Annotated in this window: 53 protein-coding genes and 1 other RNA gene (2 of these 54 running past the window's edge); 36 read left to right on the forward strand and 18 right to left on the reverse strand. The window is 68.4% G+C overall.

Translation table 11 applies throughout. The features are described 5' to 3' along the window. From AZOLI_RS09175 to lpxC, 22 genes are all read left to right on the forward strand, one after another. A protein-coding gene (locus tag AZOLI_RS09175) for a DMT family transporter (protein WP_014248336.1) crosses the window boundary here: on the forward strand, positions 1–446 show its 3' portion. The gene continues 433 nt to the left of window position 1, outside the view; 446 of the gene's 879 nt are visible here — the last part of the coding sequence; its start codon lies beyond the left edge, outside the window; it ends in the stop codon at positions 444–446. Next, positions 443–1,150 carry an N-acetylmuramoyl-L-alanine amidase gene (locus AZOLI_RS09180; protein WP_014248337.1) on the forward strand — a complete coding sequence of 236 codons (708 nt, stop codon included), beginning with the start codon at positions 443–445 and terminating at the stop codon, positions 1,148–1,150. The genes AZOLI_RS09175 and AZOLI_RS09180 overlap by 4 nt, the downstream gene beginning before the upstream one ends. A 69-nt stretch (positions 1,151–1,219) precedes the next feature. After that, the gene (locus AZOLI_RS09185) at positions 1,220–1,816 is read left to right on the forward strand and encodes a Uma2 family endonuclease (protein ID WP_014248338.1); all 597 of its coding nucleotides are present in this window, start codon (positions 1,220–1,222) and stop codon (positions 1,814–1,816) included. 70 nt (positions 1,817–1,886) lie between these two features. Further along, positions 1,887–2,288: RNase P RNA component class A (rnpB, locus tag AZOLI_RS30675), an RNA gene on the forward strand. 807 nt (positions 2,289–3,095) lie between these two features. Then, positions 3,096–3,542, forward strand: a complete 447-nt coding sequence (locus AZOLI_RS09190) for a division/cell wall cluster transcriptional repressor MraZ (RefSeq protein ID WP_014248340.1) — start codon at positions 3,096–3,098, stop codon at positions 3,540–3,542. Continuing rightward, positions 3,542–4,519 (forward strand): 16S rRNA (cytosine(1402)-N(4))-methyltransferase RsmH, encoded by a 978-nt coding sequence (gene rsmH, locus AZOLI_RS09195; RefSeq protein WP_014248341.1) that lies wholly within the window; start codon positions 3,542–3,544, stop codon positions 4,517–4,519. The genes AZOLI_RS09190 and rsmH overlap by 1 nt, the downstream gene beginning before the upstream one ends. Beyond that, the gene (ftsL, locus tag AZOLI_RS09200) at positions 4,516–5,334 is read left to right on the forward strand and encodes a cell division protein FtsL (protein WP_014248342.1); all 819 of its coding nucleotides are present in this window, start codon (positions 4,516–4,518) and stop codon (positions 5,332–5,334) included. The genes rsmH and ftsL overlap by 4 nt, the downstream gene beginning before the upstream one ends. Next, positions 5,331–7,226 (forward strand): peptidoglycan D,D-transpeptidase FtsI family protein, encoded by a 1,896-nt coding sequence (locus AZOLI_RS09205; protein WP_014248343.1) that lies wholly within the window; start codon positions 5,331–5,333, stop codon positions 7,224–7,226. Before ftsL ends, AZOLI_RS09205 begins: the two co-directional genes overlap by 4 nt. After that, the gene (locus AZOLI_RS09210; RefSeq protein ID WP_014248344.1) at positions 7,192–8,667 is read left to right on the forward strand and encodes a UDP-N-acetylmuramoyl-L-alanyl-D-glutamate--2,6-diaminopimelate ligase; all 1,476 of its coding nucleotides are present in this window, start codon (positions 7,192–7,194) and stop codon (positions 8,665–8,667) included. The genes AZOLI_RS09205 and AZOLI_RS09210 overlap by 35 nt, the downstream gene beginning before the upstream one ends. Beyond that, positions 8,664–10,172, forward strand: a complete 1,509-nt coding sequence (locus tag AZOLI_RS09215; RefSeq protein WP_014248345.1) for a UDP-N-acetylmuramoylalanyl-D-glutamyl-2,6-diaminopimelate--D-alanyl-D-alanine ligase — start codon at positions 8,664–8,666, stop codon at positions 10,170–10,172. The genes AZOLI_RS09210 and AZOLI_RS09215 overlap by 4 nt, the downstream gene beginning before the upstream one ends. A 9-nt stretch (positions 10,173–10,181) precedes the next feature. Then, a complete protein-coding gene (gene mraY, locus AZOLI_RS09220) occupies positions 10,182–11,267 on the forward strand; it encodes a phospho-N-acetylmuramoyl-pentapeptide-transferase (RefSeq protein WP_014248346.1) in 1,086 nt (361 codons plus the stop codon). A 15-nt stretch (positions 11,268–11,282) separates the two neighbouring features. Beyond that, positions 11,283–12,692 carry a UDP-N-acetylmuramoyl-L-alanine--D-glutamate ligase gene (gene murD / locus AZOLI_RS09225; protein ID WP_014248347.1) on the forward strand — a complete coding sequence of 470 codons (1,410 nt, stop codon included), beginning with the start codon at positions 11,283–11,285 and terminating at the stop codon, positions 12,690–12,692. Beyond that, complete coding sequence (locus tag AZOLI_RS09230; protein ID WP_014248348.1) at positions 12,689–13,810, forward strand: FtsW/RodA/SpoVE family cell cycle protein; 1,122 nt, start codon at positions 12,689–12,691, stop codon at positions 13,808–13,810. Before murD ends, AZOLI_RS09230 begins: the two co-directional genes overlap by 4 nt. Then, entirely contained in the window at positions 13,807–15,048 is a 1,242-nt protein-coding gene (gene murG, locus AZOLI_RS09235) for an undecaprenyldiphospho-muramoylpentapeptide beta-N-acetylglucosaminyltransferase (protein ID WP_014248349.1), read from the forward strand. The genes AZOLI_RS09230 and murG overlap by 4 nt, the downstream gene beginning before the upstream one ends. Then, a complete protein-coding gene (locus AZOLI_RS09240; protein ID WP_014248350.1) occupies positions 15,045–15,296 on the forward strand; it encodes a hypothetical protein in 252 nt (83 codons plus the stop codon). The genes murG and AZOLI_RS09240 overlap by 4 nt, the downstream gene beginning before the upstream one ends. A 7-nt stretch (positions 15,297–15,303) precedes the next feature. Beyond that, entirely contained in the window at positions 15,304–16,722 is a 1,419-nt protein-coding gene (murC, locus tag AZOLI_RS09245; RefSeq protein ID WP_014248351.1) for a UDP-N-acetylmuramate--L-alanine ligase, read from the forward strand. Next, positions 16,719–17,663: a UDP-N-acetylmuramate dehydrogenase gene (gene murB / locus AZOLI_RS09250; RefSeq protein WP_014248352.1), complete on the forward strand. Its 945-nt coding sequence runs from the start codon at positions 16,719–16,721 to the stop codon at positions 17,661–17,663. The genes murC and murB overlap by 4 nt, the downstream gene beginning before the upstream one ends. Continuing rightward, on the forward strand, positions 17,660–18,619 hold the full coding sequence (locus tag AZOLI_RS09255; RefSeq protein ID WP_014248353.1) for a D-alanine--D-alanine ligase: 960 nt from the start codon (positions 17,660–17,662) through the stop codon (positions 18,617–18,619). The genes murB and AZOLI_RS09255 overlap by 4 nt, the downstream gene beginning before the upstream one ends. Next, positions 18,604–19,566 carry a cell division protein FtsQ/DivIB gene (locus AZOLI_RS09260; protein ID WP_044549962.1) on the forward strand — a complete coding sequence of 321 codons (963 nt, stop codon included), beginning with the start codon at positions 18,604–18,606 and terminating at the stop codon, positions 19,564–19,566. The genes AZOLI_RS09255 and AZOLI_RS09260 overlap by 16 nt, the downstream gene beginning before the upstream one ends. Positions 19,567–19,652: 86 nt before the next feature. Next, a complete protein-coding gene (gene ftsA, locus AZOLI_RS09265) occupies positions 19,653–20,927 on the forward strand; it encodes a cell division protein FtsA (RefSeq protein ID WP_044550709.1) in 1,275 nt (424 codons plus the stop codon). A 118-nt stretch (positions 20,928–21,045) separates the two neighbouring features. Next, positions 21,046–22,995, forward strand: coding sequence for a cell division protein FtsZ (ftsZ, locus tag AZOLI_RS09270; protein ID WP_014248356.1), 1,950 nt, complete (start codon positions 21,046–21,048; stop codon positions 22,993–22,995). A 390-nt stretch (positions 22,996–23,385) separates the two neighbouring features. Then, the gene (gene lpxC, locus AZOLI_RS09275) at positions 23,386–24,321 is read left to right on the forward strand and encodes a UDP-3-O-acyl-N-acetylglucosamine deacetylase (protein ID WP_014248357.1); all 936 of its coding nucleotides are present in this window, start codon (positions 23,386–23,388) and stop codon (positions 24,319–24,321) included. Between the two features lie 409 nt (positions 24,322–24,730). Here the strand turns inward: lpxC and AZOLI_RS09280 are convergent, their stop codons facing one another. Beyond that, complete coding sequence (locus AZOLI_RS09280) at positions 24,731–25,150, reverse strand: bacteriohemerythrin (RefSeq protein WP_014248359.1); 420 nt, start codon at positions 25,148–25,150, stop codon at positions 24,731–24,733. A 208-nt stretch (positions 25,151–25,358) separates the two neighbouring features. After that, on the reverse strand, positions 25,359–27,725 hold the full coding sequence (ligA, locus tag AZOLI_RS09285) for an NAD-dependent DNA ligase LigA (RefSeq protein ID WP_014248360.1): 2,367 nt from the start codon (positions 27,723–27,725) through the stop codon (positions 25,359–25,361). A 165-nt stretch (positions 27,726–27,890) separates the two neighbouring features. Here ligA and AZOLI_RS09290 point away from each other — a divergent pair, with 165 nt between their 5' ends. Beyond that, positions 27,891–28,427 (forward strand): hypothetical protein, encoded by a 537-nt coding sequence (locus AZOLI_RS09290; protein ID WP_014248361.1) that lies wholly within the window; start codon positions 27,891–27,893, stop codon positions 28,425–28,427. 176 nt (positions 28,428–28,603) lie between these two features. On the opposite strand, the gene guaB is transcribed toward AZOLI_RS09290, so the two are convergent. The 3 genes from guaB to AZOLI_RS09305 form a co-directional block, all read right to left on the reverse strand. Then, positions 28,604–30,082, reverse strand: a complete 1,479-nt coding sequence (gene guaB / locus AZOLI_RS09295; RefSeq protein WP_014248362.1) for an IMP dehydrogenase — start codon at positions 30,080–30,082, stop codon at positions 28,604–28,606. Between the two features lie 98 nt (positions 30,083–30,180). Beyond that, positions 30,181–30,897 (reverse strand): RlmE family RNA methyltransferase, encoded by a 717-nt coding sequence (locus AZOLI_RS09300; protein ID WP_014248363.1) that lies wholly within the window; start codon positions 30,895–30,897, stop codon positions 30,181–30,183. Positions 30,898–30,990: 93 nt separating this feature from the next. Further along, a complete protein-coding gene (locus AZOLI_RS09305) occupies positions 30,991–32,013 on the reverse strand; it encodes a Ppx/GppA phosphatase family protein (protein WP_014248364.1) in 1,023 nt (340 codons plus the stop codon). A gap of 532 nt (positions 32,014–32,545) precedes the next feature. Between AZOLI_RS09305 and AZOLI_RS09310 the strand changes: the two genes are divergently transcribed. From AZOLI_RS09310 to AZOLI_RS09345, 8 genes are all read left to right on the forward strand, one after another. Then, complete coding sequence (locus AZOLI_RS09310) at positions 32,546–33,892, forward strand: ABC1 kinase family protein (RefSeq protein ID WP_014248365.1); 1,347 nt, start codon at positions 32,546–32,548, stop codon at positions 33,890–33,892. 192 nt (positions 33,893–34,084) lie between these two features. Continuing rightward, the gene (gene queA / locus AZOLI_RS09315) at positions 34,085–35,128 is read left to right on the forward strand and encodes a tRNA preQ1(34) S-adenosylmethionine ribosyltransferase-isomerase QueA (protein WP_014248366.1); all 1,044 of its coding nucleotides are present in this window, start codon (positions 34,085–34,087) and stop codon (positions 35,126–35,128) included. Continuing rightward, positions 35,125–36,420 (forward strand): tRNA guanosine(34) transglycosylase Tgt, encoded by a 1,296-nt coding sequence (tgt, locus tag AZOLI_RS09320; RefSeq protein ID WP_014248367.1) that lies wholly within the window; start codon positions 35,125–35,127, stop codon positions 36,418–36,420. The genes queA and tgt overlap by 4 nt, the downstream gene beginning before the upstream one ends. Further along, positions 36,413–36,877, forward strand: a complete 465-nt coding sequence (queF, locus tag AZOLI_RS09325; protein ID WP_014248368.1) for a preQ(1) synthase — start codon at positions 36,413–36,415, stop codon at positions 36,875–36,877. The genes tgt and queF overlap by 8 nt, the downstream gene beginning before the upstream one ends. Continuing rightward, positions 36,864–37,952 carry a tRNA epoxyqueuosine(34) reductase QueG gene (gene queG, locus AZOLI_RS09330; protein WP_014248369.1) on the forward strand — a complete coding sequence of 363 codons (1,089 nt, stop codon included), beginning with the start codon at positions 36,864–36,866 and terminating at the stop codon, positions 37,950–37,952. The genes queF and queG overlap by 14 nt, the downstream gene beginning before the upstream one ends. Positions 37,953–38,036: 84 nt before the next feature. Next, positions 38,037–38,363 carry a hypothetical protein gene (locus tag AZOLI_RS09335; protein WP_014248370.1) on the forward strand — a complete coding sequence of 109 codons (327 nt, stop codon included), beginning with the start codon at positions 38,037–38,039 and terminating at the stop codon, positions 38,361–38,363. A gap of 103 nt (positions 38,364–38,466) precedes the next feature. Further along, positions 38,467–39,555, forward strand: coding sequence for a GNAT family N-acetyltransferase (locus AZOLI_RS09340; RefSeq protein WP_244442555.1), 1,089 nt, complete (start codon positions 38,467–38,469; stop codon positions 39,553–39,555). Positions 39,556–39,674: 119 nt separating this feature from the next. Further along, positions 39,675–42,092 (forward strand): methyl-accepting chemotaxis protein, encoded by a 2,418-nt coding sequence (locus AZOLI_RS09345; protein ID WP_014248372.1) that lies wholly within the window; start codon positions 39,675–39,677, stop codon positions 42,090–42,092. Positions 42,093–42,185: 93 nt separating this feature from the next. Here the strand turns inward: AZOLI_RS09345 and AZOLI_RS09350 are convergent, their stop codons facing one another. Beyond that, positions 42,186–42,668, reverse strand: coding sequence for a CYTH domain-containing protein (locus AZOLI_RS09350; protein ID WP_014248373.1), 483 nt, complete (start codon positions 42,666–42,668; stop codon positions 42,186–42,188). A gap of 160 nt (positions 42,669–42,828) precedes the next feature. Between AZOLI_RS09350 and AZOLI_RS09355 the strand changes: the two genes are divergently transcribed. Continuing rightward, complete coding sequence (locus AZOLI_RS09355) at positions 42,829–43,086, forward strand: hypothetical protein (protein ID WP_014248374.1); 258 nt, start codon at positions 42,829–42,831, stop codon at positions 43,084–43,086. Positions 43,087–43,094: 8 nt separating this feature from the next. Here the strand turns inward: AZOLI_RS09355 and AZOLI_RS30810 are convergent, their stop codons facing one another. Further along, positions 43,095–43,250 carry a DUF3309 family protein gene (locus AZOLI_RS30810; RefSeq protein WP_014248375.1) on the reverse strand — a complete coding sequence of 52 codons (156 nt, stop codon included), beginning with the start codon at positions 43,248–43,250 and terminating at the stop codon, positions 43,095–43,097. Between the two features lie 324 nt (positions 43,251–43,574). Between AZOLI_RS30810 and AZOLI_RS09365 the strand changes: the two genes are divergently transcribed. Further along, positions 43,575–43,910: a hypothetical protein gene (locus tag AZOLI_RS09365; protein WP_014248376.1), complete on the forward strand. Its 336-nt coding sequence runs from the start codon at positions 43,575–43,577 to the stop codon at positions 43,908–43,910. Positions 43,911–44,043: 133 nt separating this feature from the next. On the opposite strand, the gene AZOLI_RS09370 is transcribed toward AZOLI_RS09365, so the two are convergent. Then, on the reverse strand, positions 44,044–44,967 hold the full coding sequence (locus tag AZOLI_RS09370) for a CDP-alcohol phosphatidyltransferase family protein (protein ID WP_014248377.1): 924 nt from the start codon (positions 44,965–44,967) through the stop codon (positions 44,044–44,046). Next, on the reverse strand, positions 44,964–45,662 hold the full coding sequence (locus AZOLI_RS09375) for a phosphatidylserine decarboxylase (RefSeq protein ID WP_014248378.1): 699 nt from the start codon (positions 45,660–45,662) through the stop codon (positions 44,964–44,966). The genes AZOLI_RS09370 and AZOLI_RS09375 overlap by 4 nt, the downstream gene beginning before the upstream one ends. 131 nt (positions 45,663–45,793) lie before the next feature. On the opposite strand from AZOLI_RS09375, the gene AZOLI_RS09380 reads away from it, so the two are divergent. After that, a complete protein-coding gene (locus tag AZOLI_RS09380; protein WP_014248379.1) occupies positions 45,794–46,264 on the forward strand; it encodes a hypothetical protein in 471 nt (156 codons plus the stop codon). 25 nt (positions 46,265–46,289) lie between these two features. Here the strand turns inward: AZOLI_RS09380 and AZOLI_RS09385 are convergent, their stop codons facing one another. From AZOLI_RS09385 to AZOLI_RS09405, 5 genes are all read right to left on the reverse strand, one after another. Further along, positions 46,290–46,730: a DUF29 domain-containing protein gene (locus AZOLI_RS09385; protein WP_014248380.1), complete on the reverse strand. Its 441-nt coding sequence runs from the start codon at positions 46,728–46,730 to the stop codon at positions 46,290–46,292. Positions 46,731–46,812: 82 nt separating this feature from the next. Then, positions 46,813–47,889, reverse strand: coding sequence for a BMP family ABC transporter substrate-binding protein (locus AZOLI_RS09390; RefSeq protein WP_014248381.1), 1,077 nt, complete (start codon positions 47,887–47,889; stop codon positions 46,813–46,815). 79 nt (positions 47,890–47,968) lie between these two features. Beyond that, positions 47,969–48,898 (reverse strand): ABC transporter permease, encoded by a 930-nt coding sequence (locus AZOLI_RS09395; RefSeq protein ID WP_014248382.1) that lies wholly within the window; start codon positions 48,896–48,898, stop codon positions 47,969–47,971. Beyond that, the gene (locus AZOLI_RS09400) at positions 48,895–49,971 is read right to left on the reverse strand and encodes an ABC transporter permease (RefSeq protein ID WP_014248383.1); all 1,077 of its coding nucleotides are present in this window, start codon (positions 49,969–49,971) and stop codon (positions 48,895–48,897) included. Before AZOLI_RS09400 ends, AZOLI_RS09395 begins: the two co-directional genes overlap by 4 nt. A gap of 27 nt (positions 49,972–49,998) precedes the next feature. Continuing rightward, positions 49,999–51,576: an ABC transporter ATP-binding protein gene (locus AZOLI_RS09405; RefSeq protein ID WP_014248384.1), complete on the reverse strand. Its 1,578-nt coding sequence runs from the start codon at positions 51,574–51,576 to the stop codon at positions 49,999–50,001. A 282-nt stretch (positions 51,577–51,858) separates the two neighbouring features. Between AZOLI_RS09405 and AZOLI_RS09410 the strand changes: the two genes are divergently transcribed. Both AZOLI_RS09410 and AZOLI_RS09415 read left to right on the forward strand, forming a co-directional pair. Continuing rightward, complete coding sequence (locus tag AZOLI_RS09410; protein WP_014248385.1) at positions 51,859–52,800, forward strand: CAF17-like 4Fe-4S cluster assembly/insertion protein YgfZ; 942 nt, start codon at positions 51,859–51,861, stop codon at positions 52,798–52,800. Positions 52,801–52,894: 94 nt separating this feature from the next. Further along, a complete protein-coding gene (locus AZOLI_RS09415) occupies positions 52,895–53,482 on the forward strand; it encodes a PRC-barrel domain-containing protein (protein ID WP_014248386.1) in 588 nt (195 codons plus the stop codon). Positions 53,483–53,632: 150 nt separating this feature from the next. Here the strand turns inward: AZOLI_RS09415 and AZOLI_RS09420 are convergent, their stop codons facing one another. The 4 genes in view from AZOLI_RS09420 to crcB are tightly spaced (at most 3 nt apart) and all read right to left on the reverse strand, a layout consistent with a single transcriptional unit that may run on beyond the window. Continuing rightward, complete coding sequence (locus AZOLI_RS09420; RefSeq protein ID WP_014248387.1) at positions 53,633–54,328, reverse strand: ATP12 family chaperone protein; 696 nt, start codon at positions 54,326–54,328, stop codon at positions 53,633–53,635. Between the two features lie 3 nt (positions 54,329–54,331). After that, the gene (locus tag AZOLI_RS09425; RefSeq protein ID WP_014248388.1) at positions 54,332–55,018 is read right to left on the reverse strand and encodes an HAD-IA family hydrolase; all 687 of its coding nucleotides are present in this window, start codon (positions 55,016–55,018) and stop codon (positions 54,332–54,334) included. After that, positions 55,018–56,082: an RluA family pseudouridine synthase gene (locus AZOLI_RS09430; protein WP_014248389.1), complete on the reverse strand. Its 1,065-nt coding sequence runs from the start codon at positions 56,080–56,082 to the stop codon at positions 55,018–55,020. Before AZOLI_RS09430 ends, AZOLI_RS09425 begins: the two co-directional genes overlap by 1 nt. Continuing rightward, positions 56,082–56,284, reverse strand: partial view of a fluoride efflux transporter CrcB gene (gene crcB, locus AZOLI_RS09435; protein ID WP_014248390.1) — the 3' portion only. Its footprint extends 199 nt past the window's final position; the window shows 203 of its 402 coding nt (coding positions 200–402); the start codon falls outside the window, past its right edge — the gene reads right to left on this strand; it ends in the stop codon at positions 56,082–56,084. The genes AZOLI_RS09430 and crcB overlap by 1 nt, the downstream gene beginning before the upstream one ends.

Genomic DNA, 56,284 nt, shown 5'->3' on the forward strand with positions numbered 1-56,284 from the left:
TCCTGGCCGCGAGCTTCGCCTTTGCGGTGGCGAGCGTGCAGATGAAGCTGATCGGCGCGGTGAACGGCTTCGCCGTCAACGGCTGGATGGCGCTGTTCGCCATGCCGCAGTTGCTGGTCCTGTCGCTGCTGCTGGAGCATGGCCAGATGGAGGCGCTGGCGAATTCCACCTGGGTGGGCTGGGCATCGATCGTCTACATGGCGGTCGCCGTCACCATCATCGCCTATGGGCTGTGGTATCCGCTGCTCGGCCGCTACTCCGTCAACCAGACCATGCCCTATCTGCTGACGGTGCCGATCTTCGGCGTCGCATCGGGCGCGCTGCTGATGGGGGATCCGCTGACGATCAACCTCGCCATCGGCGGGTTGCTGACCGTCGGCGGCGTCGCGGTGATCGTCCGGCGCGGGCCGAAGGCGGTCAACGAAACGGTCACCAATCCAACATGAACGCCTTCCGCCGGATCGACCTCCCCTCCCCCAACCATGGCCCTCGGGCCGAGGGTGCGCGGGTGGAGCTGTTGATCCTGCACTACACCGGCATGCCGACCGCCGCCGATGCGCTTGACCGGCTGTGCGATCCGGCGGCCCAGGTCAGCGCCCATTACACAGTGGACGAGGACGGCACCGTCTACGCCCATGTGCCGGAGGACCGGCGCGCCTGGCATGCCGGCCGGTCGAGCTGGGGTGGGGTGGAGGACGTGAACAGCCGCTCCATCGGCGTCGAGATCGTCAACCCCGGCCACGAGTTCGGCTATCGCCCCTTCCCGCCGGTGCAGATGGCGGCGGTGGCGGAGCTTTGCCGCGGCATCGTGGAGCGCCACGGGATCGCCCCCGCCGACGTGCTGGGCCACAGCGACGTGGCGCCCTCCCGCAAGGAGGATCCGGGCGAGCTGTTCGACTGGCCGGGCCTTGCCACCCAGGGGATCGGGCTCTGGCCCACGCCGTCCCAGGCCGATGAGGGTTCCTTCACCGATGCCCCCGTCACCGGCGCCGAAGTCGCCGCGCTGCTGGGACGCTATGGGTACGACCCGGCCGAGCCGCGAGCGCTGCTGGCTTTCCAGCGCCATTTCCATCCCGATTGCCTGACCGGCACCCCGGATGCCGAGACGCTGCGGCGCCTGCGCGCGCTGCTGCGGCTGACGGGGCGGTGATGGCCACTCGCCCCGGCGGCGCCGATCCCTTATATTAGGCACTCCGGCCCAGCTGAGCGGGAGAGCGGCATGTCGTCCCTGGCCTACAAGCGGATGAGCCTCGACGAGTTCCTGTCGTGGGACGATGGGACGCAGACCCGCTACGAGTTGATCGACGGCGTGCCGGTGGCGATGGCGCCCAGTTACGGTGCCCACCAGATCGTCGCAGGAAACATCGCCCGCCATGTCGGCAACGCGCTCGACAAACGTCCGCCCTGCCATGTCCGATCCGAAGCCGGCATCCTGAAGCCCAACAGCTTCCGCAACTTCTTTCAGGCCGATCTTGCCGTCACCTGCACGCCGCACCGGCATGGGCAGTACCACACGCCCGACCCGCTGGTGATCGTCGAGATCCTGTCGCGATCCACCGAGGACCACGACCGCAGGGTGAAGCTGCCGGTCTACCGCTCCATCCCGTCGGTGCAGGAAATCCTGCTGGTGCAGAGCGAGTTCCTGTTCGTCGAGGTGCATCGCCGGCTGGACGACAGCCGCTGGCAATGCGACCTGCTGGTGGAGCCTGGGGACGTGCTTCGACTGGACAGCATAGGCGTCGAGGTGCCGGTGTCGGCACTCTACGCCAATGTGGAACTGGGACCGGAGCCGTCGGACGTCGAACAGGCTCCCTGATCTGCCCCTTGCTCCGAATTCGCTATTTGGGATTTGCCCCCACTGCCGCTTCTCTATATGAACGGTCGCGCCAGATGGCCGGATGGCCGCCTTCGGTTTCGACCGGGGGAGGAAAGTCCGGGCTCCACGGAAACACGGTGCCGGCTAACGGCCGGCGGGGGCGACCCTAGGGAAAGTGCCACAGAAAGCAAACCGCCGGCGTTTCGACGCAGGTAAGGGTGAAAGGGTGCGGTAAGAGCGCACCGCGGACCCGGCAACGGGGACGGCACGGTAAACCCCACCGGGAGCAAGACCGAATAGGAGCGGCCCGACCACCGTCCCCGCAACGGGACGGGCGTGGGTCAAGCGCGTTTCCGCGCCGCCGCTCGGGTTGGTCGCGCGAGGCGTCCGGGCAACCGGCGTCCCAGACGAATGGCCATCGCCTGCCCTTCGGGGCGGGATACAGAACCCGGCTTACAGGCCATCTGGCGCTTTTCCCGCACCATCGCCCATTCCATCCCGGTTCGGGCAGCCGGCCGGGCCGCATGGTCCCATGCCGCCCCAATGGCGGCAGTCCTGACCCATGCCGCCCCATGGCGACACTATTTTGCCCCCGCCCCGCCCAATCGGATGGTTCGGCATGGGACGGCATGGGCGCTCTCCGGCGTCATCCACAGGCCGGGCACAGGCCGGGCTCCGCCCCCCTCGCCCACATCCCGCAGTTTGCCGGGCTTTCCCGCGGCCATCCCCAGGATGTGCACGGCCCCATCCACATTTTCCCCAGACTAATCCACAGCCGGTGGATAACTGTGGGGCGATTTCCCATGCTGTCCCATGCCGGACCGGGCTTTCCCACCCAAGGTTCTATGCCGTCGGAAGGGGTCGATTCGACAGTGCAACAAACCATGGATCAATCACATTTTCTTAAAATTTTGGAACGTTTGAAGAACGTGTGTGGATAACTTTATCCACATTGCCCGTTTCCAACATAATACTGCGACGATTCAGAAATTTCGTACACCAACTTGCTCGGATGCCACAGCCAGACTCGAAAGTCTTGACACCCCCGTCTGAATACTCGGGGGGCCGTTGACGCCCATGCCGTCCCATGCTATCCCAAGAATGCCCATTTAAGGGGGGCTCTTACCCATTCTGGTTAACACCGGGGGCGGGAGCTGAATGGGCCAAGCGGGGCTAGCGCGGAGCACCCGACCGCGCACGGGGGATAGCAGGGGGGATCGCCGGGCCTATGGCCGTTTTCCTGTCCACATACGTCAACAAGGTTGACAGGAAAGGGCGTGTGTCCATCCCGGCACAGTTCAGGCAGTCGCTTGCCAAGACGTCGGCTCCCAGCACCGTCTATCTCTGGCCCTCGCTGAACCACCAGGCGCTGGAAGGCGCCGACCAGGACTATCTCGACGTCCTCTCCGAAAGCCTCGAATCCCCCGACCTCGATGCCGACGAGCGCGACATGATCGAGACCTTCATCTTCGGAAAGCTGATCCCCGTCTCCTCCGACGCCGAAGGCCGCATCGTCCTGCCCAAGGAGCTGGCGGAATTCGCCGGCATCACCGAGGAGGCCGCCTTCATCGGCCGCCGCAAGACCTTCCAGATCTGGGAACCCGACGCTTTGAAAGCCCACGAGGCCGCGCTCCGCGAGCAGGTCGTGCGCAAGGACATCTCCCTCAGCCAGATCGTCGCCAAGGCCTCCCGCGGCGCCGCCAGCCGGAGCGGGGAGGGCGCCTGATGACCGGAAACACCCCCATCCATATTCCCGTCCTGCTGGACGAGGTGATCGCGGCCTTGGCCCCGCGCGACGGCGGCCTCTATGTCGACGGCACCTTCGGCGCCGGAGGCTACAGCCGTGCCCTTCTGCGCTCCGCCTCCTGCCGCGTGATCGGCATCGACCGCGATCCCGCCGCGATCGAGCGCGGCCGTGCGCTGGCCCAGGAATTCCCGGGCCGGCTGGAGGTGATCGAGGGCCGCTTCGGCGACATGGACCGGCTGCTGGCCGACCATGGCGTGACCAGCGTGGACGGCGTGGCGCTCGACGTCGGCGTCTCCTCCCCCCAGATCGACGAGCCGGAGCGCGGATTCTCCTTCCGCTTCGACGGCCCGCTCGACATGCGGATGGGACGGGATGGGCCGACCGCCGCCGACGTGGTCAACACCGTCGACGAGGCGGAGCTGGCCGACATCATCTATCATCTGGGCGAGGAGCGGATGGCGCGCCGAGTCGCCCGCGCCATCGTCGCCGCCCGCCGCGAGGCGCCGATCGAGCGCACGGCGCGGCTGGCCGAGATCATCCGCTCCGTGGTGCCGAAGGGGAAGGGCGACGGGATCGACCCGGCGACCCGCAGCTTCCAGGCGCTGCGCATCCATGTGAACGACGAATTGGGCGAATTGCGGCGCGGCCTGTCCGCCGCCGAGTCGCTGCTGGCGCCCGGCGGGCGTCTGGCCGTCGTCTCCTTCCATTCGCTGGAGGACCGCGAGGTCAAGGCGTTCCTGCGCGAACGCTCCTCGCCGCCGTCCTCCCCGTCCCGCCATACGCCCGTGACCGCGGTCGCGGCGCATCACCCATCCTTCCGCCTGCTCTCCCGGAAACCCGTGGACCCGAGCGAGGCCGAAGCCCGCAACAATCCTCGCGCCCGGTCCGCCCGGCTGCGCGCGGCTGAACGTACCGAGGCGCCCGCGTTTCCGGCGCCCGGCAAGGAGGCAGCATGAAGGGCAAGACCTGGCTGTTCTGGGGTGGCCTGATCGCGGCCGCCGGTGGCGTGCTGTTCCAGACCAGCTACGACGTCCAGGATCTGGAGGAGAAGCTCGCCGGGCTGAACCGCAAGATCATCCATGAACAGGAGTCCATCCAGGTCCTGAAGGCCGAGTGGAGCTACCTGAACGATCCGACCAAGCTGGAGCAGATGGCCCAAAGCTATCTGGCGCTGCAGCCGACGGAGCCGCGCCAGTATCTGGCGATGGACCTGATCCCGATGCGCCCGGCCGACGCGGTCAACCCGCCGGCCCCTGCCCTGCCCGGCCAGCCCGGCGCCGCTCCGCTGCCGCCGATGGTCCGCGCGCCCGGCACCGGAACCTCCCAGGTCGCCTCCGCCCGCGTCCCCGCCGTTCCCAACACCGCCGCCGCCGGAATCGTTCCGGTCCGCGCGCCGGCGGCTGCGAAGCCGTTGCCGATGGACAAGGCGCTGGAACGCGCGGCGGTCGTCGTGCCGGCCTCCCTGCCGTCGGGCGGCGGCCTCGCCGATCCGGCTCCCCGCGTCAAGCCCTCCGCCCTGGTGCCGGGGGCGGCCCGCGCGCCGGTGGAGAAGACCCCTGAGAGGGCGGCGACCGACCGCGCCGCCGGCAAGCTCGCTCCGAACGCCCCGACCGCGCCCAACCGGGCGACCGAGGTGGCGACCCGGCCGATGCCGCCCGCCGCGGCTCCGGCTCCGGCGCCCGCACCCAAGGCGGCGGCACAGCAGCCCTACCAGCCCAAGCCGACCGACAGCCTGGGTCTGCTCGTCGCGCGGCTGGGGGCCAATCGATGAGCGGTTACGACCATGGCGGCCCGGCCGGTTACGGCCAGCCCGGCGGCGGAACCGGTGGCGGCGTGCCCGGCAGCCCGGGCAGCACCTATGTCCCGCCGCCGGCGCCCTCGCCCTACCAGCAGCCGCCCCAGCAGCCGTCCGCCAGGCCGCGGACGTCGCTGGCGGTTGCGCTGGAGCAGAGCCGTTACCGCCTGCTGGTGACGGCTGCCGTGGTCACGACGGTCTTCACCGCGATCAGCGTCAAGCTGGCGATGGCGACGCTGTTCGCCGGCGGCGGCGAGCCGCGCCAGCATGTGGCGCTGGAGGTGGACAACACCACCACCAACCGGGCCGACATCGTCGACCGCAACGGCAACCTGCTGGCGACCTCGCTGGTCACCCAGTCGCTCTTCGCCGATCCCAAGCTGGTCTCGCGCCCGGAAGAGGCTGCGCAGAAGCTGGTCAGCGTCCTGCCGGAACTGGACTACAAGGATCTGGTGGGCAAGCTGAGCGGCGACCGCCGCTTCGTCTGGCTGAAGCGCAACCTGACGCCGAAGCAGCAGGCCGCCGTCCACCGGCTGGGCATTCCCGGCGTCGCCTTCGAACGGGAGGAGCGCCGCTTCTACCCGGCCGGCCCGCTGACCTCGCATGTGGTCGGCTTCACCGGCATCGACAACAACGGCCTCGCCGGCATGGAGCAGGGCTTCAACAAGCGCCTGACCGAGGATCCCGGCACGCCGCTGCAGCTGTCCATCGACCTGCGGCTGCAGCACGTCCTGAAGAAGGAGCTGACGGCGACGGTGCAGGAGTTCAGCGCCATCGGCGCCGCCGGCATCGTCTTCGACGTGCGCAGCGGCGAAGTCCTGGCGATGGTTTCGCTGCCCGACTTCGATCCGCAGGACCCGACCGGCCTCAACCCCGACACGCTGTTCAACCGGGCGACGCTCGGCGTGTACGAGATGGGTTCGACCTTCAAGATCTTCAACTCCGCGTTGGCGTTCGACACCGGCAGGATCCGGCCGTCGGACCTGTTCGACGCCAAGAATCCGATCAAGATCGGCCGCTTCACCATCAACGACTACCACAGCCTGCATCGCGCCCTGACAGTGGCGGAAGTGTTCCAGCACTCCTCCAACCTCGGGTCCGTGCGCATGGTCCAGCAGGTGGGCGTCGCGGCGCAGAAGGCCTTCATGACCAAGATGGGCTTCACCAAGCCCACCGGGCTGGAGCTGCCGGAAAGCGGCTGGCCGCTGGTGCCCAATCCGTGGCGCGAGGTCAACAGCTATACCATCTCCTTCGGCCACGGCCTCTCGGTCAGCCCGATGCACACGGTGGCCGCCGCCGCGTCCGTCATCAACGGCGGCCTCTTCCACAAGCCGACGCTGCTGAAGCGCAAATCGGACGCCGACATTCCGACCGAACAGGTGGTGTCGCGCCAGACCTCCGATTTGATGCGGCGCATGTTCCGCTTCGTGGTCACCGAAGGAACCGGCAAGTCGGCCGATGTGAAGGGCTATGTCGTCGGTGGCAAGACCGGCACCGCCGACAAGCAGAAGGGTCGGCATTACCAGAAGAACTCGCGCATGTCGTCGTTCCTGGGGGCCTTCCCGATGAACGATCCGCGCTATGTCGTCTATGTTCTTGTCGACGAGCCCAAGGCGACGGCCAAGACCTATGGCTACGCCACCGGCGGCTGGGTCGCCGCCCCGGCGGTGGGCCGCATCATCAAGCAGGTCGGCCCGCTGCTGAACGTTCCAACGGTGGACGAGAGTTCGCCCGAAATCCTGAACTCCACCTTCCTGAACGCCGCCGGCTCCACCAACTGGCAGCAATCCCTGCCCCCCGTCTCAGCCCCACCCCCGTCGAAGGGAAGCACCGTTGCGTCTTTCCCAACTCAGACCAAACCGCGCTGACGCCACTGTCGGCGCTGCCGATCCCGACATCGCCGGGCTGACCGCCGACAGCCGCGCGGTCAGGCCCGGCTTTGTCTTTGCCGCCCTGCCCGGCGTCAAGGCCGACGGCCGCGCCTTCATCGCCGACGCGCTCGCCAAGGGCGCCGTCGCGGTGCTGGCGCCCGAGGGTACGGAGCTGCCCGCCGGTTCGACCGCCGTCCTGCTGACCGATCCCCAGCCCCGCCTCGCCTTCGCGCGCATGGCCGCCGCCTTCCATGGCGGGCGCCAGCCGGAGACGGTGGTGGCGGTGACGGGCACCAACGGCAAGACCTCCACCGTCCAGTTCGCCGCCCAGATCTGGACCCGCATGGGCCTGCCCGCCGGCAGCCTGGGCACGCTGGGGCTGCTCGGCCCCGGCCTGCAAGGCTATGGCGGGATGACGACGCCGGACCCCGTGTCGCTCCACCGCGACCTCGCCGCCGCCAAGGATGCCGGGATCGACCATCTGGCGATGGAGGCGTCGAGCCACGGGCTGGAGCAGTTCCGGTTGGACGGTGTCGCGATCCGGGCCGCCGGCTTCACCAACCTGACGCTGGACCATCTGGACTATCACGGCACGATGGACGCCTATCGCGATGCGAAGGCGAAGCTCTTCCAGCGTATACTACCCGCAGGATGCACGGCCGTCCTGAACGCGGACAGTGACGACTTCCACTTTTTTGCCGCAATTTGTAACGAACGTGGCCACCGGGTCCTGTCCTATGGTCTGGCCGGAACCGAGCTTCGGGTGACCGGGGTGGAGCCGTTGGCCCATGGCCAGCGCCTCTCCCTGTCCGTGCTCGGCCGCGACGTGACGGTGGACCTGCCGCTGGCCGGTCGCTTCCAGGCCTGGAACGTGCTCTGCGCGCTGGGGCTGGTGATCGGCTCGGGCGGCGACACCGAGCAGGCGCTCGCCACCCTTCCCTCGCTGGAAGGCGTGCCGGGCCGGCTGCAGCATGTCGCGACCCACCCCAACGGGGCGACGGTCTATGTCGATTACGCCCACACGCCCGACGCGCTGGAAACGGTGCTGCGGGCGCTGAAGCCGCATGCTGCGCGCCATCTGGTGACGGTGTTCGGCTGCGGCGGCGACCGCGACCGCAGCAAGCGACCGGTGATGGGGGCGCTGGGGGCCAGGCTGGCCGACCGCGCCATCGTCACCGACGACAACCCGCGCACCGAGGATCCCGCCTTCGTGCGGGGGCAGGTGCTGGCCGGCGCCACCGGGGACCTGGCCGGAAAGCTGGAGGAGATCGGCGACCGGGCCGAGGCGATCCGCACCGCGGTGCGGCAGCTTCAGCCCGGCGACGTGCTGGTCATCGCCGGCAAGGGCCATGAGCAGGGACAAACGATCGGCACCGAGGTGCGTCCGTTCGACGACGCGGACGAGGCCCGGAAAGCCGTAGCGGAGGTTGGAGCATGAGCCAGGACGAGACGGACAAGACGGTCCTCTGGACTGCCCCGGATGCGGCCGCCGCCACCGGCGGGCACCTGAGCGGCCCGGCCGCCTGGAGCGCCACCGGCGTCACCATCGACAGCCGCAAGGTGGCGCCGGGCGACCTGTTCGTCGCCATCCGCGGCCCGAACTTCGACGGGCACGCCTTCGTCGGCGCCGCGCTGGCCGCCGGGGCCGCCGCGGCGCTGGTCGACCATGTCCCGGACGGGCTTCCGGCCGACGCCCCCTTGCTGATCGCCCCCGCGGACACGCTGCAATCGATGGCGGCGCTGGGCGTCGTGGCGCGCGCCCGCTGCGGCGCGCGGGTCGTCGGCGTCACCGGCTCCGTCGGCAAGACCGGCACCAAGGAGACGCTGCGCCACGTCCTGTCGGCGCAAGGGCCGACCTACGCCACCGAAGGCAGCCTGAACAACCATTGGGGCGTGCCGCTGTCGCTCGCCCGCCTGCCGGAAGCCAGCGCCTATGGCGTGTTCGAGCTGGGGATGAACCACGCCGGCGAGATCGGTCCGCTGTCGCGGCAGGTCAAGCCGCATGTCGCCATCGTCACCACGGTGGAAGCGGCGCATCTGGAGTTCTTCTCCGGCGTCGAGGCCATCGCCGACGCCAAGGCCGAGATCTTCGAGGGGCTGGATGCCAACGGCGTCGTCGTGCTGAACCGCGACAATGGCCAGTATGCCCGGCTGGCCGCCGCCGCGCGCCGCCATGGCCTGACCCGCATCTGGAGCTTCGGCGCCCATGAGGAGGCCGACGCCCGCCTGATCGACTGTTCGCTGCACGCCACCTGCAGCGCGGTGACCGCGGTCATCCGCGGCGAGCGGCTGCAATATTGCCTGTCGCAGCCCGGCCGGCACTGGGTGATGAACAGCCTCGCGGTGCTGCTGGCAGTGAAGGCGCTGGGCGCCGACGTCGCCACGGCCGCACGCTCCCTGTCCAGCCTGCAGCCGGTCAAGGGTCGCGGCACCCGCAAGCGGATCAAGCTGCCGCAGGGCGCCTTCACCCTGATCGACGAGAGCTACAACGCCAGCCCGGCCGCCATGGCTGCGACGCTGGAGGTGCTGGGCAAGATCGATCCCGGCGCCGGCGGACGCCGCATCGCGGTGCTGGGCGACATGCGCGAGCTTGGCGACCGTGCTGACACGCTGCACATCGCCCTGGCCGATCCGCTGCTCGCCGCGCAGGTCGATACCGTCTATGCCTGCGGCCCGCACATGAAGGCACTGTTCGACCGGTTGCCGGAAGCCATGCGCGGCGCCTGGACCGAGACCAGCGTCGACCTCGCTCCCATCGTGACCGCGACCGTAAAAGGCGGCGACGTTATCATGGTCAAGGGGTCCTTGGGCAGTCGTACAGGTCTGGTCGTCGATGCGCTCGCGGCACTCGACAGCGGACGCGAAAGCGAGGACAAAGCCGCCTCCCAATCCAACAACCAGCCGCAGGCGGCCGCACACGGCCAGCAAGGCCCGCGAGGCTGACGGATCCAAATGCTCTATAACCTCCTCTTCGGACTGGCCGACGTCTTCACGCCGTTCAACCTGTTCCGCTACCTGACCTTCCGCACCGGCGGCGCCGTGATCACGTCGCTGGTCATCAGCTTCGTGTTCTTTCCGCGCCTGATCGCCTGGCTGAAGCGCAAGCAGGGCGAAGGACAGCCCATCCGCGCCGACGGCCCGGAGAGCCACTTCAAGAAGAAGGGCACGCCCACCATGGGCGGCCTGATGATCCTGATCGCCATGACGGTCAGCACCCTGCTGTGGGGCGACCTGACCAACGCCTATGTCTGGATCGTCCTGCTGGTGACCATCGGCTATGGCCTGATCGGCTTCGGCGACGATTACCTGAAGCTGACCAAGCGCAACACAAAGGGGCTGTCCGGCCGCTTCCGCCTGGGTTGGGAGATCGCCATCGGGCTCGTCGCCTCCGCACTCATCATGTGGGTGTCGGCCCCGCCGCTGTCGGGCGGCGTCGCGGTGCCCTTCGTGAAGGATTTCCTGATCCAGCTGTCCTGGTTCTTCGTCCCCTTCGGCGCCTTCATCATGGTGGGTGCGTCGAACTCGGTGAACCTGACCGACGGGCTGGACGGGCTCGCCATCGTGCCGACGATGATCGCGGCCGGCTGCTTCGGCCTGATCTCCTACCTGTCGGGCAACGCGATCTTCGCCAACTACCTGCAGATCCACCATGTGCCGGGCTCCGGCGAGCTGGCGGTCTTCTGCGGCGCCCTGGTCGGCGCCGGGCTGGGCTTCCTCTGGTACAACGCCCCGCCGGCCATGGTCTTCATGGGCGACACCGGCTCGCTGTCGCTGGGCGGTGCGCTGGGCGCCGTCAGCGTGGTGACCAAGCACGAGATCGTGCTCGCCATCATCGGCGGCCTGTTCGTGCTGGAAACGGTGTCGGTCATCGTGCAGGTCGCGTCCTTCAAGCTGACCGGCAAGCGCGTGTTCCGCATGGCGCCGCTGCACCATCATTTCGAGAAGAAGGGCTGGGCCGAACCGACGGTGGTGATCCGATTCTGGATCATCGCCTCGATCCTGGCGCTGGTCGGCCTGTCCACGCTGAAGCTGCGCTGAGGGGGGGCTAAGGCGATGATCGACCTGTTCTACATGCAGGAGCTGCCGGTCGCGGTGATGGGGCTGGGCAAGTCCGGCCTCGCCACCGCCCGCGCGCTGCGCGACAGCGGGGCCGAGGTGCGGGTGTGGGACGACAACCCCGCCTCCCGCGCCGCGGCAGAGGCCGAGGGCTTCGCCGTGGTCGATCTCGCCACCGCCGACCTGTCGGACCTGACCACCATCGTCTGGTCGCCCGGCATCCCCCACACCTTCCCCAAGCCGCACCCGGTCGCCGAGCGTGCCAAGGCGATGGGGATCGAGCTGATCTGCGACATCGAGCTGCTGGGCCGGGCGGAGCGCGACTGCGCCTTCATCGGCATCACCGGCACCAACGGCAAATCGACCACCACCACGCTGATCGGCCACATCATGGCCGCCGCCGGGCGCAAGGCCGCCGTCGGCGGCAACCTGGGCACGCCGGTGCTGACCTTCGACCCCATCGGGTCCGGCGGCACCTGTGTCCTCGAGATGTCGAGCTATCAGTTGGAGCTGACCCACTCCATCACCTTCGACATCGCCGTCCTGCTGAACATCACGCCCGACCATCTGGCCCGCCATGGCGGGATGGACGGCTACATCGCCGCCAAGAAACTGATCTTCCACCGCCAGACTTGGCCGCGCACCGCGGTGATCGGCGTGGACGACGAGCATTGCCGGACGATCCACGCCGAGCTCGTGGCGGCCGGCGACCAGCGCATCTGGCCGGTCTCCGCCCTGGGGCCGGTCGCGGGCGGGGTCTATGCCGCCGACGGCTGGCTGGTCGACGACACCGACGGCGAGGCCGCCCGCGTGGTGGAGCTGTCCACCCTGCCCACCCTGCTCGGCACCCACAACTGGCAGAACGCCGCCGCCGCCTTCGCCGCCTGCAAGGCCGCCGGCCTGCCGGTGCCGGCCATCGCCGCGGCGATGGCGACCTTCCCCGGCCTCGCCCACCGGCAGCAGCTGGTCGGCGAGGCGGACGGCGTGCGCTTCGTCAACGACAGCAAGGCGACCAACGCCGACGCGACGGAAAAGGCGCTGGCGACCTTCGACCCGATCTACTGGATCCTCGGCGGACAGGCCAAGGACACCGGGCTGAACGGGCTGGAGGGCTATATGGGCCGCGTCCGCCACGCCTTCCTGATCGGCGAGGCGCAGGAACAATTCGCCGCATGGCTTGACGTGCAAGCTGTTGCTTATACACGGTGCGGAACGCTGGATATTGCAACCGCGAAGGCGGCCGGTCTGGCCCTGGCGGAACGGCTGGAGGGTGCTTGCGTGCTGCTGTCCCCAGCCTGTGCGTCATGGGACCAGTTCGCCAATTTCGAGAAGCGTGGCGAGGCCTTCGCAACTTACGTCGCGGGCATACTCGGCGCACGCGACGCGACGAGCGGGGGCGCTGAATGATCACCTTCGACCGTACCGACCAATCGATCTTCGGCCGCTGGTGGTGGACCGTCGACCGCTGGCAGCTGGGCGCCATCGCCCTGCTGATGTTCCTCGGCACGGTCCTGATCACCGCGGCCAGCCCGCCGGTCGCCGAACGCATCGGCATCCAGGACACCTTCTATTTCGTCGAACGCCACCTGATGATGCTGATCCCGGCGACCATCATCATGGTCGGCGTCTCGCTGCTCAGCCCGCGCGGGGTGCGGCGGGTGGCGCTGGGCGTGTTCCTGTTCTCGGTTCTGCTGGTCTTCGCCACCCTGGTGGTGGGCATGGAAATCAAGGGCGCGCGGCGCTGGATCCATATCCCCGGCCTGTCCATCCAACCGTCGGAGTTCGTCAAGCCCGCCTTCGCGGTGGTGGCGGCTTGGCTGTTCTCGCTGTCGCGCACCAACCCCGGCTTTCCCGGCGCGCTGGTGTCGATCGTGCTCTACGGCATCACCGTGGCCGGCCTGATCCTGCAGCCCGACCTGGGCATGACCTTCGTGGTCTCCGCCGTGTGGTTCACCCAGTTCTTCCTGGCCGGGCTGAACCTCGTGCTGGTGATGGGGCTCGGCGGGCTGGGCGTGGTCGGGCTGATCGGCGCCTATTACACGCTGCCGCACGTCACCAGCCGCATCGACCGCTTCCTCGACCCGAATGCCGGCGACAATTATCAGATCAACCGGTCGCTGGAGGCCTTCGCCAACGGCGGGCTGATGGGCACCGGCCCCGGACAGGGCACGGTGAAGTTCTATCTGCCGGACAGCCATGCCGACTTCATCTTCGCCGTCGCCGGGGAGGAGCTGGGGCTGATCTTCTGCCTCGGGCTGGTGGTTTTGTTTGCATTCGTTGTGCTGCGCGGGTTCGCTCGTGTCTTCAACGACAACAATTATTTCGTTTTGCTGGCGACCGCCGGTCTTCTGATCCAGTTCGGGCTTCAGGCGGCGATCAACATGGGATCGGCCTTGCATCTTATGCCGACGAAGGGCATGACCCTGCCGTTCATTTCCTACGGCGGCTCCTCGCTGCTGGCACTCGGGTTCGGCATGGGTATGGTTCTGGCTTTGACACGCAAACGCTTCGGCCCCGCGGAATGAGGAGGCCGACCGACTTGGATCCCACCGCGCACAAGGTGATCGTGCTGGCCGCAGGCGGCACCGGCGGGCATATGTTCCCGGCCGAGGCGCTGGCGCGCGAGCTGCTGGCCCGCGGCCGCGCCGTGACGCTGGTCACCGACAAGCGCGGCCATGCCTTCGGCGACAATCTGCCGGAGGTGCCGGTCCACCGCATCCGCGCCGCCTCCCCCGGCGCCGGGATCGCCGGCAAGCTGAAGGCCGCCCTGCAGATGGGGCTGGGCCTGCTGGAAGCGCGCGCGCTGATGCGGCGGCTCGAACCCGCCGCAGTGGTCGGCTTCGGCGGCTACCCGTCCGTCCCCACCGTCTATGCCGCCATCCAGTCCAGGCTGCCGGCCCTGCTGCACGAACAGAACGCCGTTCTCGGCCGCGCCAACCGGATGCTGATCGCAGGCGCCCGCCGCATCGCCGTCGCCTTCCCAGGCATCGAGAAGCTGGGCGAGGCGCAGCGCGGCAAGATCGTCCGCACCGGCAACCCGGTCCGCCCCGCCGTCGCCGCCCGCCGCCTCTCCCCCTACGAAGCGCCGCAGCCCGGCGGTCCCGTCCGCCTGCTGGTGATGGGCGGCAGCCAGGGCGCCCGCGTCTTCTCCGAAGTGATCCCCGCGGCGCTGGCCCTGTTGCCGGACGACCTGCGCGCCCGCATCCATCTGGCGCAGCAATGCCGCGCCGAAGACCTGGAGGCCGCCCGCGACGCGCTGGAGCCGCTGGGCCTCGCCCGGCTGGAACTGCAGACCTTCTTCCGCGACGTGCCGGAACGGCTGGCCGCCTGCCATCTCGCCATCACCCGCGCCGGTGCCTCCACCATCGCCGAACTGACCTGCGTCGGCCGTCCGGCGATCCTGGTGCCCTACCCGCACGCCACCGACGACCACCAGACCGCCAACGCCCGCCATCTGGCCGACGCCGGTGCCGCATGGCTGGTGCCGCAGCCCGCCTTCACCGCGAGCGCGCTGGCCGAGCGGCTGTCCGCCCTGCTGGCCGATCCGCAGGCGCTCGCAGCTTCGGCGCAGGCCGCCCATGGCTGGGGCACCGCCGACGCCGTCAGCGCCCTGGCCGACGCCGTTCTGGCGATGCTGGATGGCGGCATGCGACAGGCTCACTACGCCGACACCGGTTCCGATCCGACCACGACCGACCACGACCGATCCCACAACGCCCGGCGGGCCGCCGCCGGTGCCAGCGCCAAGGGGGCCGCGGAATGATCAACAAGACCAGGTCTCTGACCCGCCCGACGCCGCGCCCGCTGCAGGACTGGCCTGCGGACATGACGCGGACCGAAGGCGGCTGGTACAACCGTCCGGGCTGTCCGCTGGTGCCGCGCTTCCTCGCCGAAGGCGGCTTTCTGCGGGATCGCCTGTCGATGATCCACGGATCGCAACCCCTTCCCAACGACCTGTCCGACGGGGCGGTCGACGCCACCCTTCGCCTGATGCTTCGCCGCGGAAAGTAAGCCTGACATGCGCGCCCTCCCCCTCTCGATCGGCACCATCCACTTCGTCGGCATCGGCGGCATCGGCATGAGCGGCATCGCCGAGGTGCTGCGGAACCTGGGCTATACCGTCCAGGGCTCCGACCTCGCCGAGAACGCCAACGTCAAGCGCCTGCGCGAACTGGGCATCAAGGTGTTCGTCGGCCATCGCGGCGAGAACATCGCCGGTGCCGCCGTGGTCGTCGTCTCCTCCGCGGTCAAGCGCGACAATCCGGAAGTGGTCGCCGCCCGCGCCGCCCTGGTGCCGGTGGTCCGCCGCGCCGAGATGCTCGGCGAGCTGATGCGGCTGAAATGGGCCATCGCCATCGGCGGCACCCATGGCAAGACCACGACGACCTCGATGGTCGGCCACATGCTGGAGCATGCCAACCTCGACCCGACCGTCATCAACGGCGGCATCATCAACGCCTACGGCTCCAACACCCGGCTCGGCACCGGTGACTGGATGGTGGTCGAGGCGGACGAGAGCGACGGCACCTTCGTGAAGCTGCCGGCCTGCATCGCCGTCGTCACCAACATGGATCCGGAGCATCTGGACTTCTACGGCACCTTCGACAACGCGCGCGCCGCCTTCGACAGCTTCGTCCAGAACATCCCCTTCTACGGCTTTGCCGCGCTCTGCATCGACCATCCCGAGGTGCAGGCGATGATCCCCCGCGTGTCCGACCGCCGCATCGTCACCTACGGCTTCTCGCCGCAGGCCGACATCCGCGCGGTGAACGTGGAGCTGGGGCCCGACGGCGCCAAGTACGACGTGCTGATCTACGACCGCCACAGCGGCGAGAGCCGCGCCATCGCCGGCGTGCGCCTGCCGATGTACGGGCCGCACAACGTCCAGAACTCGCTGGCCTGCTTCGCGGTGGGCAACGAGATGGGCCTGCCCGACGTGGTGATGCGCGACAGCATGGCCAGATTCCAGGGCGTGAAGCGCCGCTTCACCAAGACCGGCGAGGCCAACGGCATCACGGTCATCGACGATTACGGCCACCACCCGGTGGAGATCGCCGCGGTGCTGAAGGCCGCGCGCACCGCCGGCACCGGCCGAACCATCGCCGTGGTCCAGCCGCACCGCTATTCCCGCCTCGCCGCCCTGTTCGAGGAGTTCTGCACCTGCTTCAACGACGCCGACGCCGTGATCGTCGCCGACGTCTATGCCGCCGGTGAGGCCCCCATCGAGGGCGTCAGCCGCGACAGCCTGGTGGAGGGCCTGCGCATGCACGGCCACCGCCATGTCGTGGCCCTGCACAACCAGCAGGAGCTGGCGCAGGTCGTGCGCGAGATGGCCAAGCCCGGCGACTTCGTCGTCTGCCTGGGCGCCGGCAACATCACCCAGTGGGCGAATGCCCTGCCGGGCGAGTTGACCGCCCTCTACGGCGCCCGTCGATGACGGCGGCGCCCCGCATGAGCCCGGCGGACGGCCACCTGATCGGACGCATGCCGACCGTGCGCGGCCGGCTGACCGCCGACGCCCCGCTGGCGCCGGTGACGTGGTTCCGCGTCGGCGGCCCGGCCGAGGTGATGTTCCGCCCCGCCGATGCCGACGACCTCGCCGGCTTCCTGGCGGCCCTGCCGGCCGAGGTGCCGGTGACGGTGATCGGCGTCGCCTCCAACCTGCTGGTGCGGGACGGCGGCGTGCCGGGCGTCACCATCCGGCTCGGCCGCGGCTTCACCGACATCCTGGCGGATGGGATGACGCTGACCGCCGGTGCGGCGGCGCTCGACCTCAACGTCGCCATGGTCGCCCGCGATGCCGGGATCGAGGGGCTGGAGTTCCTCTCCGGCATCCCCGGCACCATCGGCGGCGCGCTGCGCATGAACGGCGGCGCCTATGGCCGCGAGCTGGCCGACGTGCTGGTCTCCGCCACCGCGGTCGCGCGGGACGGCCGGCGGCTGGAATTCAGCCATGCCGGCATGGGCTTCACCTATCGCCACAGCGCGGCGCCGGAGGATTGCATCTTCACCGGCGCCGTCCTGCGCGGCGAGCCCGGCAACCCGCTGGAGATCGCGCGGCGCATGGCCGAGATCTCCGACAAGCGGGCCGACAGCCAGCCCGTCCGCTCGCGCACCGGCGGTTCGACCTTCAAGAACCCGGAAGGCTACAAGGCCTGGGAGCTCATCGACAAGGCCGGCTGCCGCGGCCTGTCCATCGGCGACGCCCAGGTGTCGGAAAAGCACTGCAACTTCCTGATCAACAACGGCACGGCCACCGCCGCCCAGCTGGAAGCGCTGGGCGACGAGGTCCGCCGCCGCGTGTTCGAGACCAGCGGCGTGACGCTGGAGTGGGAAATCAAGCGCATCGGCATTCCCGCCGACGGAGGCCACGCATGACCGAAGTCCTGCTCCACGCCCACAAGAAGCATGTCGCCGTCCTGATGGGCGGCTGGTCGGCCGAGCGCGAGGTGTCGCTGGTCAGCGGTGCCGGCGTCGCCAAGGCGCTGGAAGAGGAAGGCTACCGCGTCACCGCCATCGACGTGCAGCGCGACCTGGGTGGGCTGATGCACGCCCTGACCAACCCGCGCCCCGACGTGGTGTTCAACGCCCTGCACGGCCGCGGCGGCGAGGACGGAACGATCCAGGGCGTGCTGGAGTTCCTGGGCCTGCCCTACACCCATTCGGGCGTCCAGGCGGCGGCCATCGCCATGGACAAGGCGATGACCAAGCGCGTGCTGGACACCGTCGGCATCCGCTCCCCCAAAGGAATGGTGCTGTCCCGTGGGGAGATCGCCGGCGGCGCCCACCCCATGCCGGCGCCCTATATCGTCAAGCCTGTGGACGAGGGCTCGACCGTTGGCGTAACCCTGGTCCGCGAGGGGCAGAACAGCCCGGTCGGCGACGATGGCTTCTTCGGGGGGACCTTCGGAGAACGCGTGCTGGTCGAGGAGTTCATCCCCGGTCGCGAACTGACCGTGGGCGTCATGGGTGACCGCGCTTTGGCGGTGACCGAAATCGTCTTCCAGGCTCAGGTCTACGACTACACCGCGAAATACAGCGCCGGCCATGCCGTCCACACCATCCCCGCCGCGATCCCCGAGGCCGTGGCGGAGGAGGCGAAACGGATGGCGGTGCTGGCGCACCACACCCTGGGCTGCCGGGGTGTCTCGCGCAGCGACTTCCGCTGGGATGACGGCCGGCCGGGAACGGACGGGCTGTACTTCCTGGAGATCAACAACCAGCCGGGCATGACGCCCCTGTCGCTGGTGCCCGAACAGGCGGCGCATGTGGGAATTTCCTACGGCGCGCTGGTCGGCTGGCTGGTGGAGAATGCCGCATGTCAGCTCGCCTGATGGCCGACCCGGACTTCCGCGCCGCCGCCGCCGGTGCGCGCGCCCGGGACGAGATGCCGACCCCGCCGCGCGCCATGGCCGCGTCGGCGCAGAAAGGCAAGCGACGCCGCGCCTGGCCGCGCTGGACCCGTTCGGCCGTCAAGGCGGCGCTGATCCTGGTGCCGGTGCTGGGGCTGACCGCCACCGCCGGCTCCGCCTGGAAGCGCGGCACCCTGGCCGACACGCTGGACGCGGCGCGGGAAAGCGTCATCCAGACCACCGGCGACCTGGGCTTCCGCCTGTCGGAGATCCTGGTGGTCGGCCGCAGCGAGACCGAACGCGACGCCGTGCTCGACGCGCTGGGCGTGCGCCGGGGCGAGCCGATCCTGTCCATCGACCTCGCGGAGGCCAAGCAGCGCCTTGAAGAGCTTCCCTGGGTGTCGTCGGCCTCCATCGAGCGCCGGCTGCCCGGTTTCCTCTATATCCGCCTGTCGGAACGCCAGCCGATGGCGATTTGGCAGCATGAGCGGCAGTTCACCGTCATCGACCGCGCCGGCCGTCCGCTGGCCGACGCGGCGGAGCTGGCGCGCCGCGGCAACCAGCGCATCGACACGCTGCCCCAGGTGATCGGCGCCAACGCCCCGCAGCAGGTCCACACCCTGCTGTCGGCGCTGGACAGCGCGCCAACCATCGCCCCGATGCTGTCCTCGGCCAGCTGGATCAGCGACCGGCGCTGGAACCTGCAGCTCAGCAACGGCGTGACGGTGAAGCTGCCGGAAGGCACCGCGGAGATGCGCCGCGCCCTTCAGCAGCTGGAGCAGATGCATGCGGCCAGCCATGTGCTGGACCGCGACATCGTCGCCATCGACCTGCGGCTGCCCGGCCGCGCCGCGATCCAGACCTCCGCCACCGCCCAGCTTCCGGGCTGGGAGGATGAGTCGAAGAAGAAGAACGGCAAGAAATCGTAAAAGGACGGACCGGCGGCGGGCCTTTCCGGGAAAAGCCCGCCGCCGGCAGACAGGAGTAGAGGGGACGTTTGGGGGGCATGTTCGGGATGGGATTCAACGGTGCCAAGAAGCCGAAGCGGCCGACCCGTGGCGGAATCGTCACGGCGCTGGACGTCGGCTCGACGAAGGTGTGCTGCGTCATCGCGCGGATGGAGGAGCCCGGCTCCCTCCGCGTGATCGGCGTCGGCCACCAGATCGCCACGGGCATCCGCGCCGGGACCATCATCGACATGGAGGCGGCGGAAACCTCGATCGGTGCCGCCGTGCATGCCGCCGAACAGATGGCCGGCGAGACGGTGCACGACGTCGTCGTCAACCTGTCGATGGGCCATCCGCGGTCCCACGCCTTCACCGCCACGGTCCCCGTCTCCGGCCAGGAGGTGACGGAGGGCGACATCCGCCGCGCCATGGCCCATGCCCGCACCCTGCAGGCCGGCCCCGATCAGGCGCTGATCCACACCATCCCGCTGGGCTTCAGCCTGGACGGCAGCCGCGGCATCCGCGATCCCAAGGGGATGAGCGGCCATTCGCTGGGCGCCCAGCTGCATGTCGTCACCGCGGCGGCCGGCGCCATCCGCACGCTGCACGCCTGCGTCGCCCGCTGCCACCTGAACATCGAGTCCATCGTGGTCAGCCCCTTCGCCTCCGGCCTCGCCTGTCTGGTGGAGGACGAGATGGAGATGGGGGCGGCCTGCGTCGATATCGGCGGCGGCGGCACCACCATCTCGATCTTCGCCGAAGGCAATCTGGTGTGGACCGGCTTCGTGCCCCTGGGCGGCCGGCATGTCACCAACGACATCGCCCACGGGCTGGCAACGCCGCTGGTCCATGCCGAACGGCTGAAGGTGCTCTACGGCAGCGCCCGGGTGAACCCGGCCGACGAGCGCGAAATGATCGAGGTGCCGCAGATCGGCGAGGACGAGCGCAGCGGCAGCGGCACCGCCAGCCACCCGCGCTCCTTCCTGGTCAGCATCATCCAGGCGCGGATGGAAGAGATCTTCGAAGAGGTGCGCAGCGCCATCGAGCAGTCGGGCCATGCCCGGCTGGTCGGCCGGCGCGTCGTGCTGACCGGCGGCGCCAGCCAGTTGCCGAACACGCGCGACATGGCCGCCCCGATCCTGGACAAACAGGTCCGCATCGCCCGCCCGACCCGGATCGCCGGCCTCAACGAGGCCCATGGCGGACCGGCCTTCGCGACGGTCGCGGGCCTTCTGCTACACGCCGTCCGCAACCCGACGGAGCTGATGGTGACCGGCCAAGAGGCGGTCGCGTCCACCGGGCTCATCGGCCGCGTCGGCCTCTGGCTGCGGGAGAATCTGTGATGATTCCCGCCGCCATCCACCGATTCCCGAACGGACAGACACCGGACACAACCGGGCGCCGGTCGCGGCATATCGAACATCAAACCCAACGAAAACAGGTTGTGGAGGCCTGAACACCATGATCAACGTGACCATTCCCCAAATCGAGCCCGAACTGAAGCCGCGCATCACCGTGTTCGGCGTCGGCGGTGCCGGCGGCAACGCCGTCAACAACATGATCAAGTCGAACCTGGAAGGCGTGGACTTCGTCGTCGGCAACACCGACGCGCAGGCGCTGAAGGGTTCCTTGTGCGAGAAGCGCATCCAGCTGGGCACCGGCACCACCCGCGGCCTCGGCGCCGGCTCCAAGCCGGATGTCGGCCGTGCCTCGGCCGAGGAGCAGATCGACGAGATCGTCCAGTATCTCGAAGGCTCCAACATGGTGTTCATCACCGCCGGCATGGGCGGCGGCACCGGCACCGGCGCGGCCCCGGTCATCGCGCGTGCGGCCCGCGAGCGCGGCATCCTGACCGTCGGCGTCGTCACCAAGCCCTTCCATTTCGAGGGCGGCCACCGCATGCGGCTGGCCGAGGGCGGCATTGCCGAGCTGCAGCAGTATGTCGACACCCTGATCATCATCCCGAACCAGAACCTGTTCCGCATCGCCAACGAGAAGACGACCTTCGCGGACGCCTTCAAGATGGCCGACGACGTTCTGCATTCGGGCGTGCGCGGCGTCACCGACCTGATGGTGATGCCCGGCCTGATCAACCTGGATTTCGCCGACATCCGGTCCGTCATGACCGAGATGGGCAAGGCGATGATGGGCACCGGCGAGGCCGGCGGCGAGCGCCGCGCCATCGAAGCCGCCGAGGCCGCCATCTCCAACCCGCTGCTGGACGACGTGTCGATGAAGGGTGCCCGCGGCGTCCTCATCAACATCACCGGCGGTTACGACATGACCCTGTTCGAGGTTGACGAGGCCGCTAACCGCGTCCGTGACGAGGTCGATCCCGACGCCAACATCATCTTCGGCTCGACCTTCGACAGCTCGCTGGACGGCGTGATGCGCGTGTCGGTCGTCGCCACCGGTATCGACGCCGCGGCGATGAGCAACCCGCGCACCCTGCATCCGGTCAACCTGTCGCTGATCCCCGGCGACCGCGCCAAGAAGCCGGCCGCTCCCGGCAACCTGACCGGCGCGCCGGCTGCCGCCCCGGCCTCGGCGATTCCCAGTGCCGCCGCCGGCCTGCGCACCCCGCAGCCGGTGACCGCCGGCGCCGCCGCGATCCAGCACGACCCGGCCCAGCAGCATGCCCCCCAACACCATGGCGAGGCGCCGAGGCCGGCCGCCGGTCCGCTGCATGGCGAGAACCAGGGCGGCCATTTCTTCGCACCGAAGCCGGCCGATGCCGGTCCGCGCCAGCCGGTGACCGTCGGCGCCGCCCCGCTGTCCGCTCCCCAGCCGCAGCAGCCCGCCGCCCACCAGCACGCGCCGCAGGCCCCGCAGATCCACCAGCAGCCGCAGCAGCCCCATCAGCCGCAGCAGCCGGCCCCGCAGGCCCAGCAGCATCACCATCACGCCGCCCCGCAGGCCCACCAGCCGCATCCGGGCGGCCTGTCGGTCGGTCCTGCTCCGGCGCCGGCCCCCGCGCCGGAACCGGCGCCCGCCCGCAAGGGGAACTTCCTGTTCGGTCTGGTGACCGGCCTCGGCCGCAAGTCGGAACCGGCGCACCCGCCGGCTCCGCAGCCCGCGCCCCAGGCCTACCAGCCGCAGCCGGCCCCGCAGCAGTACCAACCGGCCCCGCAGCCGCAGCAGCACCCGCAGCAAGGCTATCCGCAGCAGCAGCCGGCCTATCCTCAGCAGCCGCAGGCGCCGCAGGCCTATCAGCCGGCCCCGTCCTACCCGGCCGCTCCGCAGCAGGCGCCGGTCTATCCGCAGCAGCAGTCGGCTCCGCAGCAGGCCCCGCAGGCGCCCAGCTATCCTGCCGCTCCGCAGCAGATGGCCCCGGCCCCGCGCGCCGATGCCAAGCCGGGCGAGCAGGAAGAGCTGGACATCCCGGCCTTCCTGCGCCGTCAGGCGAACTGAGCGCCCACCGTTCCGGACCGCCGCGGCCTCATCCGCGGCGGTCGGCCGATCCCGGCGAAAGCCGGAGATAACCGCCGGCGCCGCAGCCTGCTAATCGCGGCGCCGGTGGCTCCACAACCTGACCGAACCTCTCGGACCCCGGGACGCCTTCGTGCGTTTCCGGGGATTTTTTTATTGCATCACTATTGTGCGTATACCCGATTGCTTGCGATTCCCGCCTCTTTTGCCTTGCAACAAACGGTAACAATGAGTGATTTGCCGATTTCCAAGCCCCGGTGTTACCTATCAGCATGGTCGAAAGCGAAAGCCGCCGACGCGATGATCTTCCAAGATCATCCGGCGCGGCATCGCCGGGAACCTCCCCTTCATGACCAAGATGGAAAAGACATCGTGGCCAACAATCGCAGCAACGCGGACGGCATGTTCCAGCAGACCCTGAAGAAGTCGGTGACGATTGCCGGCGTCGGTCTGCATTCGGGCGTCATCGTCACGCTGACGATTTCCCCGGCCGATGCGAATTCCGGGATCACCTTTCATCGCACCGACATCCGTGGCGCCGCCGCCGTCATTCCGGCGCGCTGGGACACGGTGGTCGACACCCGCCTGTGCACCGTGATCGGCAACGAGCATGGCACCACCGTCGGCACGATCGAGCATCTGATGTCCGCGCTGGCCGGCTGCGGCATCGACAATGCCGTCGTTTCGCTGGACGGCATCGAGGTGCCGATCATGGACGGCAGCGCCGCCCCCTTCGTCGCCGCCATCGAGCAGGCCGGCATCGCCGTGCAGAAGGCCCCGCGCCGCGTCATCCGCATCCTGAAGCCGGTCGTCATCGGTGACGGCGTGAAGAGCGCGTCCTTCACCCCCGACGACGCCACCACCTACAGCTTCGAGATCGACTTCGACAGCGCCGCCATCTCCCGTCAGGCGCATGCGCTGGAGATCGACACGGACAGCTTCAAGGACGAGATCAGCCGCGCCCGCACCTTCGGCTTCCTGCACGAGGTGGAGGGGCTGCGCAAGATGGGCCTCGCCCGCGGCGGCTCGCTGGACAACGCGGTGGTCATCTCCGGCGACACGGTGATGAACGCCGACGGCCTGCGCTTCAGCGACGAGTTCGTGCGCCACAAGATCCTGGACGCCGTCGGCGACCTGTATCTGGCCGGTGCGCCCATCGTCGGGCACTTCCATGGCGTGCGCTCCGGCCACGCCCTGAACAACCAGCTGCTGCGCGCCCTGTTCGCCGACCGCAGCGCTTGGCGCTATGAGACGGCGGTGTCGCTGCCGGTTGCGCGCCGCGGTTTGGAGCAGCTGGCGGTCGCCTGACCACAGCCTGTTTTCGATTGGGCCGTTTTCGATTGGGTTTGCCCCTGCCCTCCCCTACCGGGGAGGGCTTTTTCTTTGCGCGCACTCCCCTCCCCTGCCGGGGCGATGAGTCGCGCGAAAGAAAAAGCGCCCTCCCCTCTCGGGTTGGGCGCTCACCGGATTTTCTTGGCTGCTTACGCTTTTCTGAATTATTTCAGTATTTTAGGCAATTTTCTTTAGACAGCGCTTCGAGAACACTGAAATCGCCCTCTCCCGTCTCGGGAGAGGGAGGGGACCCGCGCCGCTAGGCGTGGGGAGGGTGAGGGGTATAGCAAAAGTCCCGAACCGCATGGCTTCGTGCCTAACCCCTCACCCTTCCCAAGCTTCGCTTGGGCCCCTTCCCTCTCCCGGGACGGGAGAGGGAGCGCCCCTACCCCGCCACCGCCAGTTCCGCTTCGCTGCCGGCATATTCGCCGAAGCGCGTGTCTTCCTTCAGAATGTGCTTGCCGAGCCAGTCGGAGCAGAACAGGAAAACCTCTTCGCCGCTGGTCGACCCGCCATTGGAGCGGAAGTCATCGCGGTAGCTTTCGACCTGGCGGGTCAGATTGTCGTGCAGAGCCTTGTGCGCAGCGAAGGTCGGGTAGTTCAGGCGCTGCATCTGCGCCTCTTCCTCCGCGAAATGGTGGCGGGTGTAGGCGATCAGTTCGTCCAGGATCGCTTCGATCAGGGCGGGATCCCGGCGGTTGGCATCGTCATACAGTTTGTTGACGATGCCGATCAGGACGCGGTGATCCTCGTCCAGAGCGTCGTTGCCGACGCTCATCCAGCGCGACCACTGAATTGGCTCCATGGCGTTTCCTTCATCCCCTTCGTTGGCTGCCGGGCCGGCGGATGCGGGCGTTGTCCGCCCGTCGGCACCGCCCTGATCCAGGGTCGGGCCGCCTGTCTGGCATCGTTGCGCTTCTGATTATAAGCAATGTCTGATCTCACTCCCGCTGTCTCCGTCCGTCAATCCGACCGAACGGAGATGCGACATTTTGGCCAAGGCCGGCGTCCGGTCAGCCGCCGATCTTGGCCAGCCATTCATCCTCGGTCAGGATCTCGACGCCCAGCTCCTTGGCCTTGGCCGCCTTGCTGCCGGCGTCCGCCCCGGCGACCAGATAGTCGGTCTTGCCGGAGACCGAACCGGCGACCTTGGCGCCCAGCGACTCGGCCCGCGCCTTGGCTTCAGAGCGGGTCATCCGCTCCAGCGTGCCGGTGAAGACCACGGTCTTGCCGGCAATCGGGGAATTGCTGGCCTTCGGCGCCTCGGCCGCCAGCACGGTCAGCCGCTCCATCAGGCCGCGGACGATGACGAGGTTGCGCTCCTCCGCGAAGAAGCCGGCGAGCTCCTCCGCCGCAACCTCGCCGACATCGGGGGTGGCGACCAGATCGAGCCAGGGCTGCCCCGGCGCCTGCGCCGTTGCGCGCTCCATCGCCGCCCGCCAATCGGCGAGAGTGCCGTAGCGGGTGGCCAGCGCCTGGGCAGCGCGCGTGTTCAGCCGCTTGATGCCGAGCGAACCGATGATCGTCTCCAGCCGCAGTGCTTCACTGCCGGCATAGAAGTCCAGCTTGGCCGCACTTTCCGGATCGACGAACCAGGCGAGGATGGTGTCGGCGGTGACCGGGCCGACGCCACTCAACGCATGCAGGTCGCGCCATTCCTGCCCCGGCATCGCCCGTTCCGCCGCCAGCATGCCGTCGACCCAGCCCTGCATGGTCTTGTACTGGCGGGCCAGCGACTTCGCCGTCACCTCGCCAATATGGCGGATGCCGAGCGCGTAGATCACCCGGTGCAGGTCGATGCCGCTGCGGCGCTGCTCGATCGCCTTGAACAGGTTCTGGACCGACTTCTCCTTCCAGCCCGGCCGGCCGATCAGTTCGACCCGGCCCTCAAGGGTGAAAATATCGACCGGCGACTTGATGAAGCCCTCGTCCCAGAACTCCTCGATGATCTTCTCGCCCAGCCCTTCGATGTCGAAGGCGTCGCGGGACACGAAATGGCGCAGCCGCTCCTTCGCTTGGGCGGCGCAGATCAGGCCGCCGGTGCAGCGGCGCACCACTTCCCCCGCCTCGCGGATGGCGAGGCTGCCGCAGACCGGGCAGGTCTCCGGCGCGACATAGGGCACGGAGTCGGCCGGGCGCTGCGACAGCACCACCTCCACCACCTGCGGGATGACGTCGCCGGCGCGCTGGACGACCACGAGGTCGCCGACGCGGATGTCCTTGCGGGCGATCTCGTCCTCATTGTGCAGGGTGGCGCGACTGACCACGACGCCGCCGACGGTGATGTCCTCCAGTTCGGCGACGGGGGTCAGCGCGCCGGTGCGGCCGACCTGGATGGTGATCGCCTTCAGCCGAGTCTGCGCCTGTTCGGCCGGGAATTTGTGGGCGATGGCCCAGCGCGGCGCCCGGCTGACGAAGCCGAGCCTCTGCTGAAGCTCCAGGCTGTCGACCTTGTAGACGACGCCGTCGATGTCGAAGGGAAGGCCTGCGCGCCGTCGGCCGATGCCCTCGTAATAGGCCAGCAGCTTGTCCTTGCCGTCGCACAGCTCCGCCGGCCGGTTCAGCTGGAAGCCCCAGCCTTTCAGCCGCTCGCGAATGCCCCATTGGGTTTCGGCAATCGGCTCCGACACCTCGCCCAGCGCATAGCCGAAGAAGCAGAGCGGCCGGGCGGCGGTGATGGAGGGGTCGAGCTGACGCAGGCTGCCGGCCGCCGCGTTGCGCGGGTTGGCGAACAGCTGCTCGCCCTTCTCGGCACGGGCGGCGTTCATCGCCAGGAAGTCGTCGCGGTTCATATAGACCTCGCCGCGGACCTCCAGCACATCGGGGAAAGGGGCCGGCAGGCGGTGCGGCACGTCGCGGATGGTGCGGACGTTGGCGGTGACGTTCTCGCCCTCCGCCCCGTCGCCGCGGGTGGCGGCCAGCACCAGCTCACCGCGTTCGTAGCGCAGCGAGCAGGACAGGCCGTCGATCTTCGGCTCCGCCACGAAGGTCAGCGGCGCCTCGTCGGACAGGCCGAGGAAGCGGCGGACGCGAGCATCGAACTCCGCCACATCCTCGGGCGCGAAGGCGTTGCCCAGCGACAGCATGGGGATGGCGTGACGCACCTTGCCGAAGCCGGCCGCCGGAGCGGCGCCGACCTGCAGGCTGGGCGAATCGGCGCGGCGAAGATCGGGGAAGCGCGCCTCGATGGCGAGGTTGCGGCGAACCAGCGCGTCATACTCGGCATCGGAGATCTCCGGCTGGTCCTGCTGGTGATAGAGCCGGTCATGGTGGGCGATCTCGGCGGCCAGCGCCGCCAGGTCCGCCGCCGCCTGATCCGGCGTCAGCGCCTCGACATCGATGCTGCGGGGATTGGGCGGCGTGTCGAACAGGTCCTGCATGGCGCGTCTCGTGACGAATCGGGGGCTTCCGAAGAAGGGCCGCGCAGGATAGCGCCTGAAGACCGGTTTCGGGAGTCTGTCGGGACGGACGCCGCGCATCGGGGCGACGGCCGGACGGAGTGCCTATATACTGACGGGCACATCTTTTCGGAGTCCGCCTGCCTGATGAGCAAAGCCCATCTCCCGGACCTGCGCATCGACGACCGCATGATCGTCGCCGCCGCTCTGGACCGCATCCTCTACGACGATCCCGACCATTTCGCGGCGGAGGATGCGCGCACCGTGCGCCGCCTGATCCCCTACGGCCGCTCCGGCTGGCTGCGGCTGGGATTCCGTGCCGAGACCCAGGGTCCTTCGGTGAAGGGCGAGGCCGCCGGAGTCGGCGACGTGCGGATGGAGGGCGACAAGAAGGTGGTGGAGGGCAGCGTCGGCGAATCGACCGCCTGGCGCTGCGGCCAGTACAAGATCACCAACCATGGCGGCGACCTGGAAATCTGGCAGGTGATGAGCGACGAATACGCGCCGGAGCCGAAGGGCGCCCGGCTGGAGTTCGACGCGCATGGCGAGCCGGAACGGCTGACCTTCTTCCAGCCGCGGGACATCGAACTGCGGATTCCCTTCACCAGCATGGCCGTCGGCGTGCGGCTGGGCGGGTGGCAGTTCTGGAAGCAGGTGGCTGAGGGGGCGGGCACCGCCGGGTGAGTCGCGGCGTCGTATGCTGCCCCCTCCCCATCCCTCCCCCGCTTCGCGGGAGAGGGGGTAGAATGCTTGTATGCGTGACTTAACTGCCAAAGCAGCGGCAGTCCCCTCTCCCACCGAAGGTGGGGGAGGGTTAGGGAGGGGGCATTCGTCAGCCGACGCCTACCCCCAACCTCACCTCACCCCTGCCGGTAGTTCGGCGACTCGTTGGTGATGGTGATGTCGTGGACGTGGCTTTCGCGCAGGCCCGCGTTGGTGATGCGGACGAACTGGCACTTCTCGCGCATCTCGGCGATGGAGGCGCTGCCGGTATAGCCCATGGCCGCGCGCAGGCCGCCGACCAGCTGGTGGATGACCGCCGAGACCGGACCCTTGTAGGGGACGCGGCCTTCGACGCCTTCCGGCACCAGCTTCATGGTCGAAACCTCCTGCTGGAAGTAACGGTCCGCCGAGCCGCGCGCCATGGCGCCGACCGAGCCCATGCCGCGATAGCTCTTGTAGGAACGGCCCTGGAACAGGATGACCTCGCCCGGGCTCTCGTCAGTGCCGGCGAACAGGCTGCCCAGCATGGCGACGCTGGCGCCGCCGGCGATGGCCTTGGCCAGATCGCCCGAATACTTGATGCCGCCATCGGCGATCACCGGGATGCCGTGCTTCTCGCACTCGTCCACCACATCCATGACCGCGGTCAGCTGCGGAACGCCGACACCGGCGATGATGCGGGTGGTGCAGATGGAGCCCGGACCGATGCCGACCTTCACGGCATCCGCACCGGCATCGATCAGCGCCTTGGCCGCTTCGGCGGTGGCGACGTTGCCGGCGATCACCTGGGTGTAGCTGGACATGGCGCGGGCGGCGCGGACCTGCTCCAGCACCTTGGCGGAATGGCCGTGCGCGGTGTCGACCACCAGCACGTCGACTCCGGCGTCGAACAGCGCCTCTGCACGGGCCAGACCGTCATTGCCGGTGCCGGTGGCGGCGGCGACGCGCAGGCGGCCCTTGCTGTCCTTGCAGGCGTTCGGATAGGCCTGGGCCTTCTCGATGTCCTTGACAGTGACGAGGCCGATGCAGCGGTAATCCTCGTCGACGACCAGCAGCTTCTCGATGCGGTGCTGGTGGAGCAGGCGCTTGCCTTCCTCCTGGCTGACGCCCTCGCGGACGGTCACCAGCTCCTTGGTCATCAGTTCGCTGACCGGCTGCTTGGGATCGGTGGCGAAGCGGACGTCGCGGTTGGTCAGCATGCCGACCAGCTTGCCGCTGCCGAGTTGGTCGCGGCTCTCCACCACCGGGATGCCGGAGATGCGGTAATCGGCCATCAGCTGCAGCGCGTCGGCCAGCGTGGCGTTCGGCGTGATGGTGATCGGGTTGACGACCATGCCCGATTCGAACCGCTTGACCTTGCGGACCTCTTCGGCCTGCTGCTCGATGGTCAGGTTGCGGTGGACGACGCCGATGCCGCCGGCCTGGGCCATGGCGATGGCAAGGCGGCTCTCGGTCACCGTGTCCATCGCCGAGGACATCAGCGGGATGCCCAGCTCGATGGTCTTCGTCAGTCTTGTCCGGGTGTCCACGTCGTTCGGCAGGACCGAGCTTTCGGCCGGAACCAGCAGCACGTCGTCGAAGGTCAGGGCTTCGCGGATTTTGGTGTCGCGCGCCATGTGTGAATCTCCCGGAAGATAAACGTGGCGCACTTATACACAAGACCATGGGCTTGTGAACCCGTGCGCACACAGCATCTGTTATGCAACTGCGAAAATCAGCGCATGTCGTCGTTCGCGCTGCCGCCGCGGAAGCCGGTGGCGACCACATAGGTCTCCGACGACTCGGCACGGCTGGCCGGCGGCTTGGCGTGCTTGACCACGGCGAAGTCGCGCCGCAGCCGGTCGAGCAGCGAACGCTCCGCCCCGCCCTGGAACAGCTTGGCGACGAAGGCGCCGCCGGGGGCCAGCACCTCCTCGGCGAAGTCATAGGCGGCCTCGGCCAGCCCCATGATGCGGAGGTGATCGGTCTGCTGGTGGCCGGTGGTGGGGGCGGCCATGTCGCTCAGAACCAGGTCGGCCGGGCCCCCCAGCGCTTCCTTCAGCGCCTCGGCAGCTCCTTCCTCAAGGAAGTCGGCCTGCATGGTGGTGGCGCCGGGGACCGGGTCCATCGGGAGGATGTCGAGCCCGACGACCTTCCAGCCGTCCTTGGCAGTCTGCACCTTCTCCACCGCAATCTGCGTCCAGCCGCCGGGGGCGGCACCCAGATCGACCACGCGCTTGCCGGGGGCGAGCAGGCGGAACTTCTCGTCCAGCTGCAGCAGCTTGAACGCGGCGCGCGAGCGGTAGCCGCGCTTGGTCGCCTCGGCCACATAGGGGTCGTTCAGGTGGCGCTCCAGCCAGCGCTTGGAGGATTCCGTGCGCTTGCCGGCGGTCTTCACACGGACCGTGGCACGGCGCCCGCCCGGGCGCGTCGACGGAGTCTTTTCGGTCATGATCGCTGCAGTTCCTCGGTCATCCGGCACGGGCGGGGAACCGTCTCCCCTGCCCCGCCTATATAAGTCCGGCCGTTCGCCGGCCAAATCCGGTCACTCGCCGGCGGCCCCCATCAGGTCCACCAGAATCCCTTCGCGCAGGCCGCGGTCGGCGATGCGCAGCCGTTCCACCGGCCAGACGTCGCACAGCGCGTCCAGAACGGCGCAGCCGGCGACCACCAGATCGGCGCGGTCCTGCCCGATGCAGGGATGGCGGGCGCGGCCGTCGAAATCCTGGGAGACCAGATGGTCGATCACCGTGCGGGCATGGTCCACGCGCAGATAGCTGCCGTCCACCGCCCGGCGGTCGTAGCGGCATAGCCCCAGATGCACGCCGGCCAGCGTCGTCACCGTGCCGGAAGTGCCCAGCATCTGCACCTTGCCGGCGGCGATGCTCTCCTGGATGCGGTTGCGCGCCTCGAACGGGGCGATGGCGTCGGCCACCGCCTCCACCATCCGGTCATAGTTGACGCGGGTGACGTTGGGGCCGCCATATTCCTCGGTCAGGCCGATCACGCCGCAGCGGATGGAGGTCTGGTCCAGCAGGCGCGGCACCCGCCCCTTCTCCACCGCCAGCCACATCAGCTCGGTGGAGCCGCCGCCGATGTCGAACACGATGGCATAGGGATGAGTCGGCTCCAGCAGGGCGGCGCAGCCGGCAAGCGCCAGCCGCCCTTCCTCCTGGCTGGAGATGATCTCCAGCGCAATGCCGGTCTCGCGCTCCACCGCCTCGACGAAGGCGATGCCGTTGGCGGCGCGGCGGCAGGCCTCCGTCCCCACGGCGCGCACGGATGTGACACCGCGCCGTTCGATCTTGGAGCCGCAGACTCGCAGAGCCGCGATGGTGCGTTCCATCGCCGGTTCCGACAGATGGTCATTGCGACTCAACCCTTCGCCCAGCCGGACGATGCGGGAAAAGGCATCGATCACGCGGAAGCCGCCGGGTGCGGATTTGGCGATCAGCAGGCGGCAATTGTTGGTGCCGAGGTCCAGCGCGGCGAAGACCGGGCGCGCCAGCGCCGACGAACGCAACCGTCCGGTGTCGTTCTGCCGCTCGCTTTGCACCTGTAGATCCACGTACCGTCCCCGCCCGCGCCTAAAGAGCGGAGTGTAACCCGGATCGCAGTCCGGCGGGAACCCCTCTCGACCGCGATCACGCCGGCCCTGCCCCGCAGGTCACCCCTGCGCCGGTTGCCGGGCAAAACAAAAACCCTCGCTCCGATGTGGAGCGAGGGTTTTCGCATCGGGCATCTACGGCCCGCATGATGGCGCCAGTCAGGCGAATGAATTCGGAACTGAAATCTCAGTTGTCGTGGCCGAGCAGATCGGCATGATCACGTAAGCGCCGGTGGAGTCATGATCTTACTCACCCTCCCTGGTATCGGTTTTTACTGCTCCGCCCAAGCCATCAGCTTGTGCGGTTAGGCGTTTCCGAACTTCGCTCACTTCACCTCGATGTCGATTACTGTAAGACGAAGCCTGCTCCCCTTTCCGGGGCCTGTCAAGAAAATCACACATTGCGGCGCAGCACCATTCGGGGGGCATCGGTCGGCAGTCTCCGACCGGGAGAGGGCTGGCCTTTTGCCGGGGGCGAACCCACCTTGTGGGCATGCCGGAACACGATGAGAACACATGGGGCGGACGGGTCGCGCGGTATGCGCGGGTCGGCACCGCCGTTGGCGGGCTGGCCGCGCGGTTGGCGGGCGAGCGCGTGCTGGGAATCCGCGTGGAGCGGGAACGCCATGCGGCGGAGCTGCGGGCGGCGCTCGGCGGGCTGAAAGGGCCTTTGATGAAGGTGGCGCAGATCCTGTCCACCATCCCCGACGCCCTGCCGAAGGAATACACCCAGGAACTGACGCAGCTTCAGGCCGACGCGCCGTCGATGGGCTGGCCCTTCGTCAAGCGACGGATGGCGAGCGAACTCGGCCCCAACTGGCAGTCGCGCTTCCAGAGCTTCGAGCGCACGGCCGCCGCCGCCGCGTCGCTGGGCCAGGTCCACAAGGCCATCGGGCCGGACGGGCGGGAGCTTGCCTGCAAGCTGCAATATCCCGACATGGCCTCGGCGGTGGAGGCCGACCTGCGGCAGCTGGGCCTGATCTTCGCGATCTTCGAGCGTACTGACAGCGCCATCTCCACCCGCCAGATCCAGGCGGAGATCGGCGCCCGCCTGCGCGAGGAGCTGGATTACGAACGCGAGGCGAAGCAGGCCCGCCTCTACCGGTCGATGCTGGCCGGCACACAGGGCGTCCATGTACCGGACGTGGTGCCGGAGCTGTCGACCAAGCGGCTGCTGACGATGGGCTGGGTGCATGGCCGCAAGATCCTGGACTTCGTCGCCGAACATCCCGAGGCGCGCGACGAGCTGGCGATCAACATGTTCCGCGCCTGGTATGTGCCCTTCTACAATTACGGCGTCATCCATGGCGACCCGCATCTGGGCAACTACACGGTCCGGCCCGACCGCTCGATCAACCTGCTCGACTTCGGCTGCATTCGCGTCTTCAAGCCCAGCTTCGTCAAGGGCGTGATCGACCTCTACAACGCCCTGCGCACCGAAAACCGCGAGCAGGCGGTGGAGGCCTATCGCACCTGGGGCTTCGTCAACCCGTCGAACGAGCTGGTCGACGTGCTGAACATCTGGGCGCGCTTCGTCTACGCCCCGATCATGGAAGACCGCCAGCGCAAGATCGAGGAGACCAACGGCGGCCATTACGGCCGGGAGACCGCCACAAAGGTCCATGCCGAACTGCGCCGCGTCGGCGGCGTCGAAATCCCGCGCGAGTTCGTCTTCATGGACCGCGCCGCGGTCGGGCTGGGCTCGGTCTTCCTGCATCTGAAGGCGGAGCTGAACTGGTACCAGATGTTCCAGGGGCTGATCCGCGACTTCGACGTCGATGCGTTGGCGGCACGGCAAAGCGCGGCGCTGGCGGCGCAGGGGTTGCCGCAGGCGGAGTGAGGGGGTGGCAAGTGACTGCCCCCTCCCCATCCCTCCCCCGCCGTTGGCGGGAGAGGGGGCAGGAGCTTTGGCGAGATACGGCGGCAGTTCCCTCTCCCGCGAAGCGGGGGAGGGTTAGGGAGGGGGCATAGGATTGGCACAGTCCAAACCCTTCCCATCCGCCCACCGTTCAGTCTATAGCTTGCCCCTCCCATGAAGACCGCCGATTTCGACTTCGACCTGCCGCCCGACCGGATCGCCGAGCATCCCGTCCGGCCGCGTGACGCCGCCCGCCTGCTGGAGGTGGGTTCCACCTTGCGCGACTTGCCCTTGCGCGACTTGATCGTGCGGGACCTGCCGGCGCTGCTGCAGCCGGGCGACCTGATGGTCGTCAACGACACCCGGGTCATCCCCGCCCGGCTCGACGGCCGGCGCGGCGAGGTGGCGGTGGAGATCACGCTGCACAAGCGGCTGGGCGAACGGGAATGGGCGACCTTCTCCAAGCCCGGCAAGCGACTGAAGCCCGGCGACACCATCGACATCGCAGACGGTTTCAGCGCCGAAGTGATCGCCAAGGATGGCATGGAGGTGCGTCTGCGCTTCTCCGCCGGCGGGGCGGAGCTGATGGAGGCGCTGCACCGCCATGGCCGGATGCCGCTGCCACCCTACATCCGCCGCAAGGCCGACGAGGGCGACAACGCCGATTACCAGACCGTCTTCGCCGCGCGCGAGGGCGCCGTCGCCGCTCCCACCGCCGGGCTGCACTTCACGCCGGAGCTGCTGGCGGCGCTGGACGCGCGCGGGGTGCGGCGGGTGCCGGTTACGCTGCATGTCGGCGCCGGCACCTTCCTGCCGGTGAAGGTCGACGACATCGCCGACCACAAGATGCACAGCGAATGGGGCGAGATCTCCCCGGAGACCGCCGCCGCGGTGAACGAGACGCGCAAGGCCGGCGGCCGGATCGTCTCGGTCGGCACCACCGCGCTGCGCATCCTGGAGACGGCGGGGCAGCCGGACGGGACGCTGGTTCCCTTCAGCGGCGACACCGACATCTTCATCACCCCCGGCTACCGTTTCCGCATCGTCGATCTCTTGTGGACGAACTTCCACCTGCCGAAATCGACCCTGTTCATGCTGGTCTGCGCCTTCGCCGGCTATGACCGCATGCGGGCGGCCTATCAGCACGCCATCGACACCAACTATCGCTTCTTCAGCTACGGCGACGCCTCGCTGCTGCACAGGACGGACCCATCATGACCGGCATCGGCTTTGACCTTCTGGCGACCGACGGGCGGGCGCGGCGCGGCCGCGTGACCACCGCCCACGGCACCATCGAGACGCCGGCCTTCATGCCGGTGGGCACCGCGGCGACGGTGAAGGCGATGACCACCGACGCGGTGGCCTCGACCGGTGCGGAAATCCTGCTCGGCAACACCTATCACCTGATGCTGCGTCCGACGGCGGAGCGGGTGGCGCAGCTGGGCGGCCTGCACCGCTTCATGAACTGGAACAAGCCGATCCTGACCGACAGCGGCGGCTTCCAGGTGATGAGCCTGTCCGACCTGCGCACCATGTCGGAGGAAGGCGTCACCTTCAAATCGCACCTGGACGGCAGCCGCCATCACCTGACGCCGGAACGCTCGATCCAGATCCAGCACATGTTGGACAGCAACATCACCATGTGCCTGGACGAGTGCACGCCCTTCCCGGCCACCGAGGCGCAGGCCGAATCCTCCATGCGCCTGTCGATGCGCTGGGCGCGGCGCAGCAAGGACGCCTTCGTCGAGCGGCCGGGCTATGGCCTGTTCGGCATCGTCCAGGGCGGCATCTATCCGGAGCAGCGGGCGGAGAGCGTGGCCGCCCTGACCGACATCGGATTCGACGGCTACGCCATCGGCGGGCTGGCGGTCGGCGAGGGGCAGGAGACCATGTTCCGCGTGCTGGACTTCACCGAGCCGCTGATGGTCAAGGACCGCCCGCGCTACCTGATGGGCGTCGGCCGGCCGAGCGACCTGATCGGTGCGGTGCGGCGCGGCGTCGACATGTTCGACTGCGTGATGCCGACCCGCTCGGGCCGCACCGGACAGGCCTTCGTCCGCCGCGGCACCATCAACATCCGCAACGCCCGCCATGCCCATGACGAGCGCCCGCTCGACGCCGAATGCGGCTGCCCCGCTTGCCGCAGCTACAGCCGGGGCTATCTGCATCATCTGTTCAAGGCCGACGAGATGCTGGGGCCGATGCTGCTGACCTGGCACAACCTGCATTACTACCAGGACGTGATGCGGACGATGCGGCAGGCCATCGCCGACGGCAACTTCGAGGAGGTGGCCGGCGCCATGGAAGCCCGCCTGAACGAAGGCGACATCGAAGCGACCGTGGACCCCATCGCCAAGCCCGGCAAGCCGCCGAAACAGGGCCGCCCGCCGAAGGCGGGCAAAGACAGCGATCCGCCGAAGGCGGGCAAAGACAGCGCCCCGCCGAAGGCGGGCAAAGACAGCGCCCCGCCGAAGATCGGGCGGGAGGCAGAGGAAAAGACCGATGACTGAAAACATCTATGCCGGCCTGACCCAGCTCGGCGGCTCCACCGTCCAGCCCAGGACCCCGGAAGAGGCGGTGCTGGAACGGGTGCCGAACCCGAATCCCGGCGATCCCTATTGCGTGCGCTTCACCGCGCCGGAATTCACCTCGCTCTGCCCGATCACCGGCCAGCCGGACTTTGCCCATCTGGTCATCGACTATGTGCCGGGCGACTGGCTGGTCGAATCGAAGTCGCTGAAGCTGTTCCTGACCAGCTTCCGCAACCACGGTGCCTTCCACGAGGCCTGCACGGTCGGCATCGGCAAGCGGCTGGTGGACGAGCTGTCGCCGGTGTGGCTGCGCATCGGCGGCTATTGGTATCCGCGCGGCGGCATCCCCATCGACGTCTTCTTCCAGACCGGCGAGCCGCCGAAGGGCGTCTGGATCCCGTCGCAGGACGTCCCGACCTACCGTGGCCGCGGCTAAGCCCACTCCCCTGGCTTCCGCCGACCCGGCGCGGCTGCGGGACGCCATCCGCGACCGCGCGCTTGCGGTGGGTTTCGACGCGGTGGGATTCGCCCCCGCCGCGTTGGGACCGGAAGCGCGCGAACGCCTCGCCCGCTTCGTGGCGGAGGGGCGGCACGGCGACATGGGATGGATGGCCGAGCGCAGCGACCAGCGCAGCCATCCGCAATCCCTGTGGGACGAGGCGCGCACCGTCATCGCGCTGGGCACCAGCTACGCCCCCCACGACGACCCGCGCCGGCTGGCGGAGCATCCCGACCGCGGCATCGTTTCCGTCTATGCCCGCAACCGCGATTACCACGACCTGATCAAGGGGCGGCTGAAGACTCTGGCCCAATGGCTGGCGCACCAGACCAAGGCCGGGGTGAAGGTGTTCGTCGACACCGCGCCGGTGATGGAAAAGCCGCTGGCGGCGCAGGCAGGACTGGGGTGGCAGGGCAAGCACACCAATCTGGTGTCGCGCGACCATGGCTCCTGGCTGTTCCTCGGCGAGATCTACACGACGCTGGAACTGCCGCCCGACCCGCCGGCGCGCGACCGCTGCGGTTCCTGCGACCGCTGTCAGACCGCCTGCCCGACCGCCGCCTTTCCGGCGCCCTACCAGATCGACGCCCGGCGCTGCATCAGCTACCTGACCATCGAGCACAAGGGACCGATCCCCGACGAGCTCAAGCCGCTGATGGGCAACCGCATTTATGGCTGCGACGACTGCCTCGCCGCCTGTCCCTGGAACAAATTCGCCCGCGCGACGGGCGAGCCCGCCTTTCTTCCGCGCGCCGAACTGACGGCGCCGCGGCTGGCCGACCTTGCCCAGTTGGACGATGCCGGCTTCCGGCAGGTGTTCAGCGGCTCCCCGATCAAGCGCATCGGCCGCGACCGCTTCGTCCGCAACGTGCTGGTCGCCATCGGGAACAGCGGCGACCCGGCGTTGCGGCCGGTTGCGGCGGCTCTGTGCGAGGATCCGAGCGACGTGGTGCGCGAGGCTGCCGGATGGGCGGCGGCGCGGTTGAGCGGTGCGGCAGATACACACGCCTGAGTGACATTTCTTCTGCGCGACGATGGCCTGCGCTTACCTTGTCGCCGCCGGCGCTGTTGCGCTACTATTCTCGTGGAGGCGTGCATGTCCAACAATGCCGAAATTCTGAACGCGATCCTGGACCTGAAGACCCATATCGACGGAAGATTCGAGCGGGTGGAGCAGCGCCTCGACCGCCTGGAGCAGCGGGCCGATGGAGTCGACCAGCGCCTGGATCGCATGGACCAGCGCCTGGACGGCATGAACCACCGCCTGGACGACATGAACCACCGCCTCAAGGACCTGCAGGTCACCACCCACAATCAGGGTGAACGCATCAGCCGGATGGAAGGCCGCCTGGACGAGCAGTCGCGCATCCTCGCCGCGCTGATCCCGACCCGCGTCGCCGCGGTGCCGCCTGCCGCCGAATGAGCGGAGTCCGGCCGTTTCCCTCCCCCCGCCACAGCCCGACTATGGTCCGGCCCGTCCGGACGAACTGAGCGCCGTCGCCCGGCTGGCCCGACTCGGCTTCGGGCTGTCGCGCGACCTGTTCGACCGTTATGCGGCTCTGTTCGGCCTCGACAGCATCCGGGTGCTGAGACGTCCGCAATGCACCGGCACCACCCCGGTGGCCTGTGCCGCGCACTGGATGATGGACCAGTGGTTCGGCGGGCGGCCGGTTCCGGTACAGGCGGTCGCCATGGTGGCGGTCGATCCCGCACTGCGCGGCGCCGGCCATGGCAAGGCAATGATGCACGCGCTGCTGATGGAGGCGCATGCCGCCGGAGCGGTCCTGTCGGTCCTCTGCCCCGCCACGCTGCCCTTCTATCGCGGACTGGGGTACGGATGCGGAGGCATCACCTGCCAGTGGAGCGCACCGCCCACCGCCTTCGCCGCGCCGCGTTCCGTCGCCGCGGTGCTTCGGCCGGCGGATCCGCTCGACGCCGCGCCGCTGGCCCTACTCCGCCGTCCATTGCTGGCCGACGGGAACGGGTTGCCGGAACGGACGGAGGCACTGTGGACGCTTGCCCTCTGTCCGGACGGCGATCCGGCCGACCTCTTCCGCGACGACGACGGATACATCGCTATCTTGCCGCCACGGGAACGGCGGCTTGCGGTCGCCGACCACTGCCTGCCCTCCGGCGCATCGCTGGGCGGGGCGACGGCCCTGCTGGCAGGCTTCCGCGCCCAGGTGGACCGGGTAACATGGTCCGGCGGCCCCGAGGACCTTCTGGCGCTCCTGGCCGGCGACGGCTTGCGGCTCGAAGGACGGGAAGAATGGCTGGTCCGCCCGTTGAACGTTGCGGCGGCATTGGAGAAGCGCGGTTATCCGGCCGGCCTCACTGAAACGGCTACCTTCGAGGTAAAAGATTCCTTAACTTTCGGCAATTGCGGGCTCTATCGCCTTGAGGTTGCCCACGCGAGGGGGAATATCTCTCAAATCGAGCAAGTTGTCGAAACACCGGCCAGGATGGAGATCGGGACCTTCGCCAGTCTGTTCACAGGACATGCAAGCGCTCGCGCATTGTGGCGGGCGGGTTTGCTTTATGGTGAAGAAAAGATGATCGACAGGCTGCAGCGCATCTTTTGCGGCGCGGCACCCTGGATGCCTGACCGCTTCTGAAATAAGACGATTTCCTGACCTGAATCAAACCGGACGTTAACCGATCTGTGGTTCAATCCGGCAATGAACGGGAGAAAAGCGTCTCCGGAAAGGCGACGCCAGCGGGGAGTCCACCATTCATGACGATCGGAACGCGGATCGCGCTTGGCTTCGCCACCGTGCTCCTTCTGACGGTTGGCGTGGCGTTCGTCGGCTGGAACAGCCTCAGCACCTATGCCGAGCGTGTCGATCTGGCGGCCCACACAGCCGATCTCGACACGCGGCTGAAGTCGGTGCGGCTGGAGGAGGCGCGCTTCGTTACCGAACGCGACGCCAAGGCCGCGGCCAATGTTCCCGGCATGCTGGACGCCCTGCAGACCGAGGCGCAGGAGACGCGCGCGGCACTCGCCGACGGCGAAGGCCGGCGCCTGCTGGACGAGGTACGTTCGGGCATCGACGGCTACCGCGCCGCCTTCACCAACTTCGTCACCCTGGACAGCGAGGCGCACGCCCGCACCGCCAGCATGGAAATGCGCGCACGCGCACTGCGCGAGATCGCCGAGAAGATCGGCAAGCAGCAGTCGGAGCGCTATGACCTGAACATGGCCAGCAAGCGCGACGCCGACGCCGAACTGCGCCATGCCATGGACACCGCCGAGCGCGCCAACCGCGTGATCGAACGGGTGCTGGAGGTCCGCCGCCAGCAGAGCGAACTGCGGCGCAACGCCGAGGAGGCGCTGGCCACCCAGATCGTGGAGGCGCTGGACGAGCTGGTGCAGACCACCGACACCGTCGCCAAGGACCTTGTCGGCACCAATGACGAGGCGCTGGCGGCAAGGATCGCCGACGATACCCGCGCCTACCGCGACGCGGTGCAGGCCCTGCGCGGCAAAGGGGCCGCGGCGCTGGCCGATGCCGGGGTGGCCGCCGGGCTGGACGAGGCCGCCCACGGCGTGCAGGAACGCGCCGTGGAGCTTCAGCAGAACCAGGCCATCGTGACCGAAGCGTTGCGCGAAGCCTCCAAATTCGCCCAGAGCGAAGTGAACGAGGCGGTGATGCTGCGCGGGCTGGCGATGCGCCTGGTGCAGGGTGCCCAGGCCGCGATGCTGGGCCAGCGCGATTTTCTGCTGTCCGGCACGTCGGACGCCACGGCCGGCGCAAAGGCGGCGGTCGGCGCGGCGGTCAAGGAGATCCTCGACATCGCCGGACAGGCTGGAGCCGTGCTGGTCGACCAGGAAGGGCGCGCACTGATCGCCGCCATCACCGACGCCGCCCGCGCTTTCGATTCGGAATTCGCAGCGCTATCGGCCGCCGCCGCCAAGCAGCATGAGGCGTCGGCGGCTATGGCGCAGGCCTCTGCCGCGGTCAGCGGACAGGTCGGCCGGCTGGTCACCCTCCAGCGTGAGGACCGCGAGGCCGGCCGCGCCAGCGCCGGTATGGTGATCGCCGTCGGCGCGGCGGTCGCCCTGCTGCTGGGCGCGCTGATGGCCTGGATCATCGACCGTGCGATCACCCACCCGCTGCACGCCATGACCGGCGCCATGGGCCGGTTGGCCGAAGGTGACCTGACGGTCGAGATCCCCGGCGGCGACCGCAAGGACGAGATGCGCCACATGGCCGATGCCATGACCATCTTCAAGGACAATGCCCTGGAGATGCAGCGGATGGAGCGCGAACGCGAGGAAATGCGCATCCAGATCGATGCCGACCGCCGCCGCACCATGAACGAGTTCGCCAACGGCTTCGAGCAGGCGGTGTCCGGCGTGGTGATGTCGCTGACCGAGTCGGCGGGGTCGCTGGGCCGCGACGCGCAGGAGATGTCGTCCGATGCGGCGCTGACCACCGCCAAGTCCTCCGCCGTCGCCACCGCTTCGCAACAGGCGACGGCGAATGTCCAGACCGTCGCCGCCGCAGCGGAACAGCTGTCCGCCTCCATCGCCGAGATCTCGCGCCAGCTGAACGCCAGTTCCGCCACCGCATCCGGTGCCGCCGACAAGGCGGTGCAGACCAACAGCATCGTCGAGGGCCTGTCGCTCGCCGCCGAGCGGATCGGTCAGGTCGTCGGGCTGATCGGCGAGATCGCCGAGCAGACCAATCTACTGGCGCTGAACGCCACCATCGAAGCGGCCCGCGCCGGCGAGGCCGGCAAGGGCTTCGCCGTGGTGGCGACGGAGGTGAAGAATCTCGCCGGCCAGACCGCCAAGGCGACGGAGGAGATCTCCGCCCAGGTCGCGGAAATGCAGACCGCCACCTCCAGCGCCGTGGCGGCCATCCGCACCATTTCGGAAGCGGTGACCGCCATCAGCGGCACCGTCACCGACATCGCCCACGAAATGGAGCAGCAGGGCAGCGCAACCCGCGAGATCGCCCAGAATGTCCAGCAGGCGGCCGAAGGCACCCAGCAGGTGATGCGCAACATCGCCGAAGTGACCACCGCCGCCACCAAGACCGGCGGCGCCGCGGATGCGGTCCTGAATGCCAGCCGCACGCTGACCGCCCAGGCCGACCGCCTGCGCGGCGAGGTGCAGGGCTTCCTCGACAAGGTGCGGACGGCGTAGCTTTTACAGGGACTAAGGCTTGATGCGGTTTCTCCGGTTCCTCCCGCCAATTCGGTGGCGAGGGGAGCCGGCACCCGCAACGGCACATATCCGCTAGGCGGCCGCCGACGACGACCAGCGTTGGATGGGGGCGCGCGACAGGGACGAGTTGCCGTAGGCCCGCAGAGTGGTGACCTCCGCCCCGATCCAGTCAGGCAGCGGAACGGTCTGGTCGGGGTCTTCCAGTTCAACCTCTGCGATGATCAGGCCGGTGTTCTCCCCGTGGAAGACGTCGATTTCCCAGCACAGACCATCCTGGCAATGACGGTAGCGCGTCTTGTGGATCACCCGCCCCTCGCAGGCGTAGAGCATCAGGCGCCGGGCAAAATCCAGCGATAGGGGATGCTCCATCTCTTCGCGGCAGGCGCCGTGTTTCAAGGATTTGATGGTGAGTGTCGCACGGTCGTCGGCAATGCGGACGCGAACCGTGCTGATACCGTCGGACGGCAGATATCCCTGGACGATTCGCACGCCGTCCCGGCAGAGGTGCCGGATATCCTTGCGAACCAGGAATCGTCGCTCGATTTCCAGTGCCATGACCGGGCCCTTCGGACGAGTACGCCGACGACCCTAACCGAAAGTCGCGCCCACCTTCAACCTCGCTGCCCTGTGTGCAACGCAACCGAGACCGCATGCGGCCGTACTATGCCGTGACGATCGGTCGCAAACGCTCCGGCTTCGGTGCTATCCTGGAGCGATGAATGCCGATTCCTCCGCCAGCGGTCTCTGGGCCGCCATTCCCTGGCTGGTCCTGTTCGCCTTCTATGGGCTGCCGCTGCTCCATGTGGCGCTGTCGCGCCGCGGCGGCGGATGGCGCCCGCCTGCCGGATCACGCTGCCCCTTCGGCCCGCGCGCCGGCTGGCTGGTGATGGTGCTGATGCTGGGGCCGGTCGGCTGGCTGATGTTCGCCCTCCGCCGGCCCCGCCCTGCATCGAACGGACGGACTGCCCGATAGGCGGCGGATCAGAGCCGGCCCATCAGCAGCAGAACGATCAGGACGATCAGCAGCACGCCGAGGATACCGCTGGGTCCATACCCCCAGCCGCGGCTGTGCGGCCAAGCCGGGACGGCACCGAGCAGCAACAGAATCAGGATGATGAGCAGTATCGTGCCGAGCATGGCCTTCTCCCTTCCGGTGGAGCTTTCGTGACGGACAAGCGGGACCGGAACGGGTATCCGTGGACATTGTTCCTGTCCGGCTCGAACGTGACATTCCGCCACCACCAAGGGGGGATTCGGCTCCTCCGATGCTCCCCGAACGCGACCTCTGCGAACATCCGGCTGTTCGGCCCCTGTTGACGAGGCAGTTGCGGCGGCTTAGGCTGCTTCCATGATCACGCATCGCTTCGACGGCATTCTGCGAATTAGCGGCCCGGTTCTCCTTTGAGAGCCGGGGATTTCGCTCGTCCATTCCGCAGTACCGTTTGAAGGCCCGATCACGCCATGTCCGTCACCGTGAAGACCACCGCCGCATCCGCGTCCGATGCGCGCGTCACCGCGCCCGGCCGCCGGGTCGCCTTTTCCCTGGTCGCCGATGCCGATCCCGGCACCCTGCCCCGCATCTTGGAATTCGTGGCAAAGCGCGGACTGGTCCCGCTGGCCCTGCACAGCCGCCTGACCGACGATACGCTCGCCATCGCCATGGAAGTGGGCGACCTGCCCCAGGCGGAGACCGACCATATCGGCCGCTGCCTGGGACAAATCCCGATGGTGGCGCGGGTCACCGTCGCGGAGCTTGCCGCCACCGCGTCCGCCGCGGAACTGGTTGCGGCGGAGTAGATCGGATCGCGTAAAATCGGAATCGATTTGGAGCGTGAATCCGACCGCCAAACATAAAGCTACAGCGTCGTGCGTTTCATGTTAAACGCACGACGCTGTAGCGGCGGCGAAACGGAGAAAGGCGGAAAGCCGGTCAGACCGGCTTCCGCGGCTCCTCTCCGGGCGCTGCGGTATCGTCCGACGGCTTAGTCCCGGGAGAGGCTCCGGCCTCAACGTCCGGCCCCGGTTCCGCGATCTCCGTCCGCATCAATTCCGCGGCACTCTGCAGCTTGCGGAACTGGAGGACGGAAAAGGGCAGCATCGACAGATAGGCCAACCCGACGATGGACAGGGTCCACCAGGGCTGGCTGACCAGCATCGCCGCCAGCAGGCCGACGCCGGCCAGTGCCGGAACCACCCATTGTGCCGGCACGCGGGCGCCCTTGAAGGAGAAGGTCGGCAGGGTGCTGACCATCAGCCCGCCGATCAGCAGGGTCCAGGGCACGATCACCGCCGGATGGCCGAGGAACTCGGGCCCGATCTCGAACCCCAGGATCATCGGCAGCAGGACGAGGCCGGCACCGGCCGGAGCCGGAACCCCGGTGAAGTAGTTGTAGGCCCAGGGCGGCAGATCGACCACGCCGAGTCGCGAGTTGAAGCGGGCAAGACGCAGCGCGCAGCACACGGCATAGGCCATGGAGGCGATCCAGCCCAGGCTGCCCGCGCCGTTCAACCCCCACAGATACATCATGAAGGCGGGCGCGACGCCGAAGCTGATCGCGTCGGACAGGCTGTCCAACTCCTCGCCGAACTTGCTCTGGCCGTTCAGCAGGCGGGCGATCCGGCCGTCGAGCGCGTCCAAAATGGCGGCGATGACGATGGCGATGACCGCCGGCTCCCACCGCCCCTGCATGGCGAATCGGATCGCGGTCAGGCCGGAGCAGAGCGCCAGCACCGTCAGCACGTTCGGCAGCAGGTGGTTGATCGACAGGCCCTTCAGCCGCGGATGCGGCCGGCCGGGGCGGCGCGCCCGGTGCGGGCGGAAGATCTGCTGGCGGAAGACGGGCGGTCGTTTCATCGACGCACATCCCCCTGCCGTTGCGCTTCCGTCCCGTCCAGGTCGGCCAGGATCGTCTCGCCGCCGATGGCGGTCTGGCCGACGCAGACCAGCGGGGCGACGCCGTCCGGCAGGTAGATGTCGGTGCGGCTGCCGAATCGGATCAGGCCGAACCGCTCGCCCGCCTTCACCTCCTGCCCCGCCTTGACCCACCACAGGATGCGGCGCGCCACCAGACCGGCGATCTGGACATAGGCGATCTCGCGCCCGTCGGGCAGGCGATGGCGGAAGGCCATCCGCTCGTTCTCGTCGCTGGCCTTGTCGAGCGCGGCGTTGACGAAGGTGCCCTTGTGGTATTCGGCCGCCACGATGGTGCCGTCGGCCGGCACGCGGTTGACGTGGACGTTGAAGACGTTGAGGAACACGCTGATCCGGGTCAGCGGCTTGTCGCCCATGCCCAGTTCCTTGGGCGGCACGGCCTGGACGATCATGGTGACGCGCCCATCGGCCGGGCTGACCAGCAATCCGGGCCGGGTCGGCGTCACGCGGTCCGGATCGCGGAAGAAGTAGGCGCACCAGAGCGTGAGGACCAGCCCGATCCAGCCGAGCGGCGCCCAGACGGCGAGACCGAGAACCAGGGAGACCACCGCGAATCCGGCGATGAAGGGCCAGCCGGCACGGTGGATGGGGACGACGACGGTATCGATGGCGGACATCGCCTGCTTTCTTCGTATTTTCAGACCACAGCGAACAGCCATTCTAGACGTGCGTTCCGGGCCTTTACAGAATTTTAGCTGGCGGAGGCCATGCTGTCGTCTCAATCGCCCCAGAAGCCGAGCGTGCCGCCTTGTCCGTTCCCGATCTGAAGACCATTCAATCGCTGGCCGAGGTGCCCGACGGCGCCCTGCCGATCAGCCCCGGCTCCATCGAGATGACCCCGGAAGGCGTGCTGGGCATCGCCAAGGCGCCCCGCCCCTGCAAGCTGACCTTCATGGCCGACGGCCTGCCCTTCAACGTCGCCGTCCGGCACGAGAGCGACGAGGAAGGCGGCGGGTCGATCTGCCAGATCTGGGCCGATGTCGGCCATGTGCCCTACACCGCCCAGGCGCCGGAACGCCGCCGCGCCCTGCTGGCCGTCCTGCGCGGGATCGAGGGGCTGCCCCATGTCCGCTTCATCGTCCAGGGCGGGCAGAAGATCATCCTGTTTTCGGAAGTCAGGCTGGAACACCACGCCTCGCCCGAGGACCTGTTCCACCAGACCACCCTGGTCCTGCAGGAAGCGCGCCCGTTCCTGCGGCTGCTGGGCGAATATCTGTAAGTTGGGCGGCGTCGAAAGGCGCCGCTCAAGCATCCGGCCAGAACGACTCGTCCATCATTTCGGCGAAGCTCCAGGGGCACTCCGGCGGGAAGGTCGCTTCGTCCATGCCCGTCCTGATGACGGCATCGAGCCGTGCCCGCAAGTATGCTTCGGCCACCAAGTCATCCAACTTGTCTGCCAAGCTCGGGCTGTCGCGCAAAAGATATTCTATTTCTTTGCGATCGCCGGTGATGGCGGATCGCCAGGAACCGCACTGTCCAGACGGCAAGCAAGTCCAAACCAGCAGGTGCCGAAGAAGGACCCGGAGACGGTTGAGGAGTTCACGCCGTTCCCGGCGCCCCATGCTCTCGATCTCCTCGGCGATGTGCTCGATATCCGCCGCGTCGAGTTTGCCGGCCCGCAGGAGGGCCGCCTGTTCGTTCGCCCAGGCGTAGAAATCGCGGTCGTAGAGGCTGCTTCCGTCCATGGCCCACCTCCCCACATCGCCGCCGCGCCGGCGGCAGGCCGGAGGCACCCGCCTCCGGTCCGCCGCCGGCGCATCGCAGTGCTTACTTCGGAACCTTGCCCTGCACGCCCTCGACATACCAGTCCATCTTCAGGATCTGCTCGTCGGTGGCGGTCTTGCCTTCCGGGATCACGACCTTGCCGGCCTGGTCCTTGACCGGACCCTGGAAGGAGTGACGCTTGCCCGACACGATGTCGGCCTTGAGCTGGTCGGCCATCTTCACGACGTCGGCCGGGATGGCCGGGTTGTAGGGGGCCAGCTCGACCATGCCGGTGCCGATGCCGCCCCAGGTGTCGATCGGCTTCCAGCTGCCGTCCAGCACCGCCTTGACGCGCTGGACGTAGTAGCCGTTCCAGTCCTCGACGATCGCGGTCAGGTGCGACTTCGGACCGAAACGGGTCATGTCGGACGACTGGCCGACCGACCACAGCCCGCGCTCCTGCGCGGTCTGGATCGGGGCCGGGCTGTCGGTGTGCTGGACGATGACGTCGGCGCCCTGGTCGATCAGCGCCTTGGCCGCCTCGGCTTCCTTGCCGGGATCGTACCAGCTGTTGACCCAGACCACGCGGACCTCGGCCTTCGGGTTCTGCTCGCGCAGGGCGATGGTGAAGGCGTTGATGCCGCCGACCACCTCGGGAATCGGATAGGAACCGACATAGCCGATGATGTTCGACTTGGTCATCTTGCCGGCGATGGCGCCGATGACCGTGCGGCCCTCATAGAAGCGGCCCGAGTAGGTCGCGACGTTCTCGGCGCGCTTGTAGCCGGTGGCGTGCTCGAACTTCACGTCGGGATAGCGCTTGGCCACCTTCAGCGTCGGGTTCATGAAGCCGAAGGAGGTGGTGAAGATCAGCTTGTGGCCGCTGGCGGCCAGCTGCTCGATCACGCGCTCGGCGTCGGCGCCTTCCGGCACATTCTCGACGAAGGTGGTGGTGACCTTGTCGCCCAGCGCCTTCTCCACGGCCAGACGGCCCTGGTCGTGCTGGTAGCTGTAGCCGTGGTCGCTGACCGGACCGACATAGACGAAGCCGACCTTCAGCTTGTCCTGCGCGAGCGCAGAGCCCATGCCCACGCTCAGCGCGATGGCGGCGCCGGCCAGACCCAGCACCGCCTTGCCCATCGTCCTTCTGTTCACGTCGAAGCTCCTTGTTCTTGATATCTCAGCGATATGGGCTTTGTTTCGATTTCAAAACGACGCGTCAAGCATCGGGATGAAACAGTTTTCCCAGACAGGCCGGCGCGTTCAGGCGGATGCGGGCGACGTCCCGCGAAATCAGCACCAGGACCAGAACGGTAGCCAGATACGGCAGCATCGACAAGAGCTGCGAGGGCACGTCGATGCCCAGCCCCTGAACGTGCAGTTGCAGGATGGTGACGCCGCCGAACAGCCACGCGCCCAGCATGGCGCGCACCGGCTTCCAGGTGGCGAAGACCACCAGCGCCAGCGCGATCCAGCCGCGGCCCGACGTCATGTTCTCCGCCCACATCGGCGTGTAGTCCATCGACAGGAAGGCGCCGCCCAGCCCGGCCATGGCGCCGCCGAACAGCACGGCGAGGAAGCGGATGCGCAGCACCTTGTAGCCCAGCGCATGGGCGGCCGTGTGGTTCTCCCCCACCGCGCGCAGGACCAGCCCGGCGCGGGTACGGTAGAGGAACAGGTGGACCAGCGGCACGGCGGCGACCGCCAGATAGACCATGATGTCCTGGCCGAACAGCGCCTGCCCCACCACCGGCAGGTCGGTGAGGCCGGGGATATACAGCTTGGGCAGCCCTTCCAGCGGGATGCCGACGAAACCCTGCCCGATCAGCGCCGACAGGCCGACGCCGAACAGGGTGAGCGCCAGACCGGTCGCCACCTGGTTGGCCAGCAGGAACAGCGTCAGCACGGCGAACAGCGAGGCGGTGGCGGCACCGGCCAGCGCCGCGACCAGGAATCCGGTAACGGCGCTGCCGGTCTGGATCGTCACGGCGAAGCCGCAGACGGCGCCCACCAGCATCATGCCCTCGACACCCAGGTTGAGGACGCCGGACTTCTCGACCACCAGCTCGCCCAAGGCCGCGAACAGCAGCGGCGTCGCCGCGGCGAACATGGCGGCCAGGATCGGGCCGATCAGGGCAAAGTCGTTCATGCCGTGGCCCTCCGCGCCCCGAAGCGGACCCGGTAGCGGATCAGCACGTCGCTCGCCAGCAGGAAGAACAGAAGCATGCCCTGGAACACTCCGGTGATGGCCTTGGGCAGGCCCATGGCGATCTGTGCCGCCTCGCCGCCGATGAAGGACAGCGCCATCAGCAGCGCCGCCAGCAGGATGCCGACCGGATGCAGGCGGCCCAGGAAGGCGACGATGATGGCGGTGTAGCCGTAGCCCGGCGAAATGCCGGCAGTGACCTGCCCGATCGGGCCGGCGACCTCGCCCATGCCGGCGATGCCGGCCAAGGCACCCGATAGCAGCAGGGCCAGCCAGACGATCCGCTTTTGGTCGAATCCGGCATAGCCGGCGGCTGCCGGGGTCAGGCCGATCACCTTGATCTGGAAGCCGATGAAGGTCCGCGCGATCAGCAGCCAGCCGCCCGCCACCGCCAGCAGGGCGAACAGCGCGCCCAGATGGACGCGGGTGCCCGTCCACAGGATCGGCAGCACCGCGTCGGCCTCGAACAGGCGCGACTCAGGGAAGGCAAAGCCGTCGGGGTCGCGGTAGGGGCCGTGGACCAGATAGTTCAGCAGCAGCAGCGCCACATAATTCAGCATCAGGCTGGTCAGGATCTCGCTGGCGTTGAAGCGCAGCCGCAGGAAGGCCGGCACCGCTGCCCAGACCGCACCGCCGACCGCGCCGCCGATCACCATCAGCGGCAGCAGCCACCAGCCGCCCTCGCCATAAAAGGCCAACGCCAGCCCACCGCCGGCGATGGCGCCCAGCGTCAGCTGTCCTTCGGCACCGATGTTCCAGACATTGGCGCGGAAGCCGATGGCGAGGCCGACGGCGCACAGCACCAGCGGAGTGGCCTTCACCACCAGCTCGCCCAGCCCGCGCACCGAGGTCAACGGGGCGATGAAGAAGGCATGGAGCGCCTTGACGGGATCGAACCCCATCGCAAGGAACAGGATGAAGCCGCTGAGCAGGGTCAGCGCCACCGCCAGCAGCGGCGTGGCGTAGACCATCGTCTTCGACGCCTGCCCGCGCGGTTCCAAACGGATGAGGCTCATGCGGCGTCTCCGGCAATCGCGAAACCATCAGACCGCACGCGTGATCTCCCCGTCTTCGTCCGGCGGCGTGCCGAACAGGCCACCCATCAGCAGGCCGATGCGTTCCACCGTCGTCTCATGCGTCGGCCGGCTGTCGGACAGGCGGCCGTGGAACAGCACGGAAATCCGGTCGCTCAGCACGAACAGCTCGTCCAGGTCCTGGCTGATGACCAGAACCGCGGCGCCCGAGCGCGCCAGCCCGATCAGCGCCTTGTGGATCGCCGCCGCGGCGCCGGCATCGACGCCCCAGGTCGGCTGGCCGACCACCAGCAGCTTGGGTTTCTGCAGGATCTCGCGGCCGATGATGAATTTCTGCAAATTGCCGCCCGACAGGGATCGCGCTTCCGCCCGGTGGCCGTGGGCGACCACGTTGAAGCCGCGGATGATCGTCTCGGCATAGGCCCGCGCCCGGCCGAAATGGACCATGCCGCCGCGCACCAGCGGTTCGCGGGCATAACCCGACAGCAGCGCATTCTCCGACAAACTCAGTTCCGGCACGGCGCCGCGGCCCAGCCGCTCCTCCGGCACGAAGGCAAGGCCGAGCGCGCGGCGCGCCCGCGGCCCGAGATGCCCGGCCGACGTGCCCTCGATCACCACGGATTCGGCGTCGGCGACCAGCATCTCACCGCTGAGCGCGGCCATCAGCTCCGCCTGCCCATTGCCGGCAACACCGGCGATGCCCAGGATCTCGCCAGCCCGCACCTCGAAACCGACGTCCTTCAGGTTGGTGGCGAAAGGATTGTCGGAGGTGGTGGACAGATGGCGCACCGACAGGCGCGCGGCCCCGGCGGCACCCTGCGGCGACCGCTCGGGCGTGGAGAGTTCCGCCCCCATCATCATCTCGGCAAGGCTGCGCGCGGTCTCCTGCCGCGGGTCCGCGGCGCCCACCACCTTGCCGGCGCGCAGAACGGTGGCGCGGCTGCATAGCGCGCGGATTTCCTCAAGCTTGTGCGAGATGTAGAGGATCGTGCAGCCCTCCGCCGCCAGGACGCGCAGCGTCTCGAACAGCTTGGCGGCCTCCTGCGGCGTCAGGACCGAGGTCGGCTCGTCCATGATCAGCAGCTTCGGGTCCTGCAGCAGGCAGCGCACGATCTCCACCCGCTGCCGCTCGCCCACCGACAGGTGGAAGACATGGCGTTCGGGGTCGAGCGCAAGGCCATAGCGCTCGGACACGCTGCGGATGCGGTCGGCCAGCTCGTCCATCCGGCCGGCATCGTCCAGGCCGAGCGCGATGTTCTCCGTCACCGTCAGCGTGTCGAACAGCGAGAAATGCTGGAACACCATGCCGATGCCCAGCCGCCGGGCGCCGGCCGGGTCGGGGACATCGGTCGCCACCCCCTGCCACAGCATGGTTCCGGAATCGGGATGCAGCACCCCATAGATCATCTTGACCAGGGTGGATTTGCCGGCGCCGTTCTCACCCAGCAGCGCATGGATCTCGCCCGGCTGGAGGACGAGATCGACATGGTCGTTGGCGAGGCATCCGGGGAATCGCTTGGTAATGCCGCGCAGCTCCAGGCGGGGCGGCGGAGCGTCCGGGGGAAAGGTCTCGGCGTGCGAAGGCAAGGAGGGGCAATCCGGGATAAGGTCAAACCTGCATGGCAATGCCAAAGCCGTGCCACCGCTACCAACAGAGTAATCCGGTGGCACCACCGGCCGTCAACAGCCGATCCTCTGCCTATACGCAATGCATTTGCCGCTTCGGTCATCATGCCACAGTCGGAGGCGGCAACCCAGCCTTTCGCCCGGGGGGCTGTTGCGATGCGGCAGGCCCTTGCCAGACGGCCCATTCGGACCAACACTCCGGACGGTCGGCAGTTCGGCCGATCGGACAGGGTGGAGGCAAGGATGTCGGCGGGTTATGCGGTGCTGGACCGGCGGAGCGTGGTGGCAGTGACAGGGGAGGACCGCAAGGCCTTCCTGCAGGGGCTGGTGTCCAACGACATGCTGCGCGTCACGCCCGACCATGCCGCCTATGCCATGTTCCTGACCCCGCAGGGCAAATTCCTGCATGATTTCACCGTCGTCGAATCGGCTGCCGTCGAATCGGGTTCGGATGCGGCCGCGGCACTTCTGCTCGATCCGGAGACGGACCGGCGCGCCGACCTGCTGCGCCGGCTGAAGATGTACAAGCTGCGCTCGAAGATCGCGCTGGAGGACCGGGCCGAGGCGCTGCGCGTCGTGGTGGCCTTCGGGGAGGGCGCGCTCGCGGCGCTTGGACTGCCGGCGGAGCCGGGCGCGGCACGGCCCTTCGGCGGCGGCATCGCCTTCACCGACCCCCGCCTGCCGGCGCTTGGCGCCCGCCTGTTCCTGCCGGTGGAGGGGCCGGCGGAGGGCATCGCGGCGCTGGAAGAGGCCGGGCTGGTGCGACGGGATGCCGCGGAGTACGACCGCCTCCGCCTGTCGCTCGGCGTGCCGGACGGCACCGGCGAGCTGATTCCGGAGAAGTCGATTCCCCTGGAAAACCGGATGGACGCGCTGAACGCCATCTCCTGGGACAAGGGCTGCTACATGGGGCAGGAGTTGACCGCCCGCACCAAGTACCGCGCCCTGATCAAGAAGAAGCTGTTCCCCGCCGCCATCGACGGGCCGACGCCGGAGCCCGGCACCCCGGTGACGCTGGATGGCAAGGACGCCGGGGAAATCCGCAGCGCCCGCGACGGCGCGGCACTCGCCCTTCTGCGGCTGGAGGAGGTGCAGCGCGCGGCCGAAAACGGGCTTTCCTTCCAGGCCGGTGCCGCGACGCTGACGCCGCAGGAGCCGGATTGGGATTCTACCACCAAAGGCTAGCGCCACGCCGAAAGAGTTCGCGGAGGGTGGAATCAAACGGGGCCTGCGCCTGTTGTTCTGGTGTCTTTCGACACAACGACAAAGGAGCCACCCCATGCGTCGCACCCTGATCGCCACCGCCGCCACGCTGGCTTTGCTCTCCGGCGCCGCCGTTGCACAGACCACCTCGCCGACCGTGGGCAATCCGTCCTCGTCGACCCCCAGCATGTCGAACAGCGCGTCGCCGGACAGCGCCACCACGGGCGGCACGGCCGGCAGCTCGGCCACCTCCGGCGCAACGGGCGGCCAGTTGGCCAGCGCCGACGAGTTGATCGGCAAGAACGTCTACGGTCGCGACAATGAGAAGATCGGCGAGGTCGACGACGTGATCCTCGACGCCAACGGGCAGGCCAAGCAGCTGGTGGTCAGCTCCGGCGGCTTCCTCGGCATCGGTGAGAAGCAGGTCGCGGTCGACTACACCGCTGCCAACTGGGATTCGCAGAACGACCGCCTGAACCTGGCCGGCATGAGCCGCGAGGACGTGAAGGCGATGCCGGAGTTCGAGTACGACGACACCATGACGTCGCTGAACAAGAACCGGAAGCCGGCCGAAGCCGGAACAACGGCGCCGGGCGCCGCGCCGACGGGCGGTTCGATGGGCACCACCGGCGGCAGCACCACTGGAGGCAGCACAGCACAGTAACGCCGACTTTGCCCCCTCCCTAACCCTCCCCCTCTTCGAGGGAGAGGGGACTGCCGCCGCAATCGGAAATCCCCCCTCTCCTGCCGTAGGCGGGGGAGGGAGGGACCCGCGGCGGAGCCGTGGGAGGGAGGGGGCAACTATCCCAGCGCCTCACCCCCGCAGCAGATCCACGAAGCGCCGGCAGGCCACGATCTCCGCGCGCACGTTGGCGCGGCGCTTCGTGGCCTCGGCGTCCTCGCCCCATTGTTCGATCTGGTAGGTCTCGTCCAGCTGCGAGACCTCGAAGGCCTCCTCGGCACCGATGCGGCCTTCCAGCAGGGCCAGCGCCACGATGATCGAGCCGCAGACGCCGGTCGTGGTCTGCAGCGCCGACAGGTACCAGTCATCCGTCCGTTCCACCACCCGGCGCAGGGCAGCCAGCGCCTCCTCCGGCTGCGGCTTGGGCATCAGGCCGGCGCAGACATGCAGCGGCGCGTCGTAGGTCAGCGCCGCCCAGTCCAGCAGCGGCTGCCACAGCTGGGCCTGACGGTCCACCAGCGGCTGCGGATGCTCGGCGCGGTAGCACAGCAGGTCGGTTCCGGCATAGGCGCTGATGGCCTGGACGATGTCGGACCGCTTGGCCGGGATCAGGTCGACGGCGGTGCTCGACAGCTGCATCAGCGGCATGGAATGGGCGTCGATCTGGTCGCCCTGCGCCGCCCATTCGTCGGCCACCCCCTGGGCCAGCGGCCGGCTGGGGAAGACCAGCGGCGCCTTGGCCGGGCTGCGCACCGGACGGCCGTCCAGCTCGACCCGGAAGCCGCCCTCGGTCTCGCCGACCCCCGCCGCCTTGTAGAAACGCTTCATCGCTTACCCTTCCAAAAGCTCCAGCACCGCGGTGGCGACATCCCGCCCGCGGTGAACGATGCGGTCCGCCCCGGCCCGCTCCAGCTCCGGCACCGCGTGATAGCCCCAGGAAACGCCGACCGACCGCACCCGCGCGTTGCGGGCCATCTGAATGTCGTAGGTCGTATCACCGATCACAACCGTGCCTGCCTCTTCCGCGCCGGTCTCCGCCAGCGCGCGCTGGACCATGTGCGGGTTGGGCTTGCCGGGACCGACATCGGCGGTCTGCAGCGTGACGAAGCGCCCGGTCAGCCCGTGCCCCTTCAGCACCGCGTCCAGCCCGCGCCGCGACTTGCCGGTCGCGACGCCCAGCAGGACACCCGCCTCCTCCAGCGCCGCCAGCGTGTCGACGATGCCGGGAAACAGCGGCTCGTCCACATCGCCCCGGCTGCGCGCGGCGGAGAAGGCCCGCTTGTAGCTTTCCGCCACCGCGGCATGGGTCTCGGCGTCGTGGGTGGGCAGCAGAAGGGACACCGCCTCCACCAGCGACAGCCCGACCATGCGGCGGACCTCCATCGGGTCGGGCTCGCCCAGCCCGTGCTCCGCCCAGGCCTGGGTCATGGCGTCGATGATGGCGAACTGGCTGTCGACCAGCGTGCCGTCGCAATCGAACAGGGCGAGACGCAGGGGCGATTTCCCGGAAGCGGACATCACTCGAAATCCTCGAACGGATCGTCGCGCAGGTTCGGGCTGAAGCCGAAATACTTCCAGGTCGCCTGCATGTGGTCGGGCAGCGGCGCGGTGACGTCGATGGTCTTGCCGCCGCGCGGGTGCGGCAGGATCAGCCGGCGCGCATGCAGGTGCAGCTTCTTCGTCACCTCCGCCCCGGCCAGGAAGGCGCCCTGCCCGGCATATTTGCCGTCGCCGAGGATCGGCGTGCCCACCGCGGCCATGTGGACGCGCAGCTGGTGGGTGCGGCCGGTCAGCGGCCACATGGCGACGAAGGCCGCCTGCTTGCCGACATTCTCCTGCACCGAATAGACGGTGACGGCGCGCTTGCCCTCTTCCTTGTTCTCGGCCACCCGCTCGCCATGGGGACCGCCTTCCTTGGCCAGCGCGAGGTCGATCTTGCCCTGGTAGGGCGTCGGAACGCCGACGGTGACGGCCCAGTAGATCTTGCGCACCGCGCTGCCGCGGAACAGTTCCGTCAACTTGCTGGCGGCGAAGGTGGTGCGGGCCAGCAGCAGGACGCCCGAGGTGTCCTTGTCCAGCCGGTGGACCAGCTTCGGCCGCTCGTTGCCGTCGAAGCGCAGGGCATCCAGCATGGCGTCGAGGTGCTTGGAGGTGCCGGTGCCGCCCTGCACCGCCAGACCGGCCGGCTTGTTGATGGCGATCACGTCGGCGTCACGGTAGAGCACCAGCGCCTGCAGCTCGGCGATCTGCTTGTCCGACATGCCCTTGGGCTTGCCCGCCCCCGGATTGGGACCCTTGACCGGTGCGGCCCAGGCGGCAAGCGGCGGAATGCGCACGCCCTGCCCTGCCACCAGCCGCGACGATGTCTCCGCCCGCTTGCCGTCGATGCGGACTTGGCCCGTACGCAGCAGCTTCTGCAGATAGCTGTGGTTCACGTCGGGGAAATGCCGCTTGAACCAGCGGTCGAGCCGCATGTCGGCCTCGTCGGCCGTCACGGTGCGGGTTTCGACCTTGCTGTCGCCTTTGGATTCGGTCGACGCGGTATCGGCGTGATCGGCAGCGGGATTGCGAGAGTCAGTCATCAGAGGGACACCGAAACAAGAGAACGCACGGCCCACAGGCCGGCAAAGAAGCCCACCACGCTGAACAGCGTCGAGGCGAGGAAGTATCCCGCCGCCGCGGCGAACTCGTCCCGGGCGACGAGAACACCGATGTCCAGCGTGAAGGAGGAGAAGGTGGTGAAGCCGCCGAGCACGCCGACCAGCAGCAGGGCGCGCAGCTCCG

Origin of the sequence: Azospirillum lipoferum 4B (genome assembly GCF_000283655.1) — a bacterium.
Taxonomy (GTDB): domain Bacteria; phylum Pseudomonadota; class Alphaproteobacteria; order Azospirillales; family Azospirillaceae; genus Azospirillum; species Azospirillum lipoferum_C.

Excerpts from the sequence above, each read along its gene's own strand:
- AZOLI_RS09180 (WP_014248337.1), top strand. The coding sequence starts at position 443 with ATGAACGCCTTCCGCCGGATCGACCTCCCCTCCCCCAACCATGGCCCT.
- AZOLI_RS09185 (WP_014248338.1), top strand. The coding sequence starts at position 1,220 with ATGTCGTCCCTGGCCTACAAGCGGATGAGCCTCGACGAGTTCCTGTCG.
- rsmH (WP_014248341.1), top strand. The coding sequence starts at position 3,542 with ATGACCGGAAACACCCCCATCCATATTCCCGTCCTGCTGGACGAGGTG.
- ftsL (WP_014248342.1), top strand. The coding sequence starts at position 4,516 with ATGAAGGGCAAGACCTGGCTGTTCTGGGGTGGCCTGATCGCGGCCGCC.
- AZOLI_RS09205 (WP_014248343.1), top strand. The coding sequence starts at position 5,331 with ATGAGCGGTTACGACCATGGCGGCCCGGCCGGTTACGGCCAGCCCGGC.
- AZOLI_RS09215 (WP_014248345.1), top strand. The coding sequence starts at position 8,664 with ATGAGCCAGGACGAGACGGACAAGACGGTCCTCTGGACTGCCCCGGAT.
- mraY (WP_014248346.1), top strand. The coding sequence starts at position 10,182 with ATGCTCTATAACCTCCTCTTCGGACTGGCCGACGTCTTCACGCCGTTC.
- murD (WP_014248347.1), top strand. The coding sequence starts at position 11,283 with ATGATCGACCTGTTCTACATGCAGGAGCTGCCGGTCGCGGTGATGGGG.
- AZOLI_RS09230 (WP_014248348.1), top strand. The coding sequence starts at position 12,689 with ATGATCACCTTCGACCGTACCGACCAATCGATCTTCGGCCGCTGGTGG.
- murG (WP_014248349.1), top strand. The coding sequence starts at position 13,807 with ATGAGGAGGCCGACCGACTTGGATCCCACCGCGCACAAGGTGATCGTG.
- AZOLI_RS09240 (WP_014248350.1), top strand. The coding sequence starts at position 15,045 with ATGATCAACAAGACCAGGTCTCTGACCCGCCCGACGCCGCGCCCGCTG.
- murC (WP_014248351.1), top strand. The coding sequence starts at position 15,304 with ATGCGCGCCCTCCCCCTCTCGATCGGCACCATCCACTTCGTCGGCATC.
- murB (WP_014248352.1), top strand. The coding sequence starts at position 16,719 with ATGACGGCGGCGCCCCGCATGAGCCCGGCGGACGGCCACCTGATCGGA.
- AZOLI_RS09255 (WP_014248353.1), top strand. The coding sequence starts at position 17,660 with ATGACCGAAGTCCTGCTCCACGCCCACAAGAAGCATGTCGCCGTCCTG.
- AZOLI_RS09260 (WP_044549962.1), top strand. The coding sequence starts at position 18,604 with ATGTCAGCTCGCCTGATGGCCGACCCGGACTTCCGCGCCGCCGCCGCC.
- ftsA (WP_044550709.1), top strand. The coding sequence starts at position 19,653 with ATGGGATTCAACGGTGCCAAGAAGCCGAAGCGGCCGACCCGTGGCGGA.
- ftsZ (WP_014248356.1), top strand. The coding sequence starts at position 21,046 with ATGATCAACGTGACCATTCCCCAAATCGAGCCCGAACTGAAGCCGCGC.
- AZOLI_RS09280 (WP_014248359.1), bottom strand. The coding sequence starts at position 25,150 with ATGGAGCCAATTCAGTGGTCGCGCTGGATGAGCGTCGGCAACGACGCT.
- ligA (WP_014248360.1), bottom strand. The coding sequence starts at position 27,725 with ATGCAGGACCTGTTCGACACGCCGCCCAATCCCCGCAGCATCGATGTC.
- AZOLI_RS09290 (WP_014248361.1), top strand. The coding sequence starts at position 27,891 with ATGAGCAAAGCCCATCTCCCGGACCTGCGCATCGACGACCGCATGATC.
- guaB (WP_014248362.1), bottom strand. The coding sequence starts at position 30,082 with ATGGCGCGCGACACCAAAATCCGCGAAGCCCTGACCTTCGACGACGTG.
- AZOLI_RS09300 (WP_014248363.1), bottom strand. The coding sequence starts at position 30,897 with ATGACCGAAAAGACTCCGTCGACGCGCCCGGGCGGGCGCCGTGCCACG.
- AZOLI_RS09310 (WP_014248365.1), top strand. The coding sequence starts at position 32,546 with ATGCCGGAACACGATGAGAACACATGGGGCGGACGGGTCGCGCGGTAT.
- queA (WP_014248366.1), top strand. The coding sequence starts at position 34,085 with ATGAAGACCGCCGATTTCGACTTCGACCTGCCGCCCGACCGGATCGCC.
- tgt (WP_014248367.1), top strand. The coding sequence starts at position 35,125 with ATGACCGGCATCGGCTTTGACCTTCTGGCGACCGACGGGCGGGCGCGG.
- queF (WP_014248368.1), top strand. The coding sequence starts at position 36,413 with ATGACTGAAAACATCTATGCCGGCCTGACCCAGCTCGGCGGCTCCACC.
- AZOLI_RS09335 (WP_014248370.1), top strand. The coding sequence starts at position 38,037 with ATGTCCAACAATGCCGAAATTCTGAACGCGATCCTGGACCTGAAGACC.
- AZOLI_RS09345 (WP_014248372.1), top strand. The coding sequence starts at position 39,675 with ATGACGATCGGAACGCGGATCGCGCTTGGCTTCGCCACCGTGCTCCTT.
- AZOLI_RS09350 (WP_014248373.1), bottom strand. The coding sequence starts at position 42,668 with ATGGCACTGGAAATCGAGCGACGATTCCTGGTTCGCAAGGATATCCGG.
- AZOLI_RS09355 (WP_014248374.1), top strand. The coding sequence starts at position 42,829 with ATGAATGCCGATTCCTCCGCCAGCGGTCTCTGGGCCGCCATTCCCTGG.
- AZOLI_RS30810 (WP_014248375.1), bottom strand. The coding sequence starts at position 43,250 with ATGCTCGGCACGATACTGCTCATCATCCTGATTCTGTTGCTGCTCGGT.
- AZOLI_RS09365 (WP_014248376.1), top strand. The coding sequence starts at position 43,575 with ATGTCCGTCACCGTGAAGACCACCGCCGCATCCGCGTCCGATGCGCGC.
- AZOLI_RS09370 (WP_014248377.1), bottom strand. The coding sequence starts at position 44,967 with ATGAAACGACCGCCCGTCTTCCGCCAGCAGATCTTCCGCCCGCACCGG.
- AZOLI_RS09375 (WP_014248378.1), bottom strand. The coding sequence starts at position 45,662 with ATGTCCGCCATCGATACCGTCGTCGTCCCCATCCACCGTGCCGGCTGG.
- AZOLI_RS09385 (WP_014248380.1), bottom strand. The coding sequence starts at position 46,730 with ATGGACGGAAGCAGCCTCTACGACCGCGATTTCTACGCCTGGGCGAAC.
- AZOLI_RS09390 (WP_014248381.1), bottom strand. The coding sequence starts at position 47,889 with ATGGGCAAGGCGGTGCTGGGTCTGGCCGGCGCCGCCATCGCGCTGAGC.
- AZOLI_RS09395 (WP_014248382.1), bottom strand. The coding sequence starts at position 48,898 with ATGAACGACTTTGCCCTGATCGGCCCGATCCTGGCCGCCATGTTCGCC.
- AZOLI_RS09400 (WP_014248383.1), bottom strand. The coding sequence starts at position 49,971 with ATGAGCCTCATCCGTTTGGAACCGCGCGGGCAGGCGTCGAAGACGATG.
- AZOLI_RS09410 (WP_014248385.1), top strand. The coding sequence starts at position 51,859 with ATGTCGGCGGGTTATGCGGTGCTGGACCGGCGGAGCGTGGTGGCAGTG.
- AZOLI_RS09415 (WP_014248386.1), top strand. The coding sequence starts at position 52,895 with ATGCGTCGCACCCTGATCGCCACCGCCGCCACGCTGGCTTTGCTCTCC.
- AZOLI_RS09420 (WP_014248387.1), bottom strand. The coding sequence starts at position 54,328 with ATGAAGCGTTTCTACAAGGCGGCGGGGGTCGGCGAGACCGAGGGCGGC.
- AZOLI_RS09425 (WP_014248388.1), bottom strand. The coding sequence starts at position 55,018 with ATGTCCGCTTCCGGGAAATCGCCCCTGCGTCTCGCCCTGTTCGATTGC.
- AZOLI_RS09430 (WP_014248389.1), bottom strand. The coding sequence starts at position 56,082 with ATGACTGACTCTCGCAATCCCGCTGCCGATCACGCCGATACCGCGTCG.